Genomic DNA, 45,825 nt, shown 5'->3' with positions numbered 1-45,825 from the left:
TCCGGAAGGGATAAACGCTGAAGGCATCTAAGCGTGAAGCCCCCCTCAAGATGAGATGTCCCATTCGTTAAGAAGTAAACCCCCTTGAAGACGACGAGGTAGATAGGGCAGGGGTGGAAGTGTGGTAACACATGGAGCTGACTGTTACTAATAGGGTGAGGGCTTGACCAATAATCGCAAGGTTAGAAATGATTCCATAGAGGATGTAACATGTATGTAGTTTTGAAGGTACAGAACCTAAACGGTAGCCATTTGGTTATCGTTTTTTTATTGCTTTTTTCCATTCCCCCTACCCTTTTCCCTTATATTCTGCTAAAATAAAAGTAATTTTTCACATAACAGGAAGACATAAAATGAAACCAAACAAAACCAAATTAAATCTGGCAGATCAGGAAACAAAGAAAATGCTGCCAGTAATTTTTTCCCTTGCGTGGCCTACCATGCTGGAACAGCTTATGCAGACCGCTGTGCAGTATATGGATACAGGCATGGTTGGAGTCCTTGGAACAAGCGCCACTGCAGCTGTTGGGGCTACCAGTACCGTAAACTGGCTGATCGGAAGTACCATTTCCGCGATCAGTGTAGGTTTTCTGGCCTATATTTCCCAGTCAATGGGAGCTGGAAAGAAAGAACAGGCAAGAAAAGCCTCCGGCCAGGCTGTGCTGGCTGTTCTTGTAGTAGGAATCCTTTTTACCATACTTACTATGGGACTGAGCAGTAAGGTTCCGGTGTGGATGCAGGTGAATCCATCCATTCAGAAGCTGGCATCCAGCTATTTCCTTATCCTGTATGCACCAATGCTTTTTCGAACCGCAAATATCATTTTCGGAACAGTGCTGCGTGCAGTTGGCGATACCAAAACACCTATGCAGGTGGGAATTGCCTTTAACGTTATCAACATTGTGTTGAACTTTTTCCTCATTTATTCCACCAGGACCGTGGCGGTAGGTGGAAAAGAGCTGCTGATCCCGGGTGCTGGATGGGGAGTTCAGGGAGCTGCAGCCGCAAGTGCCATTGCCTATACCATTGGCGGCATTGCCATTACATATAAATTGTGGAAACATACAGAGATTTCCCCGAAAGGCCAGAGCCTCAGGCCGGATCTGGCAGTACTGCGTCCCTGCCTGAAGGTAGCGGTTCCAAATATGTTTCAGCGTTTTGCCACATCCCTTGGATATGTAGCATTTGCATCTATGATCAATTCACTGGGCGAGACAGCTACAGCAGCTCATACCATTGCAAATACAGTGGAGTCAGCCTTTTATATTCCGGGCTATGGAATGCAGACTGCGGCAGCCACACTTGCAGGAAACGCACTTGGCGCCAATGATAATAAGAAACTGAATGGTTTGGCTAGGGCAATCCTGCCGCTGGAAGTAGGACTGATGATCATTTCCGGAAGTCTTTTGTTTATTTTTGCGCCGGTACTGATCAGATTGTTTTCCTCAGATCCGCAGGTAATCCAGCTTGGAAGCACAGTGCTTCGTATGGTGGCTGTGTCAGAGCCATTTTACGGAGTGCCGATCGTGATCGAAGGAATGATGCAGGGCGTGGGAAAAACAATAACTCCTTTCATATTCAATGTAGCCGGAATGTGGGGTGTCCGGATTCTGGGAACTTTTATCTGTATTCATTTGCTGGGACTGGGACTTGTTTCTGCATGGGGATGTATGATCGGACATAACATGCTTTTGTTTATTTTGTTTACCGTGCACTATATAAGTGGAAAATGGAATCCAATGAATAAACAAAAAAGGCTTCTGTGAACGTTGCTCATAAAAACATCTCGTGGAATATTACTTGTGAACCGTAAAAAAGCACAACTTGACAGAGTATAACCCAGGCTCTATACTGGAAATTGACGAAAAAAGCGACAGGGCTTGGAATGGGTGTTAATTATTATGGAGAACAATGTGAAAGATAATCCGGAAAACAAAATGAAGCGGCAATGGATCGCGGTAGTAGCGATCTGTCTTGCTGTAATGGCTTTCCTGACTGTGTTTCTTATGAAAAGATACCGGGTGAGAACAGAGAGCATTTTTGCAGAACTGATGGAAGAATCTCTGTTATCTTCCCATTCAGAAGCGCTGGCAGAGATGGAAAATTTTCTGAATACACCAGATAATCCAGATGACGTGGAAGCAGCATGGGAAGCGCTTTCAAAAGATGAGAGCAATATTTTTCACTATGTATGCAATTCGGAAGGCGAGATCCTGGCTGGCGATATGAGGATTTTTGATATCAAATATACGGTGGCTACTGAACTGCGTTCAGCGAAGGTGAAAGATAAGAGTATTTCTGAGGCGTTAAAGACACTGAAGAATCTGACCTCTGGAAGTCCTCATATTTTCTCTGAACTGGAGAAATCCGATGTTTATCTGGTTGCGTCCAAGTTGGAGGACAGAGGCTGTATCCTGATCTCTGGTTACCGGTCTGGCAAGATGAAGAACTATAAAGGCGTGATCATTAAGGGAAACCGGATGCTGATCTTTACCCTGCTGGGGTGCGTGGCCATCATGATCTTCCTGACCGTACGTTTGTACATGAAGCAGCAGAAGCGGGTGATGAAGGGACAGGCCAGATACGACATTTTGTCAGAGTTTTCCGACACCGTACTTTTCGAGTATGACTGCCTGGATAAAACACTGGTATTTACACCGAATATTACCACTTTGTTTGGTCTGAAGGAGATCGGGCAGATCCGTCCATTTGATAAAGACACGGATTTTACCATGGTGCATCCTGACGATGTTCCTAAAGTAAAAACTCTTCTTTCCACCATTGGAGATGAGAAAGATGAAGTGGATGATTTCGTGATCCGCTTCAAGGACAAAAATGGCAATTACCGTTGGGTGCGCTGGATGGGACGACTGGTAAGAGGGCGTCTTGGCACGCCTCAGGTATTCCTTGGCAAGATCTCAGATGTTCAGGATGAGATGACCAAGGAGCAGGATCTTCTGGAAAAAGCCTCTATAGATGGGCTTACAGGTGCACTTAACCGGAAATCCGCAGAACAGAAGATCGCAGCTCTCATGCAGGATCGAGACTGCAAGGGTTATCTGTTCATGCTTGACATTGATGATTTCAAGACGGTAAACGATACTATGGGACATGCTATCGGAGACCTTGCACTGATCACTCTTGTGAAGTATTTGAAAGAGCATTTCCGCAAGGACGATATTGTGGGACGCCTTGGGGGAGATGAGTTTATCGTGTTTATGACCAATACGGAAGCGGCCACTGCAGCGCAGGCAAAGGGGGAAGAAATCCTGAATATCCTTGCAGAGGCAGAGACCACCCCTCATTTTACCGTGAGCATTGGTGCAGCCGCTTATCCAGCAGCAGGTAAAGATTACGAAAGTCTGTATCTGGCTGCGGATCATGCCATGTATGTGTCAAAGAAATCAGGTAAAAACAGGATTCATGTAGATGATGGTACTACTGTGACAGAAAAAGAAGACTAAAGGAAGGTGACAAAAATGCGGTTGCAGATTGTACAGGATGCATTAAAAAAGAAGAACATTAAATATGAATACACAGAAATTGACGGCTGCGGAAGCCTTGATTTCCTTTTCCGTGGACTGAAATTCCATGTGTGGGAGTACGAAGACCGCGTCTGGGGGGCTGAGACGAACATTTATGAAGCCGGACGCAGCCAGGATATTGAAGGCAATTACGAAGAAGTGATCGCGAAAGAAATTTTGTCATGGCCAGATATAATGCCAGGAAGTTGAGGAATGGGATGAGATACGAGATCAGCAATGAATTTCTTACAGTGCAGGCGGATACAGCAGGTGCTGTTTTATGGTCAGTGAAGGACCAGGACGGATTTGAGTATATCTGGCAGGGGGATGAAAGATACTGGAATGAACATGGAGCCAATCTTTTCCCCTATATTGCAAGAATGTGGGAGAAATCCTATACATTTCAGGGAAAAACTTATCATATGGATATCCACGGTTTTGCCAAGGATTCTGAATTTAAGTGTGTAAAAGCAGAGAATAAAGAAATGGTTTTTGTACTTGAAGACAGTGAGCAGACGCTGGAACAGTATCCTTTTCATTTTTCTCTGGAGATCCGGTATCTGCTTGAGGGAAAAGCACTGAAGGTCATCTATTCGGTGAAGAATAAGGATGAAAAGACCATGTACTTTGGAATCGGCGGGCATCCGGGATTTAATCTTCCTATGGAAGAGGGACTTTCCTTTGATGATTATGAGCTGGAATTTTCCGAAAGGTGTGAACCAAAGCGGATCCTTTTTTCCCAGGAATGCTTTGTGGAGGGAAAGAAAGCTTATGAGCTTACAGATGGAAAACGTATTCCTCTTCAGCATAATATTTTCGATGAAGATGCCATTGTACTGGAAGAAACCTCTGGACAGGTGCTGCTTCACAGCTTAAAAGGCAAAAAAGGAGTGAAGGTGGCTTATCAGGATATGCCGTATATTGGTTTCTGGCACATGCCCTGTACTGATGCACCTTATGTGTGTATCGAGCCCTGGTGTTCCCTTCCCTCCAGACAGGGGATCACAGAAGACCTGGAAAAACAGGAGGATCTTCTTTCCCTGGAGTCCGGCAAAGAGCGCCAGGTTTCCTGGACAATGGAAATTCTTTAGGAAGGCAGGACATCGGATCATGAAAAAGAAGCAGGGTGCAAACTGCGAATATTGTGTAAATTATTCTTATGATGATGATTATGAATGTTACACCTGTGAGATGAACCTGGATGAAGATGAAATGTACCGCTTTATTACAGGAACCTACCATGACTGCCCATATTTCCGCATGGGAGACGAGTACAGGGTAGTCCGGAAACAGATGTAAAAATTTTTAGAAAAACTTAAAATAACTGTTGACAAATAAAATCGAACGTGGTATTTTATTACAGAACGCTGCCGAAGACAGTAGGTGCCGTAAGGCATAAGGATTAAAACGCCTACCGAGGACTAAGTATTCTTTAGTAAGAATTACGTTAAGCCTTGCTGTCTTACAGCAAGGCTTTTTTTGGCGGTATATCAAATTCTATAAGGAGGTGTACCATTTCATGGCAAAAGTAGAACTTAAACAACCAATCGTAGAAGAAATCGCTAACAACATTAAAGACGCTCAGGCTGTTGTTCTTGTAGACTACAGTGGTCTTACCGTTGAGCAGGATACTATTTTACGTAAAGAGTTAAGAGAGTCCGGCGTACAGTACAAGGTTTACAAAAACACTTTAATGCGTCGTGCATTCGAAGGTACTCCATGTGCAGATCTTGACAAGCACTTACATGGAACAAACGCTATTGCAATTTCTGCAACAGACGCTACTGCTCCTGCAAGAATCCTTGCAAAATTTGCAAAACAGTATCCGGCACTTGAGTTAGTAGCTGGTATTGTTGAGGGTAACTACAACGATCAGGCAGGAATCCAGGCACTGTCCCAGGTTCCATCCAGAGAAGAACTTCTTGGCAAACTGCTTGGAAGTATCCAGTCTCCTATCACCAACTTTGCTCGTGTGCTTAATCAGATCGCAGAGCAGCAGGGCGGAGAGGCTGAGGCACCAGCAGCAGAATAATTTAAGAATCTGTCGCTGAATCGAATCATTGATTCCACAAAAATATTAAAAATGGAGGAAAATTATAATGGCAAAGTTAACAACAGCTGAGTTTATCGAAGCAATCAAAGAGTTATCTGTATTAGAGTTAAATGAGTTAGTAAAAGCTTGCGAGGAAGAGTTCGGTGTATCCGCAGCAGCAGGCGTTGTTGTAGCCGCAGCTGGAGCAGCTGAGGCAGCAGAGGAGAAAGATGAGTTTGACGTAGAGCTTACAGAAGTAGGTCCTAACAAAGTTAAAGTTATCAAAGTTGTTCGTGAGATCACAGGCTTAGGTCTTAAAGAAGCTAAAGAAGTTGTTGATGGTGCTCCTAAAGCAGTTAAAGAGGGCGCTTCCAAAGCTGAGGCTGAGGACATCAAAGCTAAACTTGAGGCTGAAGGCGCTAAAGTTACTCTTAAATAATTTAAGCGTATTTAAGCGAACCAAGCTCCCCGCAGAAGTCTGTCTGACAGGCCTCTGTGGGGATTTTTTTGTGTAATAGGGATCTGAATATGAAGAAGATTTTTATTGGAACATTGTTGGGAATCGCGCTGTGTCTGGGAGGCGGCCAGACCTTATTGGCAGAAGGGAATGTTGCGGAAGAGGTAAACGCAAACGAAGATTTTGCCACAGACGAAACAGAGAAATGGGAAGCAGCGGATGACCCAGAGGGGAGTTTCCAGGGAGACGCTTCGTTTGGAGCTGCGGAAAATGACGGAAACCCTGCAGGGAACGCAGAAGCGGTTCTCCAGGAAGAGGAAGACGGTTTTTACAGCGAGACCGAAGAACCAGACCTTTTTTTGTCAGAAGATCCTGAAAATGCCCAGGAGAATACGCAAGAGGAAGAACCAGATCCATCTTCCGATATGAGGAGCATTTTGGATGCGCTTTCCCCGGATGCTACCAGTGTTACGCTGAATGCGCAGGATGGAAGCGACATTACGGACAGCCTGAACCTGGCTCTTAAGTTTATGGGAGAGCGGGCAAGTGATACTGCTCCGTGTTCGGTAATTGTTCCACCTGGAAGCTATACTGTATCAGATACCATTCATATGTACAGCAATCTGACACTTTACGCCCGTGGTGCGGTTATCACCAAGGCATGTGCAGATAAACATGTGGTATTACGGCTGGGAGACCAGGAGACGTCCGCAGGTGGTTATGACGGCTATCGGAATATTACCATTGAAGGTGGAAACTGGGACCTGAATTATCCGATTGTAGAGGATAAGGAAGGTGAGGGCGGTTTTGTTGGATTCAGAATCGGTCATGCCAGCCATGTAATGATAAAAGATGTGACCTTTTTGAACAATCTGAAGTCCCATTTTCTGGAATTTGCAGGTGTAAAAGATGTAACCGTCACGGGCTGTACCTTTAAGGGGTACTGGCAGGAATACGAGGGCGGCGGACAGGAGTGCATTCAGCTGGATGCCTGCCTGGACTATATTTTTCCCGGGTATCGCCCCTTCGACGGCGCTGTCTGCGAAGATGTGAGGATCGAGAACAATACCTTTCAGGATGTTTTTGCAGGGGTGGGAAGCCATAGTATGATCTATGACCGCCCTTATCAGAACATTGTGATCCGGGGAAATACTTTCCAGAATATTCGAAAGAGAGCAGTCTGGTGCCTGAATTATGTAAATGGGACAGTAGAGAATAACCGAATGGAAAATGTAGGCGGCGGAGTGCTGGTGAGCAATCTGTATCTGCCCAACACACATCTGGCGCCGGGAACTGCTTACGGAACATCTGCGAATCATCAGGCAGCGGGGATTCTGGTAAAAGGAAATCAGATTTCCATTTCCTCTGTGTCCAAAGTGAATGGAGCCAGCTGGCAAGGCTATGGAATACAGGTTCAGGGTGCCAGGGTGAGCAAATCTGCAAATGGTATTCCGGCTGACTTATATAGGGAAACTACTGTCACGATTTCCGAAAATAAGATTACAGGAACTGGCAATGGAATCCGCCTTTATCTTGCAGATAACTGTAAGGTCAGCGGTAATGAGCTGGCTTTGTCCAGGACCACAGGATTTTCCAATATGGGAATCTATCTGAGTGCATCATCGGGCAACAGCATTTCTAATAATAGAGTGTCCGGGTGCAAGAACGTAGGCATCTATGCCTATAATGGCGGCAGTCTGAAGGTTTCCTCCAGTCAGAACCAGATTACGGGAAACACAGTTTTCGGGACTGGTGGGGATGGAATTTACATTGCAGCCGGCAGCACAGGTACCACTCTTTCCAGGAACCGGGTTCTGTCTGGGAAAAAGAACGGAATGATAGTTCTGGGGAGCAAGAGCTGCCAGATCACGTCCAATCAGGTATCGGGCTGTACATTGGATGGAATATACATGGAAAATCTTGGCAATGCTGTTGTTAAGTCCAATAAGATCAGCAGCGTAAAAGGCCGGGGGATACAGGTGATATCCAGCACCACCAAAAGCCTCTATGGGAACGTTATTACAGGAAGCAGAAAGTGCGGCCTGTATGTATATAAATCCAAGATTAAAGGAAACAAGAAAAACCAGCTGGAAAATAATGGAAGTACCTATGCCATTTATGCAAAAAGCAGTTCCGGCATTGTGGCCGTGAAGTTGCCCACTTTTTCCAGGATTACGAAAAAGACTATGAAGATCACGGGAAAGGCAGCAGGAGGAAAAACGCTTACTGCATACGTTGTAAGAAAGGCCGGGAATAAGAAGATTGGCAGAGGTACCATTAACTCAAAGAAGAAATATAGTATCGCCATAAAGAAACAGAAAAAAGGAACGGTTCTCCGGTTTGTATTAGCCGACAAATACGGAAACACCTCCTATACAAATAAAAAAGTGAAATAATTTTGAAAAATAACGGGAAATTTGCTTGACAGGCTTTTTTTGTTGTGCTATAGTGAAGAATGCTATATTATGGCAAGATATGCCTACTATGCGTTGCCCGCAAAGCAGGCTGATGTTGTAATAAATAAAATAAAACAGGGGTGAAACGTCAATGGAAAAAAACAGAATTCGTTCTGTAAAAACTGGAAAAAGCATGCGAATGAGCTACCAGAGACAAAAAGAAGTCCTGGAAATGCCGAATTTGATCGAGGTCCAGAAGGATTCTTACCAGTGGTTTCTCGACGAAGGATTGAATGAAGTATTCGACGATATTTCTCCAATCGCAGACTACGGCGGAAAGCTCAGTCTTGAATTCATCGGCTTTACATTTGATGAAAAAGAGGCCAAATACACCATCGAGCAGTGTAAAGAACGTGACGTAACTTATGCCGCACCTTTGAAGGTTAGAGTGAGACTGATTAACAAGGAAACAGAAGAGATCAAGGAACACGAGATTTTCATGGGAGACCTGCCGATCATGACTGCGACAGGAACTTTCGTCATTAACGGTGCTGAGCGTGTTATTGTCAGCCAGTTAGTACGTTCCCCTGGAATCTATTATGCCATTGCACACGATAAAATCGGTAAAAGACTGTTTTCCTGTACAGTAATTCCTAACAGAGGAGCATGGCTGGAATATGAAACCGACTCCAACGATGTATTTTATGTACGTGTGGACAGAACCCGTAAGGTTCCAATCACTGTGCTGATCCGTGCGCTTGGTGTTGGTTCCAATGCAGAGATCATCGATCTGTTTGGTGAAGAACCGAAGATCCTTGCAAGTTTTACAAAAGATACTTCTACAAAATATGAAGAAGGTCTTCTGGAACTGTATAAGAAAATCCGTCCAGGCGAGCCGCTTGCAGTTGAGAGCGCAGAGAGCCTGATCAATGCGATGTTCTTTGATCCGAGAAGATATGATCTTGCCAAGGTCGGACGTTATAAATTTAATAAGAAACTTCATTTCAATAAACGAATTGTTGGTCATAAGCTGGCTGATGATGTGGTTGAGGGCTCCACAGGAGAAATACTTGCAGAAGCAGGCACCATCGTTACCAGAGAACTGGCAAATGCCATTCAGAACGCTGCAGTTCCATTTGTATGGATCCAGGGTGAAGAAGACCGCAGAATTAAAGTTCTTTCCAACTTAATGGTAGACATGCATCACTATCTGCCGGAGATCGAGAACCTGGAAGAGCTTGGTGTTACAGAGTTAGTATACTACCCTGTACTCGAAAAAATTCTGGAAGAAAATGACACACTTGAGGACAGAATTGCTGCTATCAGCAGAGATATCCATGATCTGATTCCGAAGCATATTACAAGAGAAGATATTTTTGCTTCTATTAACTACAATATGCATCTGGAATACGGCATTGGAAATGACGACGATATCGACCACTTAGGAAACCGTCGTATCCGTGCGGTTGGTGAGCTGCTTCAGAACCAGTACCGTATCGGTCTTTCCAGACTTGAGCGTGTGGTTCGTGAGAGAATGACAACACAGGATGTGGAGACAATCTCCCCACAGACACTGATCAATATCAAACCAGTAACAGCTGCTGTGAAAGAGTTCTTTGGTTCTTCCCAGCTGTCACAGTTCATGGATCAGAACAACCCTCTGGGTGAGCTGACCCATAAGAGACGTCTTTCCGCACTGGGACCTGGCGGTCTGTCACGAGACAGAGCCGGATTCGAGGTACGAGACGTTCACTATTCCCATTACGGAAGAATGTGCCCGATCGAGACACCTGAGGGACCTAACATCGGTCTGATCAACTCCCTTGCATCTTATGCGAAGCTGAATCAGTACGGATTTGTTGAGGCACCTTACCGTAAGATCGATAAGACTGATCCTATGAATCCGCGTGTAACCGACGAAGTTGTTTACATGACAGCAGATGAAGAGGATAACTACCATGTAGCACAGGCGAATGAGGCTCTGGACGCAGAAGGACATTTCGTTCGTAAGAACGTTTCCGGTCGTTACCGCGAAGAGACTCAGGAGTACGAGCGTCAGATGTTTGATTACATGGACGTATCTCCTAAGATGGTATTCTCTGTAGCTACAGCCTTGATCCCATTCCTTCAGAACGACGATGCGAACCGTGCGCTGATGGGATCTAACATGCAGCGTCAGGCCGTTCCGCTTCTTACTACAGAGGCACCAGTTGTTGGTACAGGAATGGAAGCCAAGACCGCTGTTGACTCCGGTGTTTGTGTGGTTGCAAGAAAGTCTGGTACTGTACTTCGCTCCACATCTACCGATATCAGCATTAAGAATGATGACGGAACCAAAGATGATTATCATCTTACCAAATTCATGCGCAGTAACCAGAGCAACTGCTACAACCAGCGTCCGATCGTAAATCAGGGCGAGCATGTAGAAGCAGGCGATGTGATTGCTGACGGTCCGTCCACTTCTCAGGGAGAGCTTGCTCTTGGTAAGAACCCTCTGATCGGATTTATGACCTGGGAAGGTTATAACTACGAGGATGCTGTACTGTTAAGTGAGAAACTTGTACAGAACGATGTTTATACATCTGTTCACATTGAAGAATATGAGGCAGAATCCCGTGACACCAAGTTAGGACCGGAAGAGATCACACGTGACGTCCCAGGCGTTGGTGATGATTCCCTGAAAGATCTTGACGAGCGCGGAATCATCCGTATCGGTGCAGAGGTTCGTGCCGGTGATATCCTTGTTGGTAAGGTAACTCCTAAGGGAGAGACAGAGCTTACCGCAGAGGAGAGACTCCTTCGTGCGATCTTTGGTGAGAAGGCACGTGAAGTACGTGATACTTCCCTTAAGGTACCGCATGGTGAGTATGGTATCGTTGTGGATGCCAAGGTATTTACAAGAGAAAATGGTGACGAGCTGTCCCCAGGAGTAAACCAGTCTGTACGTATTTATATCGCACAGAAGAGAAAGATCTCCGTTGGTGATAAGATGGCTGGTCGTCATGGTAACAAGGGTGTCGTTTCCCGTGTACTTCCGGTTGAGGATATGCCATTCCTTCCGAACGGCCGTCCGCTGGATATCGTGCTGAACCCTCTGGGTGTACCTTCCCGTATGAACATCGGACAGGTCCTGGAGATCCACTTAAGTCTTGCTGCTAAGGCACTTGGCTTCAATATTTCCACACCGGTATTCGATGGTGCAAACGAGAATGATATCCAGGATACACTGGAACTTGCAAATGATTATGTAAATACAGAAGACTTTGAAGAGTTCCGTGAGAAATACAAAGATATTCTGGCACCTGATGTAATGCAGTATCTGGATGAGAACAAAGCCCACAGAGCACTGTGGAAGGGAGTTCCGATCTCCAGAGATGGTAAGGTACAGCTTCGTGACGGACGTACCGGAGAGTTCTTCGACGGCCCGACCACGATCGGACACATGCACTACCTGAAGCTGCATCATCTGGTTGATGATAAGATCCATGCCCGTTCCACAGGTCCTTACTCTCTGGTTACACAGCAGCCTCTGGGTGGTAAAGCCCAGTTCGGTGGACAGCGTTTCGGAGAGATGGAGGTTTGGGCTCTGGAGGCATATGGTGCATCCTATACACTCCAGGAAATCCTGACAGTTAAATCCGATGATGTAGTCGGTCGTGTGAAGACTTATGAAGCGATCATCAAGGGAGACAATATCCCTGAGCCTGGTATTCCGGAATCCTTTAAGGTACTTCTTAAAGAGCTCCAGTCCCTGGCACTGGATGTACGTGTTCTCAAAGATGACCAGACAGAAGTTCAGATCATGGAGAATGTAGATTACGGCGAAACCGATCTTCGTGCAGTTATCGAGGGAGATTCCCGCGGACACAGAGGAGAGGAATCCTTCAGCAAACACGGCTATACCAAGCAGGAGTTTGACGGCGAGGAACTTGTAGATGTGGACGAGGACGAAGAAGAGGATTATGAATCCGAAATCGACGATTCCTACGATGATAACGAAGAGTAGAAAGGGGAAAAGAATACATGGCAGAATCAACCAATACCAATGAAACATATCAGCCAATGACTTTCGATGCCATTAAAATCGGACTGGCGTCCCCGGAAAAGATCAGAGAGTGGTCAAGAGGTGAGGTTACAAAACCAGAAACCATCAACTACCGTACCTTGAAACCGGAGAAAGACGGACTTTTCTGTGAAAGAATTTTCGGACCGAGCAAGGACTGGGAGTGCCACTGTGGTAAATACAAGAAAATCCGCTTTAAAGGTGTTGTCTGCGACAGATGTGGTGTTGAGGTTACCAAGTCCTCTGTTCGTAGAGAGCGTATGGGACATATCGAGCTTGCTGCTCCTGTTTCCCATATCTGGTATTTCAAGGGTATTCCGTCCCGTATGGGACTTATCCTGGATCTGACTCCAAGAACACTGGAGAAAGTCCTTTACTTTGCAAACTATATCGTACTGGATCCGGCTGATTCCGGACTCCAGTACAAACAGATCCTCACTGAGAGAGAGTATCAGGATGCCCGTGAGTCCTACGGAAACAACTTCCGTGTAGGTATGGGTGCTGAAGCTATTAAGGAACTCCTTATGGCGATCGATCTTGAGAAGGATTCTGCTGAATTAAAGGCAGAGCTGGTTAAGGCAACAGGCCAGAAGCGTGCAAGGATCATCAAATGTCTTGAGGTTGTTGAGTCTTTCCGTGAGTCAGGAAACCGTCCTGAGTGGATGATCCTGGATGTTGTTCCTGTAATCCCGCCGGATCTTCGTCCTATGGTACAGCTGGATGGTGGACGTTTTGCAACATCTGACCTGAATGATCTGTACAGAAGAATCATTAATCGTAACAATCGTCTGAAAAGACTGCTGGAGCTTGGTGCTCCGGATATCATTGTCCGCAATGAGAAACGTATGCTTCAGGAAGCTGTTGACGCCCTGATCGACAATGGTCGTCGTGGCCGTCCGGTAACAGGACCTGGAAACAGAGCCCTGAAATCACTTTCTGACATGCTGAAAGGTAAATCCGGACGTTTCCGTCAGAACCTTCTTGGTAAGCGTGTTGACTACTCCGGACGTTCCGTTATCGTCGTTGGACCTGAGCTGAAGATTTATCAGTGTGGTCTGCCGAAAGAGATGGCGATCGAGCTGTTCAAACCTTTCGTTATGAAAGAGCTGGTAGCAAACGGTACCTCTCACAATATTAAGAATGCCAAGAAGATGGTAGAGAAGCTTGAGCCAGCTGTATGGGATGTTCTGGAAGACGTTATCAAAGAGCATCCGGTTATGCTGAACCGTGCACCTACACTGCATCGTCTGGGTATCCAGGCGTTCGAGCCGATCCTTGTAGAAGGTAAGGCTATTAAGCTTCATCCACTTGTTTGTACCGCGTTCAACGCTGACTTCGATGGTGACCAGATGGCTGTCCATCTTCCACTTTCCCAGGAAGCACAGGCAGAGTGCCGTTTCCTGCTTCTGTCTCCGAACAACCTGCTGAAACCTTCCGATGGTGGTCCGGTAGCCGTTCCTTCACAGGATATGGTCCTTGGTATCTACTATCTGACCCAGGAGAGACCTGGAAACAAGGGCGAAGGCAAGTTCTTCAAGAGCGTAAACGAAGCAATTCTGGCATATGAGAACCAGGTAATCACCCTGCAGTCCAAGATCCTTGTCCGCTGCAGCAAGGTTATGCCGGATGGAAGCACTTTCACAGGTAATGTACAGTCTACACTGGGACGGTTCCTGTTCAATGAGATCCTGCCGCAGGATCTTGGATTTGTTGACAGAAGCATTCCGGGAAATGAGCTTCTCCTTGAGGTTGACTTCCTGGTTGGTAAGAAACAGCTGAAACAGATCCTTGAAAAAGTTATTAATACTCACGGAGCAACCAAGACTGCTGAGGTTCTGGACTCTATCAAGGCTATGGGTTACAAGTATTCTACAAGAGCTGCCATGACCGTATCTATTTCCGATATGACCGTGCCGCCGCAGAAGCCTGAGATGATCAAGGCTGCACAGGATACTGTAGATAAGATCACCAAGAACTACAAACGTGGTCTTATTACTGAGGAAGAGCGTTACAAAGAGGTTGTTGATACCTGGAAGAAGACTGATGATGAGCTTACTCATGCACTTCTTTCCGGACTTGATAAATACAACAACATCTTCATGATGGCTGACTCTGGTGCCCGTGGATCTGATAAGCAGATCAAACAGCTTGCAGGTATGCGTGGATTGATGGCCGATACAACCGGACATACAATCGAGCTTCCTATCAAGTCAAACTTCCGTGAAGGTCTGGACGTACTGGAATACTTCATGTCTGCTCATGGAGCTCGTAAAGGACTTTCCGATACCGCTCTTCGTACAGCCGATTCCGGTTACCTGACAAGACGTCTTGTTGACGTATCTCAGGACCTGATCGTACGTGAGATGGACTGCTGTGAGAACAGAGCAGAGATTTCCGGTATGTATGTAAAAGGTTTCATGGATGGCAAGGAGGAGATTGAGAGCCTTCAGGATCGTATCACAGGCCGTTTCTCCTGCGAAGACATTAAGAATAAAGACGGTGAAGTTCTTGTAAAAGCTAATCACATGATCACTCCGAAGCGTGCTGCACGTATTATGAAAGAGGGCGTGGATAACATTACCGGAGGTCCTGTAGAGCAGGTTAAGATCCGTACCATCCTGAGCTGTAAGTGCAAGGTTGGTGTGTGTGCGAAGTGCTATGGTGCCAACATGGCTACCGGTGAGCCGGTACAGGTTGGTGAGTCCATCGGTATCATCGCTGCACAGTCTATCGGTGAGCCTGGTACACAGCTGACCATGCGTACTTTCCATACTGGTGGTGTTGCCGGTGGAGATATCACACAGGGTCTTCCTCGTGTCGAGGAGCTTTTCGAGGCAAGAAAGCCGAAGGGACTTGCTGTTATCACTGAAATCAAGGGTATTGCTACAATCAACGACACCAAGAAGAAGAGAGAGATCATCGTAACTGATCCGGAGACAGGCGATTCCAAGACTTACCTGATCCCATACGGTTCCCGTATTAAGATCATGGACGGACAGGTTATGGAAGCCGGTGATGAGCTTACAGAAGGTAGTGTAAACCCGCATGATATCCTTAGAATCAAGGGCGTTCGTGCTGTTCAGGATTACATGATCCGTGAGGTTCAGCGTGTATATCGTCTCCAGGGTGTTGAGATCAACGATAAGCATATCGAGGTTATCGTTCACCAGATGCTGAAGAAGATCCGTATCGAGGATAACGGAGATTCTGAGTTCCTGCCAGGAACACTTGTTGACTTCCTTGAGTATGAGGAAGTAAATGAGAAACTGGAAGCTGAGGGCTTACGTCCTGCAGTTGGAAAACAGGGAATGCTGGGTATCACTAAGGCTTCTCTGGCAACCGATTCCTTCCTGTCAGCTGCTTCCTTCCAGGAGACCACTAAGGTTCTGACTGAAGCTGCGATCAAGGGTAAGGTTGACCATCTGATCGGTCTGAAGGAGAACGTAATCATCGGTAAACTGATCCCGGCTGGTACAGGTATGAAGTGCTACAGCGATGTAGAGCTTGATACAGGAATGCCGGAAGAGCCAGAAGAAATCGAATTCGATGAAATGGACGACGAGGATCAGGACGTACTGGATGTAGCTGAGGATTCAGAAGAACTGGAGGCTGAAGAGGCTCTGGATGAGGCTGAGGACGAAGACTCTGCTGACGACAGTGAAGAGTAATCAATAAAATATACGAAACTACAGATCCCCCAGGGTGACAGAATGTTGCCCTGGGGGATTTTTTGCGCAATAAGCGAAAGTCTGTGTGTACGAGACCTTGGCGATTACTGCGATAGCGGGCAAATCTTACGGAACATGTTTGGAATGTTGAGATAGATATAGCCTTAAACTATAACTGGCTCTATAAAACTGCAATTCCAAAATCTGCATTTGGGGGTTGCATATTGGAAAGTTCTGGTCTATAATAAGCAACATCAAGAGAAACATATAAAACATATCAAGTTACTAGGAAAGGAGAAACCAAGATGACAGTATCAGTTAGAACAATGGAAATGTGTTGCACCATGAAGATGGAGAAAGAGGCCATGTGTTGTTGCTGTTGTTGCGGCTCCATGATGATAGATAGAAAATAAAATAGAATTTCAGACATATGCGTTTATGTGACAAGAACAAAGAAGTTTTTTGAAACAGGTATTCGGATATGAACCTGTTATTTTTTTACCTTTTTTTACTAAAAATGAGACAATTCGGAGGAAAATAAAATGAGTGGATGCGGATGCAGTTTTTCAGCAGTAGAGGATGTTAAGGAAGAAGTGAAATATACAGATGAGCTTGCAGATCAGTTTGCAAAAGAAGTTGGAGTTGATCCAAGACCTAATGAAACTTTAGTAGAGATTGATGAGAGAGGCGCATTTATCAGACAGCCAAATGCATTTATCCAGCCATTCGGTGACGAAGAGGGCGACTTAAAAGCAGAGGCTGGCCGTTACGGAATCTACTGGGCCACAGGATGTAACTGGTCAAACAGACCGATCATTGTAAGAGATCTTCTTGGACTTCAGGATGTGATCTCAGACACCAGAGTAACTCATTCCGGTGAGACAAACAAATACGGACACGCTTTTGGTGATCAGCCAGGATTCAAGGATCCGAAGACAGGAGCTTACTTCCTCAGCGAGTTTTACAAAAGAGCAAACCCGGATTTCAAGGGAAGAGCAACAACTCCAACCCTGGTAGATATCAAAGAAAAGAAAGCTGTAAACAATGACTATCATCGTCTTACCAATTACATCGAGGTTCAGTTCCGGCCGTTCCAGCCAAAGGATGCGCCAGATCTTTACCCGAAGAAATTCCGTAAGGAGATTGATGAATTTAACGACTGGCTGTTCCCACATGTAAATAACGGACATTACCGCATGGCATTCTGCCAGTCCCCGGAGGCATATGATGAAGCTTACGAAGATTTTTATGAATCACTTGAAAAACTGGACAAGAGACTGGAAACAAACCGTTTCCTCTTCGGAGATTACATTACAGACAGCGATGTCCGCGCTTATGTTACCCTGGTCCGCTGGGATGTAAGCTACTATCACAACATCGGACCTGTGAAAAAACCAATCCGTGATTATAAGAACATCTGGGGGTACTTAAGAGAGCTTTACCAGATTCCGGCATTCCACCATGGAAGTGATCCGCAGGTTCTGGCACTGGAGGGACCGAAAAAGAAGCTTGGAGAAGTTCTTTTCCGCGGATACAATGAGCGGATCCTTGCCAAAGTTGATTTCGAAAAGCTTTGGGCAGATGATGGAGAGAGAAGAAAGCTGAGCAAGACTCCAGACGAAGTATTCCTTCGTCATCCGGAAGGTGAGACCTACGAGGACTATGCAGGACCGATTTCCAAGACCATCTGGAACAGCCCGAAATGGGAAGACAGAAATCCGAAGAATGGAACTTTATCTGTGGATGCGTCTATTAATCCATTGAAGGGACTTCTGTAAGAACGAGGGAAAGGCTAATATCAATGATTTTGGAAAATCATTTGAGAAATAGGCGGTATCAGAATGATAGAAAAGCAAAACTGAAAAACAGGGCTTTCTATACAAGATTAGACGAGAGAGGAAAGATATTATGAAAAATTTAAATAAAATTACAGCAGCACTCCTGGCAGGAGCATTAGCCGCAAGTCTTACAGGCGGCGCAGCAACCGTATTTGCAGATTCAGATGTAACAATTGTCAAAGGTGTAACAAGCGGTTCCCTGGCTCCTTACTTTTATGTTGGAGACGACAATGAACTTACAGGTGTAGATATCGATATTGTGAAAGAGGTTTTTAACCGTCTTCCCCAGTATGAGCTTCAGATCGATACCGCAGATGCACTGCAGGGCGTTATCAGCGGTCAGTATGATATTGCGATCAACAACTACGGCTATACAGATGAGAGAGCAGAGTCCTACTACTTCTCTTTCCCATACAAAACAAGCTTTAACGAGTACATCCAGCGAGCTGATGATGAGCCCCTTACCTCTCTTCAGGATCTGGCGGACAGAGGATACAAGATCGAGCTGACAGCAGGAAGCCTGACAGCAAATGCCCTGGAGACCTGGAATGAGGAAAATCCGGATCATCAGATCGAGATCGTGTATGATAACACCAATTTCCAGGTTCGTTATCAGAACATTGTAGACGGAGTTACAGATGTGGCAATCGATGATGGCCCGCTGATCGACAACCTTCTTCCAAACTTTGGACTGGAAGGACAGCTGGTTCCAAATCCCATTGATGACGAAACCCAGGAATTCCTTTTCCCACAGAACAATACCTATTTCCTCTTTGGAAAAAATGAGGAAGGCGCAGCTCTCCGTGATGATGTAGATGCAGTTCTCAAAGAGATGAAAGAGGACGGAACATTGGCTGAGATCACCGAAAAATATCTTGGAAAAGACACCAGCCCGGATGAGAAATATTTCGAAGAGACAATTAACTAATAAGAAAAAGTTCGGGAAGGAAGCAGTGTGATAAGTTTCCTTCCCGAACGGACATATCGCCATATATGAAGAAAAATACAGGAAAATGAGGGAGAAAAGTCATGGTGGAAATTTACCGTATCGAAAAAGGGGCGGAGGCCTGGAAATATAAAGCTTATGATTATGTGAGGACAGACGCCTTCTGCGTGGGACAAGGGATTCCCATTGAGTTTGAGTTTTCACATGACGAGAAGGAAGAGGAACTTCAGGCAGTACTTCTTGTGGAAGACCACAAGCCAGTGGCTGGCTGCCGGATCGCTTTTCCCGACGAGAAGACCGGCAAGATCGAACGTGTCTGCGTAGTGCGGGAGAAACAAAAAGGCGGTTATGGCAGAATCCTTATTGGAGAAGCTGAGAAATGGCTGAAAGAGTACGGCGTAAATCATATTGTGATCAGCAGCCAGGACCGCGCTGCTGGTTTCTATGAGAAGCTGGGATACAAGCTGAATCCGGATGTGAGCCCGAATGTGTATGACAGACATCATGAGGACGAGGGCAAAAAACAGGAAGCAGAAAGCCAGCCGGAAAAGCCAAAGAAGCCTATTCCAGGTCTTGGATTTACCTGTGTACTGGTTGAGAAGTATTTGTAAAAAGTGTGTCGCTGTGAACAGTAACACCGATCGGGCATGAATGAATAACCGTATAGCAGTTGCTGCTAAAAATTCAAGCTTCATGCTAAAATATAACTTGTAGGAGAAAAATCATGGGAAAATTATTTGACGTATCACTTGTATTCACATCCATTCCGGAATTGTTGGAAAAATTACCGATCACCCTGGAGCTGGCATTGCTTTCCATGCTTCTGGGACTGATCCTGGGACTGGTGATGGCGATTATTAAAATGCGAAAGATCAAAGGACTGACACAGTTTACCAACCTTGTGATCTCCCTTTTACGAGGAACTCCTGTAATTGTACAGCTGTATGTGGCATTCTTTGGAATTCCTATGATTTTTAAAGCAATCAATCAGAAACTTGGAACAAACCTTGCAGTAGCAGACATTCCCGGAATTGTATATGCAATGGTTGCACTGGGACTGAATCAGGCCGGATTTATGGCAGAGATCATCCGATCAGCACTTCAGTCTGTGGATAACGGACAGATTGAGGCTGCACATGCCCTTGGAATGACTTACCCACAGGCACTTCGCAGAATCATTCTTCCAGAGGCAATTGAGGTGGCACTTCCCACATTGGGAAATTCACTGATCAGCATTATTAAGGGAACTTCATTGGCTTTCACCTGCGCGGTTGTGGAGATTACAGCACAGGGCCAGATCATTGCCGGAAAAACATACCGCTACTTTGAGGTATATATTTCACTTGCAATTATTTACTGGGTGATCACCCTGATCATTGAGCAGGGCATCCGCATTATTGAGAATAAAATCCGTATTCCGGATCAGGTAGAACTGGTAAATGTGGACGGGGAGGACATTACAAAATGATAAAGATCGATCATTTATCCAAAAAATTTAATGAAAATGTTGTCCTGGATGACATCAGCCTGGATATTAAGAAAGGTGATGTGGTAGGGATCATTGGTCCTTCCGGAACTGGAAAATCCACACTTCTCCGCTGCGTAAACCGCCTGGAAACACCGGAAAAAGGAACCGTCACCATCGGAGAGAAAACCATTGACCTGTCTGAGAAAAAGCCGAAGGATCTTCTGTATCTGAGACAGAATACCGGAATGGTTTTCCAGAGATTCAATCTTTTTGAGAAAAAGACAGCTCTTGAAAATGTAATGGAGGGGCTGATCGTAGTTAAAAAAATGCCGAAGGAACAGGCAAGAGAGATTGCCGTAGAGCAGCTGAAGCTGGTTGGAATGGCGCCATGGGCGAACCATTATCCCAAGCATCTTTCCGGTGGTCAGCAGCAGCGCGTGGCTCTGGCCAGAGCCCTTGCAATGAAGCCCCAGATCCTGCTTCTGGACGAGCCGACTTCCGCTCTGGATCCGGAGCTGGTAGGAGAGGTGCTGGACGTAATCCGTAAAGTTGCAGCCCAGGGATACACCATGCTTCTTGTTTCACACGAGATGAACTTTATCCGCCATGTGTCCAACAGGGTGATCTTTTTGGATAAGGGACATGTGGTGGAGGATGGCACACCGAAGGAAGTATTCGAAAATCCACAGAATCCGCGTACACAGGAGTTCTTTAGGAAAATGAACATCATGGCTCAGCCGGAGTACATCATCTAAGCGGGCGTAGCACGATTAGATGATGCCTACGCAGTAGCGCAAGCGGAGTTCGCGGTTCCCGTCTTACACAGGAAGTTGGAAAATCTAAAAGGAGAATAAAACAGCTGTGGTCTAGCAGCTGTTTTTGCAGTTGATATGAGAAAAAATGAAGAAATCGCAAAAGTATTTGAAAAGCTGGTCTCCATTGATTCCCCATCATTAAAAGAGAGGGAAATGGCAGATTATTTAAAAAAATTGTTTGGAGAGATTGGTGTCGAACTGGAGGAGGACAACAGCCAGAACATAACCGGTTCCAATGCAGGAAACCTTTTTGCAAGACTAGATGGTGAGATTGGCTCCACACCTCTCCTTTTGGGGGCGCACATGGATACGGTAGAGCCATCCAGAGGGAAAAAAGCTGTTTTTCATCCAGATGGTACTGTCACAAGTGACGGAACCACAGTCCTCGGTGCAGACGACCTTGCAGGCGTGACCGCAATCTATGAGGCAGTCCGTTACCTGAAAGAGCAGAACCTTCCGCACCGAACCATAGAAATTCTCATTACAACTGGCGAAGAACTATATTGCAAAGGTGCCAATGCCTTCGATTACAGCAAAGTCCAGTCAAAAGAAGCCTACGCCCTGGATCTTAGTGGAAAAATCGGCGCAGCCGCCTATGCAGCTCCTACGCTGATTTCATTTGAAGCAAGGGTACAGGGAAAAGCAGCCCACGCCGGTTTTTACCCGGAAAAGGGAATCAACAGCATTCAGGCAGCAGCCAGAGCCATTGCCCGTCTTTCCCAGGGCAGGATCGATGAAAATACAACCGCCAATGTCGGTCTCTTTTCTGGAGGTACTGGAACCAACATTGTGCCGGAAGCCTGCACTGCAGCTGGGGAGATCCGCAGCCTGAATCATGAAAAAGCAATGAAGATTCTGAGCGAGTACCATCAGATTTTCCAGGAAGAGGCAGAGAAATCTGGCGCAGAATTAAAATGGGAAGAGAAGCTGAATATTATCGCATACGAAACTTCTCTCAGTGGAAAAACAGCCCAGAATTACCGAACGGCTGTGGAAAAGGCCGGACTTACCCCGGAATTTGAGAAAACCTTCGGAGGAAGCGACAACAATGTATTTGCCCAGCACGGGATCGAAGGTCTGGTGATCGCAACGTCCATGAATCAGGTGCATAGCTGCAGCGAATATTGCAGCATTCCAGAAATCAGACAGGTGTCGGAAATTCTGGTGAATTTGTGCGAAATATAAATTGAGAAAAGAATATTTTTACAAGATACCCCTTGGGCAGAGCCAATGAATAAGGAAAATCTGCTTAAGGGGTATTTTATAAATTAGAAATTATAGATAGCCTGGAATGTATGGGAAAATATGGATAGAGGAAAATACAACCCGGACTATCATTTGTGGTAAGATTCTTGTATAATATTATGAAAGTCAGAACTGCTGCGTGAAATTATGAACAACTGTGATCTTTGAACAGCGCGAAGGGTACTGCTGGGGAGGACGTGAACAGCAGTGCATCACTCTATAGGGGAGGAGGAACATACATATGGATAAAGATGTTCCGGTTTCCGTCTGGCCAGAATGGAAACTTGTAGAGAAAATAGGGGAAGGCTCTTTTGGAAAAGTATATAAAGCGAAGCGGACAGAACGGGGCCGTTCTTTTTATTCCGCCATCAAGATCATATCAATTCCAGGAAATAAAGGGGAACTGGACAGCGTACGGTCTGAGATGAATGACGAACAGTCGACCAGAGAGTATTTTCGCAATCTGGTGGAGGACTGTGTTCAGGAAATATACACCATGGAGCATTTTTGCGGAAATTCCCATGTGGTTTCCTTTGAGGATTTCAAGATCGTGGAATACTTAGATGAAATTGGCTGGGACATTTCCATACGAATGGAATATCTTACCAGCTTTATGGATTACTGCACAGGCAAGGAGCTTACGGAGAAGGAAGTGATCAAGCTTGGCTGTGATCTTGCCATGGCGTTGATCTACTGCCGGAAGCTGAATATTATCCACCGGGATGTGAAGCCGGAGAATATTTTTGTATCCAGATTTGGGGACTTTAAGCTGGGAGATTTTGGAATTGCCAGGGAACAGGCGCACACCATGAGCAATATGTCCAAGAAGGGAACCTATTCCTACATGGCGCCTGAAATCTACAAAGGGGAGAAGTACGACAGCAGTATTGATATTTATTCCCTTGGAATTGTGCTGTATAAGCTGATGAACCAGAACAGGCTGCCTTTCCTTTCCCTGGATAAGCAGCTGATCACATACCGGGATAAGGAGACCGCGCTGGCAAGGCGGATGGCAGGGGAGAAAATGCCTGCACCATCTAAGGCGAGCGCCGCTTTTTCCCATATTATACTGAAAGCATGCGCATTTGATCCGAAGAAGCGTTACAGAAGACCGGAGGATATGCTCCATGATCTGGAGAGCCTGCGGATTGCTCCTGTGAATGCGGCGAAGGAATGGGAGAAATCCCAGTGGGAGCTGGCAAATGCAGGAGAGCTTGAACGGGATCAGCGCAGGTATGCGCCCAAGGAGTCCGAGAAGGATGAGATGGAGCGGACCCATGTGGCAGCAGAGCCACAGATTGAGAAGATTGTCCGGGAAGAGGAAGCCCAGAATAACAACAAAGCAAAGGCATCCGATGTAAAATCCAGACCAGTCCGGGCTGAGACTCCTGACAGGAAACGCCCAGAGCGGGGAGCAGGGGAACGGGAGCGGCGGATTTCTCCGTGGACGGTTTCCCTTACCGTTGTAGCACTGGCGGCATGTATTATCATTGGTGTTTATATGAAGCTGATCCATGATGAGGACCGCAAGACGCAGAATTCAGAGGCGGTTATGGAAGTGCTGGAGGCGAATGATAACAGCACTGCACAGATTGACGAATTTTCCACTGCCATTCAGACCATTAAGGAGCAGGCAAATACCATTGTAAGCGAACTGTCTGACTGCAAGGAGGTTGGCAAGGAAGGCGACCGTCTTCGCTACTATGACAGCAATGGCAAGCTGGTGAAAGCATTGATCTATCCGGAGACTTCAGAGGACGGCGTTTACGAGGAATATTATTACTGGGATGAGCGACTGTTCTTTGCATATGTATGGACTGGTAATAAGAAGGAATTGTATTACTACGACAAGCGCGGCAAGCTGATCCGCTGGATCGATACAGATGGAACTGTCCATGACAAAGAGAATGACAGTACCGAATACACCAAGCGGGGCGAGAAATACTGGAAGAATGCTCTGGCACAGCTGGATGAATAGAAGGTGCGCGGAGCCAATGACGGAAAGCAGCCGGGAAGCTGTTCAGAAGCAGCTGCGGACAGGCGAAGAGGGATGGAATGACATATCACATTAACTATGCATATACCTGCCATGTAGGTAAAGTGCGGCCAAATAATGAAGACAATTTCTGGTGCTGCGGGGAGAGGCTTCCTGCCAGTAATCAGGGCATAGAGGAAATCCGTACAGGAATCCGGCTTCGGGAGAGCCTTCCAGTGCTGGCTGTTTTTGACGGCATGGGCGGGGAAAGCCAGGGTGAAATGGCAGCAGGGCTTGCTTCTGAGGCGTTGGATACTTTTTACAAGGCCAATAAGGGCATGCTGCGCAAGACACCGGAGCTTTTTCTGCGGGAAGCCTGCCGGGAGATGAACCAGGCAGTTTGCACCTACGGGCGGGAACAGCGGATCAGTGCCATGGGAACCACAATGGCTATGATCGCTTTCGAGAAAAGGGAAGCTCATATCTGTAATCTGGGTGACAGCAGGATCTATCAACTGTCTGGAGCAGATTTTTCCCAGATTTCCAGGGACCATGTGTTAAAGAGCTATCGGTTTGGAAAGGCACCTCTGACACAGTTCCTTGGAGTGGAAGAAACAGAAATGAAGCTGGAACCGTCTATAGAGACATTTCCTTACCAGGATGGCGACCGCTATCTGCTCTGCTCGGATGGGGTGACGGATATGCTGTCTGACAGGGAAATAAAAGAAATTATGCAAATGGAAGGCACGGTGAGAGACCTGGTCCAGACTCTTTTGGAAAAGGTTCTGGAGAAAGGCGCCATGGATAATACCACGATCGTTCTCTGCGAGGTAAAGCAGGATGAGCGGCCGTTACGGACCTGGCTTTTGCAGAACCGAAAATAATATGACGGTCGGATGAACGGACTGTTATATAAGGTAACAAGAATAGAAATGGCGGTGAGTTGTGATGAAAAATCGTATGCAGGATCTTGATTTTGAACAGACAGTGGCATTTGACTCGGTGAGGGATTTTGAATTTACCAGAAGGGCTGCACAGAGATTTCGGCAGGTGGTCAGCCTGGATGGGTTTGAGGACGAGGATGCGGATGTTATTTTTCATTATTTATATAAAGAAATGGAGCTGGTTTCCTTTGGAGACCATCTGAAACGATATATTTATGAGAGAGCCGGACTGGAGGAGCCTTTTGGAGAGGTGCCGCAGGAGGTTTACCGGGATATCGCGGTAGACTCCTTTAAGGAAACATATACCCCCAAGTCTATGAATCCTACTTCCACCAAGCTTCCAGCACTTGTGAACAACTGGCTTACCCAGGCTTCTGTGAAGCGTGAGACGGTATTTTTGCTTGGTTTCGGGCTTCGGATGAGTGCGGAGGATGTTTCAGATTTTCTGACCAGGGTACTGAAGGAGCAGGATTTTGATTTTCATAATCCGGAAGAGGTGATCTACTGGTATTGTTATACCAGACAGCTGCCTTACAGCAAGGCGGAAGAGTATAAAGAAGCGTACAAAACCATGGAACCAGCCGGGGACAAGGGAAAAGTAGCGGAAGTGATCAGCGGTGATTTTACCATTGATACGGAGGAAAAGCTTCTGCAGTATCTGGCGTGCCTGAAGGCTGGCTGGGATGATCCCATGAATGAGAAGAGCCAGGCGTTTCAGGAGTTTTTGAGACTTCTGGGGCATGCGAAGAAGATTATTGCGGCTATGTACCAGAAGGATGAGGAGGAGAAGGGCCGGGATAAGATCTGGAAGCCGGAGAATATTACGCCTTCGGATCTTGAGAAGGTTATTTGCAATGGCATCCCTATCAATCAGATGGGAAATCTGAAGAAGATGTCTGCATCTATTCTTGCCAAGCATTTCAGCCAGAAGCGGTTCAGCAGACAGAGGATCACCAATATTCTGAATCATAAGTTCCCGGTGGAGCGGTTTGATCTTCTGACTTTGGAGTTTTTTATTGTGTCCCAGGAGATGGAGGATGATGATCCTTATGACAGATATCATCATTTTATTGAAGAGGCACAGGGGATTTTGAAGAAGTGCGGGATGAGCGAGATTTATATTGTGAATCCTTATGAATGTTTCCTGCTTATGTGCCTTCTTACGGATTGCCCGTTGGCAGTTTTCTCGGAGATATGGGAAATGTCCTACGAGGAGAACGGGGACGAGGAGTAAGCTGGAGCCATGATATTGTGAAATGGTACCGCATGTAAATGCAGGGAGTTCTATTTCACTGATATCATGGCTCTTTTGTTTTAGAATAAAATAAATTGTTAATAGCTTAACGGTTAAGCTTAATCATTGTAATACAGGTAAATACTGCGGCTGAGCTGGGCGATGGTGGATTGGGCGTCGCCCGCGCTGGTGAGGTTCTGGGAGAGGAAGACGATAACCAGATCGTTTCCGCCCTGGGTGTTGTACAGGATTCCGGCGTCGTTTTCTACATCGGAAAGCTCTCCGGTCTTGTTGGCCACGCTGACGCCCTCTGGCAAGGTGGCTGGAATCTTATTGCTTCGCTGCTGCTGTTTCAGAAGAGCGTACATATCTTCTGCATGGGAAAGAGACTGGGACTGGGCTGTGCCAGCGCAGATCTGATAGATCTCTTTCAGGAATTTTCCACAATCATAGGCTGAAGTGTAATTATCCCCAAATTCATTGCTGGCCAGGAGCAGACGTCCCATAGAAGTGCTGGTGTAACCGTGAGCCTGGCAGAAGCTGTTTACTTTCTGCATACCCGCTGTGCTGTCCCCACCGCCCAGACAGGAAACCAGGCTGTTTGCAGCGTCATTATCACTGACGGTGATCATAGGTGTAAGATAACCGTCCAGTGTAGCAGAACCGTACTGCTGGGAAAGCGCATCGTAATCCTCATAGACAGCCCCCATGATAAAAAGCTTGATCAGGCTGGCAGCCTGCATGGGTGTATCGTTAATGGAAGCTTCGGAACCGCCTGCAAGATCACAGATATAAACACTCCAGGAACCGTTTCCGGTGGGAAGCTGGGAATTGATCTGGGAGATCAGGGTATCCATTTTTTCATCTGATCTGTTGTCAAATGCAGAGCTTCCGTGGGAAGGGGAGATTGCTCCGTCATCAGAGATTTCAGGAGTTGTGTCCGCTTTGGCAGTGGAGTCATCTTTCCCATTGGAATTGTCCTGTGTCTTGGAAGAAGCTGTTTTCCTGGAATTATCTGTTTCTGATGGAGAAGCTTCAGAACCTTTGGAATGAAATTCTGTGGATTGGGAAGAACCAGCCTGTTCTGTCTCTGAGGATTGGGAGGGTCCAGCCACTTCTGAATCGGAAGACTGGGAAGGTCCGATTGTATCCGAATCAGAGGAAGCCTGAGACGGACCGGCACTTTCCTTCTGGGATGGTCCCTGGATGTCCTCATTAGAGCTTTCATTTCCAGAAGCCTCATCTCCGGAAATAAAACCGTCTTGCTGGTCAGCATCGAGATCCTCATCTCCAGAAGTAAATCCGGCAGTTTCATCGCTGTCGGAATCCAGAGCCTGGGAATTCCCGGATTCATTTTTGGCCAGGTACTTATTATTCAGACTGTTTTTTCCAAAGAAAGTGAGATAAAGAATGATGAGAAGCAGTACCACTGCAACAATGCTGAGGAAGATCAGCAGATAAGAAGAGGTGCGCTTCTTTTTTTTATTTTTCATGAGTTCTCCTTTCGAATATTAATATGCAGAATCCTTTTCTGCAAAGTAATCGTCAATGGCATCTGCAATTCCAGATGCCATAGTTTCCTGAAAATCGGGATCACTCATTTTCAGATCATCCGACTCATTGGTCATAAATCCCATCTCTACAATGGTTACAGGAATGGTACTCCAGTTGATCCCGGTCATATTGTCAGCGTAAGTTATCCCGCGGTTATCGAAGCCGGTTGCATCACAGTAAGCGTCCAGAATGCACTGGGAAAGCCTGTCTGATTCCTCGTAAAGCTGCGGTACATAAGGGTTGGAAGAAGAGGGGGAGATGGTGAGGGCACCGGCAGCAGAGGAAGATTCCGCACCGTTGGCATGAATCCGCACATATATTTCTGCACCCTGGTCAGCTACATATTCTGCCCGCTCCTTATTGCTGATAGCAGTGTCATTATCGGTTCTGGTGAGAACGGTCTCATAGCCTCTGTCCTCCAGGATCTTCTGCAGCTTCAGGGAAACATCCAGGTTCAGCTGATACTCTGGCAGTCCGGAAAAAGCTCCCTGAGTTCCGGTGGAGGCCTTCGCCTTCATCTCTGTGGAACCTGGCCCAAGGGGCTCCAGGTCGCTCATGTCTACGTTCGGTCCCTGATGACCGGGATCGATGCCGATGATGTGTGCGGATGGTGTCTGGGACACCTGAAGCTGGTCAGAAGCCTCCGCTTTAACTATAGAAGCACCTGTCAGACTGACAGCAGATAAAAAAGCAAGAACCACAGCGGCTGCTCTGGTTGAAAAATTCCATTTATTACATAGTTTCTTGAAATGCATATACATGCTCCTGTTCTTGGTAAGTCTTTTTTCTTATTATAATAATGCCAGGTATGTAATGCAATGTAAAATTCGGTTTTCACAAAAGGGGGGATCGCCATTACTATAAGCAGGAAAAGATTCTATAACAATCGTAAAAGAAGAGCGATACCAGGAAATAGTCTGGTTTTGGAACGGCAATGATAAAAATGTATTATAATAAGAAGTAACGTATTTTTAGTTCACCGTGATAAATTGTAAAAACCTTGAAAAAATAAGGAAAAATTGCAGAAAAACACCTTGACAGAGATATGCAGACAGGCTATAATCAAAAAGCGTGCGAAATAAGGCATTTTTTTCCGCGCTTACTAAGATAATAGCAACCGCAAGGAAACCCCATAGAAGAATCTATGGAGAAATAAATCGGGAGGTGAAATGGAATGCCAACATTCAACCAGTTAGTAAGAAAAGGACGCCAGACAGCTGTTAAGAAATCTACAGCTCCGGCTCTGCAGAGAACTTATAACTCTTTAAGAAAGAAAGCAGTTGAGCAGTCTGCACCACAGAAACGTGGCGTTTGCACAGCTGTTAAAACAGCTACTCCTAAGAAGCCTAACTCAGCTCTTAGAAAGATCGCCAGAGTTCGTCTTTCCAACGGAATCGAAGTAACAAGCTACATCCCAGGAGAAGGTCACAACCTTCAGGAGCATAGCGTTGTTCTGATCCGTGGAGGAAGGGTTAAGGACTTACCTGGTACAAGATACCACATCATCAGAGGTACTCTTGATACCGCAGGTGTTGCTAACAGAAAACAGGCCCGTTCTAAATACGGCGCTAAGAGACCGAAAGTTAAAAAATAATCCATCCGTATTGCTGCGGAGACTATAGAGATTTGTACGGTATTCCATATACCCTGTCGGTTGCGGGTTAAATATAGGACCATTACCAGTGCGAACATGCAATAGTTTACTGCGTGAGTACCGATGAGATAATCAGGATGATTAAGGAGGGAAGTAACGTGCCACGTAAAGGACATACTCAGAAAAGAGACGTTCTGGCAGACCCGATGTACAACAATAAAGTTGTTACAAAGCTTATCAATAACATCATGTTAGACGGTAAGAAAGGTGTTGCACAGAAAATTGTTTACGGAGCATTCGCCAGAATGGAAGAAAAATCTGGCAAGCCAGCAATTGAAGTATTTGAAGAGGCAATGAACAACGTAATGCCTCAGCTTGAAGTTAAAGCAAGACGTATCGGTGGAGCTACTTATCAGGTTCCGATCGAGGTAAGAGCTGACAGACGTCAGGCTCTGGCTCTTCGCTGGATCACCATGTTCTCCCGCAAGAGAGGCGAGAAGACCATGGAAGAGAAACTGGCTAACGAGCTTATGGATGCAGCCAATAACACCGGAGCATCTGTAAAGAGGAAAGAAGACATGCACAAGATGGCTGAAGCAAATAAAGCATTTGCTCACTATCGCTTCTAATCAAGGAGGAAAATCCATTGGCTGGAAAAGAAGGTAGAGAATACCCGCTCGAGAGAACCAGAAACATTGGTATTATGGCTCATATCGATGCAGGTAAGACAACTCTTACAGAACGAATTCTGTACTATACAGGTGTCAACTACAAGATTGGTGATACACATGAAGGTACTGCTACCATGGACTGGATGGAGCAGGAGCAGGAGCGTGGTATCACAATCACATCCGCTGCAACAACATGTCACTGGACACTGGAAGAGAACTGCAAACCGAAGCCAGGCGCTTTGGAGCATCGTATCAACATCATTGATACACCAGGCCACGTAGACTTTACTGTTGAGGTTGAGCGTTCCCTTCGTGTACTGGATGGCGCTGTCGGCGTATTCTGTGCAAAGGGTGGTGTTGAGCCACAGTCTGAGAACGTTTGGCGTCAGGCTGATACCTACAATGTACCACGTATGGCATTCATCAATAAGATGGACATCCTTGGTGCAAACTTCTACGGCGCAGTAGAGCAGATCAAGACTCGTCTTGGTAAAAACGCAATCTGCCTGCAGCTGCCAATCGGAAAAGAAGATGACTTCAAAGGAATCATCGACTTATTCGAAATGAAAGCTTACATCTACAATGACGAGAAGGGGGATGATATCACTATCACCGATATCCCGGAAGACATGAAAGAGGATGCTGAGCTTTATCATACAGAACTGATCGAGAAGATCTGTGAGCTGGACGACGATCTCATGATGGAATATCTTGAGGGCGAAGAGCCAAGCACAGACAGACTGAAAGCAGCCCTGAGAAAAGGTACATGCGAGTGTACAGCTGTTCCGGTATGCTGCGGTTCTGCATATAGAAACAAAGGTGTTCAGAAACTTCTGGACGCTATCCTGGAGTACATGCCTGCTCCAACAGATATCCCGCCAATCGATGGTGTTGACATGGATGGAAACCCGACTGTGAGACATTCTTCTGATGAAGAGCCGTTCTCCGCTCTGGCATTCAAGATCATGACAGACCCATTCGTTGGAAAACTTGCATATTTCCGTGTATATTCAGGAACAATGAATTCCGGATCTTATGTATATAACTCTACAAAGGGCAAAAAAGAGCGTGTTGGCCGTATCCTTCAGATGCATGCTAACAAGCGTATGGAGCTGGATAAGGTTTACTCCGGTGATATCGCTGCAGCTATCGGATTCAAATTCACCACAACTGGTGATACAATCTGTGACGAGCAGCATCCGGTAATCCTTGAGTCCATGGAGTTCCCGGAACCAGTTATCGAGCTGGCTATCGAGCCTAAGACAAAAGCAGGACAGGGCAAACTGGGGGAAGCTCTTGCAAAACTTGCAGAAGAGGACCCGACCTTCCGTGCACATACAGATCAGGAAACAGGACAGACCATTATCGCTGGTATGGGTGAACTTCACCTTGAGATCATAGTTGACCGTCTTCTTCGTGAGTTCCACGTAGAGGCTAACGTTGGTGCTCCTCAGGTAGCTTACAAAGAGACAATCACCAAACCTGTTGATGTAGACAGCAAGTATGCTAAACAGTCTGGTGGTCGTGGACAGTATGGTCACTGTAAAGTTAAATTCGAGCCTATGGATGCCAACGGCGAAGAACTGTACAAGTTTGAGTCTACTGTTGTCGGCGGTGCTATTCCGAAGGAATATATCCCGGCTGTAGGAGAAGGTATCGAAGAGGCTATGAAGGCTGGTATCCTTGGTGGATATCCGGTTGTTGGTGTACATGCAAATGTATACGATGGATCTTATCATGAAGTCGATTCTTCTGAGATGGCATTCCACATTGCAGGTTCTCTTGCATTCAAGGATGCTATGCAGAAGGCTGCTCCAATCCTTCTTGAGCCTATCATGAAGGTTGAGGTAACCACACCAGAGGATTACATGGGTGATGTTATCGGTGATATCAACTCCCGTCGTGGTCGTATCGAAGGTATGGATGATATCGGCGGAGGTAAGATGATCCGTGGATATGTTCCGCTTTCCGAAATGTTCGGATACGCAACAGATCTTCGTTCCAGAACTCAGGGACGTGGTAACTACTCCATGTTCTTCGAGAAATACGAGCCAGTTCCAAAGAGTGTTCAGGAAAAAGTTCTGGCAAAGAAAGACTGATTTAACTACAAGTTGAATTAGGATTTCATATAAAACAATAAAAAGCTTGCAAATATCCTTGATTTGCAATATAATCAAGGATAGCAAGTTTAAAACCGATATGGCGCTCTATTTTAATAGAGAATGAGCCAACTAATCAAGGAGGACATTTTAAAATGGCAAAGGCTAAGTTTGAGAGAACAAAACCGCATTGTAACATTGGTACCATCGGACACGTTGACCATGGTAAAACAACTTTAACTGCAGCTATCACAAAAGTACTTTCTGAGAGAGTTGCTGGTAACGTAGCTACAGATTTCGCTAACATTGATAAAGCTCCAGAGGAAAGAGAGCGTGGTATCACAATCTCTACAGCACACGTTGAGTATGAGACAGAGCATAGACACTATGCACACGTTGACTGCCCAGGCCATGCTGACTACGTTAAGAACATGATCACTGGTGCAGCTCAGATGGATGGTGCTATCCTTGTTGTTGCTGCTACAGATGGTGTTATGGCTCAGACAAAAGAGCACATCCTTCTTTCCCGTCAGGTAGGTGTTCCTTACATCGTTGTATTCATGAACAAATGTGATATGGTTGACGATGACGAGCTTCTTGAGCTGGTTGAGATGGAGATCCGTGAGCTTCTTTCCGAGTATGACTTCCCAGGAGATGATATCCCGGTAATCAGAGGATCTGCTCTTAAAGCTCTTGAGGATCCGAGCAGCGAGTGGGGCGATAAGATCATGGAGCTTATGGATGCAGTAGATAGCTACATTCCAGACCCACAGCGTGACACAGATAAACCATTCGTTATGCCTGTAGAGGACGTATTCTCCATCACAGGACGTGGAACAGTTGCTACTGGTAGAGTAGAGGCTGGTGTTCTTCACGTATCTGATGAGGTTGAGATCGTTGGTATCAAAGAAGAGACTCGTAAAGTTGTTGTAACTGGTATCGAGATGTTCCGTAAACTTCTTGATGAGGCTCAGGCTGGTGATAACATCGGTGCACTTCTTCGTGGTGTTCAGAGAAACGAGATCGAGCGTGGACAGGTTCTTGCTAAACCAGGAACAATCACATGCCATACAAAATTCACAGCTCAGGTTTACGTTCTGACTAAAGACGAGGGTGGCCGTCATACACCATTCTTCAACAATTATCGTCCACAGTTCTACTTCAGAACAACAGACGTTACAGGTGTTATCAACCTTCCAGAAGGAACAGAGATGTGCATGCCTGGAGATAACATCGAGATGACAATCGAACTGATCCACCCAATCGCTATGAGCCAGGGTCTTACTTTCGCTATCCGTGAAGGTGGACGTACTGTAGGATCAGGACGTGTTGCTACAGTTATCGAATAATTATAGCATAACATCTTAATTATATATATTGAGTACCGCAAGGTACATTGTGTCCAAACGTAAGATACCCCGGAACCGTAAGGTTTCCGGGGTTTTTCTGTTGTGTAAAAAGTTTAAAATAAGGCTGTAAAGAATAGCGAATAAATTAAAAGTAGGCAGGTATGGGAAGAAAATGAAAATCTTCGCATATCTGCCTGTGATACTGTTATGATACTATTTCTGTTCGTTATTGGAAAATTTCTGTGCTAAAAGTTCGTCTCGTTTATAGATTCGGGTTTCAAAATCCAGTTCTTCAATTTCTTTATGGGTGACAGGTTTGGAAGTGTAGTATTCCAACGTCTGTTTCTTCCACATATCAAACATATCTTTACCTGTGAAATAAGATTCCAGGCTTTCTCTGTTCTCCTGCAGATCGGCAAGAAAATTACACATATCTGCATTTAAAGAGTGTTCCGGATCATTTCCATAAAAGCGAAGTCCGGCATACCATTTCTGTGTTTCTGTTTCTATATCACCGGGAAATTTATTATTTATATCCAGTTCATACCGGAGTTCATTGGATTCATTCATCTGCAGTAAAACCCAAATAATATCGCTGAGAGTAGAAATCTGTACTTTATTTTCAGATAATCCAAATAACCAGTCCAGTGAGACATGAAATTTCTGAGCAATAGTTAATAACACATCATTGGAGGGAGTAACCACACCATTTTCATAACTGGATAAAGTTGACTGACGTATACCAATAGCTGCGGAAAAGTTTTTTTGATTCATCTTCAGATCAGTTCGCAGCTCTTTTATTTTTTCTGAAATAGATGATTCCTGCATATTAGCCACCTCCTTAAAAGCTAAGAACAGTATATCACAAATGATAAAAATCAACAATATAGAAAAATATCATTCATACAGATAAAAATTATTGACAATGATTATTTAAAATGATATAGTATCAGTGAAAATGATAATTATGGACAAGGAGGAAATGATATGCAGAGACAGAACTATATGATTACAGCGGAAGAAGTTGCAGAGAGCATGGGGATTTCACTTGGATATGCTTACAAGCTGCTTCGCAAACTGAACAAAGAGCTTGCAGATCAGGGATATGTGACCGTTGCGGGCAAGATACCGAGAGCATTCTGGGAAAAGAAATTTTTTGGATATTCCCAGATTGCAATGTAAAGGGGGTGAGAAAGTATGGCAGCATACAAAGATGAAGAAAGAGGAACCTGGTATGTCTCATTTTATTATGAGGACTGGACAGGAGCCAAAAAGCGAAAAGTAAAAAGAGGATTCCGCACTAAGAAAAAAGCATTAAATTTTGAAGCGGAGTATAAAAGAACAGCGAAAGCAGACATGGATATGACAATGGGAGAGTTTGTAGAAGTCTATTTCCGGGATAAGTCCCAGTCATTGAAGGACAGGAGTATCAAGAACAAAAGAGATACGATGAATGCTCAACTGTTACCCTATTTTAAGGACAGACCAATGAATAGTATCACACCAGCAGAGATTATCCAGTGGCAGAATACGATTATTGAAAAAGGATATTCAGATGATTATCTGAAAACAATACAGAATCAGATGACGGCATTGTTCAATCATGCGAAGAATATCTACAATCTGGCAGATAATCCCTGTGACAAGGTAAAACGCATGGGAAAGACTTCAAAAAAGAAAATGAAGTTTTGGACAATTGAAGAATATCGACAGTTTATGACCGGAATAGAACCGGGAAGCAAATATTATGTGCTGTTTGAATTATTATTCTGGACAGGAGCGAGAGAAGGCGAAGCACTCAGCATTACTCCTGCTGACATTGATTTTGAAAGAAATCTTCTTCAGATCAATAAGACTTACTACCGTATGCATGGAGAAGATGTAATTACTTCTCCGAAAACGGAAGAATCGAATCGTACAATTTCCATACCGGAATTTCTGAAAAAAGAGATTCAAGATTACATTGGCAGATTGTATGAGTTGCCAGAAGATGAACGGATTTTTCCAATGGTACATGAAGCGGTACAGCATAAGTTAAAACAGGTGGTTCAAAAGACCGGAGTAAAAAAGATAAGAGTACACGACATTCGTCACAGTCATGTTTCACTTTCACAGGGTTATTTCTGGGACAGTCTATCTGACTGCCTCAGATAACCCTTTTTCTTTTGCCTCACGTTCCGCCTTTTCACGCTCATATTTGCGACGCATATAAGTACGGTTCCATGCACGCTTACGGCGTTTGCGGTCTTCTTCTTTTATCTGTTCAGGTGTAAGCTCCGGCATCGGAACATCCAGCTTACCCACATACTTGAGATAAATATCAATCTGCTGAATTCTGTCACCGGTTGATTTGTCTGCTTCGTGTACCACGATTTTATCAACAAACTCATGAATCATAGGAGTAGTAAGTTCTGTGAAATCTGTGTATCGGTGTACAAGTTCAATAAACTTATCTACATTATCAGCATTCTCCTGATAGTCATTAAAAGTCTTTTCTAAAGCATCTACTGATAATTCCAATTCATTTTGTTCCGTTTCGTAGTCAGCCAAAAGCATTTCAAACCGCTTGTCACTTAGCTTCCCATTTACATTGTCCTCATAGATTTTCTTAATGAGGGTATTTAATTCTTTGATACGTTTCTGCTCTCTGGAAAGACGTTTTTTCAGTGCTTTGGCTTCGCTTTCCTGTTGAAGCTCCGTAGCACTGCGAACCTTTTCGATAAACTCGGATTCATGCTCCATCACATAAGTGCTGGTAGCTTTAATAACTTCCAAAAGCAAATCCCTGATAACATCCGTGCGGACATGATGCTGTGTGCATCTGTTTTCAAACTTGCTCTTTGCCTTACTGTAGGTGGAGCAGGTGTAATTGTCCTGTGCATTGGTGTACTTTCCGGTAGGATTACCATCCTTATCCCTCTTTTCATAACCGCCGGTGCGGTGGTTGAACATCTTAGCACCGCAGTCAGCACAATATACCAGTCCGGTCAGAGGATTGATGTCACCTTTCTTGGTGGGACGGTGCTTGGTTTCACGGATTTTCTGAACAGTAAGCCATGTTTCTTCGTCCACAATCGCTTCCTGAGTATTCTCAAAGATAACCCAGTCCTCCGGTGAATTATGCACAGAATGTTTATCCTTGTAGGATTCCTTTTTGGTACGGAAATTTACTGTATGCCCCATATATTCAGGTTTTCTTACAAGGTCTGAAATCGTAGAAGCAGTCCAAGTGAATGGTCTGTTCATGTCACAGCTTCCCCGACAGGTTCCAAGTCCCTGCTTTGCAAGATAATAGGAAGGTCTTTCAACCTTTTCATCCTTCAGAATCCTTGCCACCTGCATCGGTCCGTTTCCCTCAATGATAAGCTGATAAATACGTCTTACCACTGTGGCAGCCTCTTCATCAATAATCCAATGGTCTGGGTCATCAGGGTCTTTCTTGTACCCGTAAATTGCGTTGCTTGTCAGATGTTTTCCATCCATTCCCTTATTATGAAGTACGGATTTGATTTTCCGGCTGGTATCACGTACATACCACTCATTCATAATGTTAAGAAATGGGGCAAATTCGTTACTGCCATCGTTTAGAGCACTGTCCACATTGTTGGAAATGGCAATAAATCGCACATTTTTCTTTCGAAACAGCACTTCCGTATAAAAGCCTACTTCAAGGTAATTACGTCCGATACGGCTCATATCCTTTACGATAACGCATCCTACAGTGCCATCTTCAATATCCGCAAGCATACGCTTCCAGTCAGGTCTGTCAAAATTGGTTCCCGACCAGCCATCATCCGTATAGTGACGTAGGTTGACAAATCCCTGCTCGGTTGCAAATTTCTCCAACATTTTCTTCTGATTTATAATACTGTTGCTGTCACCACTCAGTTCATCATCACGGGATAATCTCTCGTAGAGTGCAGTGATTTTGTTAAGTTCCGGTTGTTTTGTTTTCATAAGATTCTCCTTTCAAAACAAACAACCAGCTTATCTGTGGTTTTATTCTACCACGAATAAGCTGGTTTGTGTAAAAATAATTATTGTCTCACTAATAGGAGAAATCCGAAAGAAAATCGGAACTGTTTTGTAAAACTTATAAATTTTAATTCCCCCGAATTCGGGGGAATTAGAAAAATGCAATTGAATTACTTCAATACCTTTGGATTTTGTTCTTCCAAAATGGACATTTGATGTATGGCAATCTTATTTAATTTTATCAGACGTTCTTTCTGACTTAATCCGTCTTCAATCAAAACTGCATTGATATTTTCCATGTTGGAAAGACAAATCAATTCATTAATGCTAGCATAATCTCTGATATTCCCCTTTTTGTCAGGATGTTCTTCACGCCACTGCTTGGCAGTCATACCAAACAATGCCATATTTAATACATCTGCTTCGGATGCATAGATTACAGAGGTCTGCTGTGGTGTAAGCTCAGCTGGAATCAGATTTGTTTTTATGGCATCTGTATGTATTCGGTAATTGATTTTTGCCAGCTCTCTTTTCGCACTCCAGCCAAGTAAAGCTTGTTCTTTCTTTTTTAACCGTTCAAATTCCTTAATCAGATACAGCTTAAACTGAGGAGATACCCAACTTGCAAACTCAAATGCAATATCCTTGTATGCGTATGTTCCACCATATCGTCCAGCTTTAGCTATGATACCTTTTGAATTGGTTCTGGTTACCCATTGCTTAACCGACATAATGAAACGATTCAGACCAGCTTCCTGCATAATTTCTTCATATGCATGGATATCAAAATCTTCGTTATACATTTCTTCCCATATACCAAGAAATTCTATTGTATTTTTATTACGAAGCCACTTCTCAATCAATGCCGGTCCGTTATCAATTTTTCGCACCATATCTGTTAAAGAAATATAATCATCTTCTTCAATCTGTAATACCTGTATTTCAGTACCATCGACATTGAGTTTTTCCATAAATCAGCCGTCCTTTCTTTATTCTTTATCCTTCGCCCGGCTCTTATACACATTATACTGGTTCTTGCATTTGCCGCTGCAGAATACGCTGTTTGGTCTGTTGGCAATAAAAGCATTGCCACAATGCTTACATACCCGGAGTGTGGATTTTTCATCGGTAAGCATAAAGGAAAACATCATCTGCACACCAAGTAAGAGGGAGTGGAAATCCCAGACAATGGTAGGTCGGTCAAGCAGCTCTATGTGATAGGTTGGTGCAATACCGCCAAATGCCGCCATGCCCTGACGGTAAAGCTGTTTTTGCATATCATCCAGCATGTCAAAGTCCTGATAGTAGAGAAAGCTTGACATAAAGGTAAATGCCCAGTCTTTAAATAAAGTCACAAGCCAGTCATACCGTTCTGCATATTCTTTCTGGAAACTCATCATTACTGCCTGCGATTTGTTTTTCATGGTCATAATCAGTGCCATCATCTGCACATCGTCCGTACTCCATGAAGATTCCATCCCTTTTTTTACAAAATCAATCTTATCAAAGGGAAAGAAGTAAGAAAGATATTTTTCCGTAGTCATGCTTTCCTCTTTGATGAAATGGTTCTTCGGCAAATATACCGCATGGTAGGTAATAAAGTCCGGTGTGGTAGGAAGTGCTGTCATAAATCCAAGCAGTCCGTAACAGGTAACAAAATCCATAATGGCACTCTGCAAACGTTCCTGTGTATTATTTTTGTCCATGCACATCAATCCAAGGTTTACCGCCTTTAATACAATCTGCTCCGAATCCTTTAGCGGATTATAAAGAGACACTTTCGCATCCGGTGAAGGTGTGATGTACAACGTACCTTCTTTATCTTCCTTCCATTCATATTTGTCATAACGTGCCCAGTTGGAGCTGGTTCTCTTAAATAGGTTACTCATAAAAGCCTCCAATCTGTCTGCTCTAAAATGTAATCTGTATCATTGGAAAATATATTACTATCATACCAAGCATGTCCTACAAGGTCAAATGGTATTTGTGATTTCTTTCGTTTTCTTATTCTTTTTATCCGTAATCAGTGACCGATAGGTATCATAAAAAATCTGCTCCGTCTTCGTAAGGGAAATGTGATTATCCACTCTGTTTTGTAGTGCCTGCATAAAGGATTTACGAAGCTTTTTTAACATGGTGTCACGGATTTTTCGGATATTTCTGTCGGTCTGCTCTCTACATGCTGCAATTAACTGGCAGGAGTATCCCTTAATGGCAAGCTGATATAAAAGCTCCTTCTGTACATCTTTTAACGCAAAGATTGCTTTAGAAATATCCTCGTCTGTTACCAGCTCATGTATTTCAAAGGGGCAGTCATAAATGGCATCAAGGAAATCCCCTTTCAGTATCTGCTTCCAGAAAACATGCCGGATGGGAGCAGGAATTACAATCTCATCCGGTGACATTCCCCATTCAAGGGGAACATCCGATCTTCCTATTTCATGGTAGCGTTCCTTACGTTCCCGGTTGGCATCAAACCTGTTCCACCATGTAACCACATTTGCAAATTCCTCCTCGGTTCTGGCAGAATCCTCAAGACGTGTCAGTGCTTCCTGTTCCAGTTCACGTTTCAGCTTGTTTCTTGTTGATGCTTCCGGTATCCCTGATACTTTCGGCTCATTTTCCATCTCAAGTTCTATTTCAAGAATAGCGGCATTCTCCCGTTCAAGGGCATCCGTCAGGTCATCTTCCGGCATGTCTTCTTCAAAATAATCATTTGTACATTCCTTCAACAGGGATTCACCACCTTTCAAAAAATATTTTCAAAACTTTTATAAAAAACAGTTCCGTTTTGGGACTGCATTTCTCCTATAGGTGAGGAAGTAATCTTATTTATCGAAAAAAGATTACTTAATACCATAAGAAAGGAGCCGGATTTTATGAAGATTTGTCTTATCCGTTGTCGCAGTCCGTCAAAGATACTTTGATTATAGCAAACATATGTTCACATTTCAAGGAGGAGGTGAAATAATTATGGAGCAGACAGCAAGTAAAGAGCAGGCGATGTCCTCTTTTACCAAAAGAAAAGGACAGACCACCTATAAGGTAAATGTGTTTTTCGCAGAGAATACTACAGCTACCTTTGAGGATAAGCTTTTGCATCTGATGGCAAATGATATTGCCAACCGGAAGCAGGGTATACCGGATGCAGAGTAATTGTTGCACAAATCAATTGTTTTTAAGCTGATATTTCATCAGCAGGAAGGAGTTTTGTATGGGTAAATCAACCAAAACCTATGAAGAAAGAATCCAGGAGAAGGATTTAAGGATCGAGAAGCTGGCACAGGAACTGAAGCGTTATGAGGCACAAAAGAAGCAGCTGGAGAAACGAAAGAAGGAGGAAGAACGGAAAATCCGTACCCACCGTCTGATTGAAATTGGTGCGGCGGTGGAGTCAGTTCTTGGAAGATGTATTGAGCTGGAAGAAATCCCTAAGCTGATTGCATTTCTAAATAAGCAGGAAGCCAACGGGAAATTTTTCTCCAAAGCAATGCAAAAAGGTCCGGATACAGATATGAAAAAAGAGGAAGTTGGGGAGTCAGGAGTTTCCTGATTCCCTTCTCTTTTTAGGGAGAAGGGCGCACTTATAGACAGGCAGAGCCTGTCTATTGCGCGCGCTCTGCGAGGCTTATGGGAAGCATCTGGGTTTTAAAAGATAAACTTTCGGAACGGTCTGCTTCCCATAGGAAGAACCCCTCCGGCGTTCTTCCACATAAGAATATGCACTTTTAACGAAGGAGGATATGCACTATGTCAATTTATCATTGCAGTATCAAAATCATTAGCAGGAGTGATGGAAAATCGGCAGTTGCTTCTTCTGCCTACCGCTCCGGCGAAAAGCTCATGGATGACCGCACAGGTCTTGTTCATGACTTTACGAAAAAGCGTGGAGTTGTATTTACAGAAGTTGCACTTCCGGCACATGCTCCGCCGGAATATGCTGACCGGAATGTATTATGGAATGCGGTGGAAAAGGCAGAAAAGAAATCCAACGCACAGCTTGCGAGAGAGATAGAAGTGGCACTTCCAAAGGAGCTTTCAAGGGAATGTCAGATTGAAATTGTAAGAAGGTATGTGCAGGATAATTTTGTTTCCGTTGGCATGTGTGCCGACTGGGCATTGCATGATAAGGGTGATGGCAACCCCCATGCTCACATTATGCTGACCATGCGTGGCATCAAACCCGATGGCACATGGGCACAGAAGGAAAAGAAGATTTATGCCCTTGATGAAGACGGAAACCGCATTCCACTCATTGACCCTGCTACCGGAGAGCAGAAGCTTGGTAAACGGAATGAAAAGCTTTGGAAACGCATTACTGTAGAACCAAATGACTGGAACGAACACAGTAAAGCAGAAATCTGGAGAAAATCATGGGCAGATATCTGTAACGAATATCTGTCTTTGGAACAGCAGATTGACCACAGAAGTTACAAACGGCAGGAGCTGGATTTAGAGCCTACCATCCACGAAGGGTATCGTGCCCGCAAGATGGAGAAGGCAGGCTTTGTTTCTAATCGGTGCGAATACAACCGGATTGTAAAAGCTATCAATTCACTTAAGACAAAATGGTTACAGACAGTCCGTGAATTACAACAGACCATTATAGAGAAAGGACGTTTTTTATATGAACGAATTGCAGGATACCTTGGAGGAAATCATGAAGATTTTTTCCTCACAGGAAGAGATGCTGGACATCATGGAGGAACAGCAGAAGGAGTTGGATTTTCTTCGGAATACGATTCAGAAGCAGGACGAATTGCTGAAGAAATTGAACGAAGAGAATGCCAAGCTGTCGGCAGAGAATCAGGAATTAGCCGGACAGAATCTGCGATTGCAAACACAGAATCAGCAATTGCAGAAATTATGCAAAGAGTAAAAGAGAAAGCGAGGGAACGAGATGAACGAATCAGAAAACTTAAAGAACGAAGACGACTTGTTGAGTCTGTCGGAGACACTTATGGAGGAGAACGAAACTTACCGTCATCGGATAAATCAGTTGGAGAATCAGATACAGACGCATTTATCCGACAGGCAAAAGCTGAAATCGCAGATACAATCCATGCAATCAACTCTGGACGCAATAGCGCAAGAGAATCAGAACTTGAACGCTCATATCGCCAGATTAGCAGAGAGCGATTTGGTACTGGTGGAGAACGAGAAGTTGAAAAAGGAAAATCAGCAGGTGCTGGCAGAGAAAGAGAAGGCTCAGAGAATCTTCGCAGAAGCCGAGAAAAAGGCAGAGAACGCTAATGTTGTCTTAATGAAAGCGAAGGCATTGGAAGCTGATTTTAACAATCATATTTCCGTTGAAGCTAAGCATATCCGCAAGCAAGTAAAAGCAGATATGCAAATACAGTTACAGGAAAAGTTGCGAACGCAAACCGCTACACTTGGCGTATGGACATGGGTAATTGCTTTTATCAGCATTGTTCAAACTGGTTATATCTTTTTTGTCAACAAAGATGTAGTTGCCACCATACCTGATTGGTTTCTGAATCGTGGCAGGAATGTGATGAACATTTCAAATTTGCTTTGTAGGGTGTATCAGTGGTGCTATGAATATCTGGCTCAGTATGTCCATTCCTATGTGGCAGTTGGTATTATTGCTTTAGTGTCTGTTGGGATTGCGGCAGGTGTATTTGTACTTGCGAAAATAGCATTTGACAGGATTACAGAAAAGTGTGATGACCGATGGCAATATTACAAAAACACTGGTGTTGCAGAACTTAGAAAGGCTGTGTCCGTAGCACTTTGTGTTATCAGTGTTACATTGTCAATGTTATCTGTTTCACTGATTCCGGTAGATATTAATGTGCTAAGCTGGTGGCTTATTCTTTCGGCAGGTCTGAATTTTTTGTATCATGGCAGTTGTAAGGGCAGTTACCATTAATGCATAAAAGTACTCCCATGGGCAGATGAAATCTGCTCACGGGAGAGTAATACAAAGGCGGTTCAAACTGGAAGTTGTCAGTCTTTCATCTTTTTTATCACTCACTAATTAACTGTAATCCATTAGGATTTAGCTGATATATTTTATCACACACCTCTTCAATGTACTTTCTATCGTGAGAAATGCTAATGACAGCCCCTGGAAATTCTCGGAGCATTTTTCTTATTACCGGGCCGGATAATGGTGAAAAATTTCTTGTAGGCTCATCCAGAATAAGAACATTCGCACCACTTAAACTCATCCTCAAAAGAAGCACTTTCGCCTTTTGTCCACCAGACAACTCCCGAATAGGATGCTCCATTTCATCTGGCGTGTATTTAAGTGAACCTAGGTATGTTCTAATTCTTGTACGCTCTTCTTTATCTCCTGTTTTATCAAGGTAATCAACCGGTGTAACAGATAGCTCCAACAAATCTTCATAATTTTGGGGCATATATTCTGCTTTAATATCATTCCGATTCATAAGTTCTTCCGCTATCTTTTTTAGAAGAGTCGTTTTTCCTGCCCCGTTGGCTCCTATAATACAGATTTTCTCTGATCCTTTTATTTTCAAATAAATTCCTTCTGCCAAAATTCTTTCGCCTTCTGGAGTCATTAGCTTTGAAAGTTCATATTCTATGACCGTTTTCCCTGTTGGAATGTATGCGTTTTTATCTCCTAATTTAAAAAAGATTGCTTCTTCCTGCTCCGGCATTTGCGTCATATTTTCGTCTTCTCTTTCAAATCTTCGCCCCATAGCCTTAACTGTGTGCATTTTGTCCTTCAAATTCTTTGCCACCGACGGCGCTTGTCTGGAACAATTTGCTAATGCGCTTTGCACACTCTGAGACACTCTTTGATATTTCTCATCTCGAATCTTTTTTTCCCTACGGTCACATAGTGCCCTCTGTTCTTGAAGTTCAAATTTATGAAGCCGTTCCTCCACATAGTTTCTATAGGGAAGCTTGGCCACGGTATATCTCGCTTCTGTTTTTCGCTTAATCTGCTCGATATGTATTACCATGTTGGCGGTACGCTCTATCAATGTTTCATCGTGTGAAATAAAAAGCACAATATGTTTCCATTCATTTATGGTTTTTTCCAGTAATGTAAGCGTCGCAATGTCAATATCATTTGAAGGTTCGTCTAACAATAGCACAGAAACATCGCGAATAAAAAGCCGCATGAGTTGTACCTTGACTTTTTCTCCTCCTGAAAGGCTTCCCATCATCTGACTACTGTAGAAAAAATCATTTTTTATTCCAAATTTTCCTGCAGTAACAGACAGTTCTTTTGGCGTTTTCTCCCAGAATATTTCTTCCTCAGAAAAATACTCGTATACGGTTTTTTTCTTATCTTCATCGGGCATCTCTTGCGGAAGGTAACCAAAACGTTCGTTTCCCATTACTCTTTCCCCATCCGCTTCTATATAGTTTTCTATAAGCGATGGATCATATATCCACTTCATTAATGTTGATTTTCCGTTCCCTTCTTCTCCAATGATAACTGCTTTATCTCCATCATTTAGCACAAGGTTGAAATCATCAAGAATTACTCTCAGGTCTTTTTTATGTGTTAAATTTAATTTCTTTATCTGTAACATAAAGTTCCTCCTTTTCGAAACACGAGTCAATTATTTTTGTACACACAAAAACGAGCCTTTTTTGCATACGCAAAAATAGACTCGCCAAATAGACCTTTATTCCTTTCCCTAAGGAAAAGCAAAGGAAATGCCTCTTGCGATAATCCAACTTAAGCGTACACAAAAATAAACCTATTTTCTACAGGCTCAATAACTATATGTGTCTTACTTAAATTAAATTATCTATTAATCATTTCCTCACCTTACACGAAATGTGCCATCCTTTTTTCTAATGATAATACTATCATACTGTATTTATTGTGTCAACACATTCCACCTTATAGAAGCGCAAATTCAAATTGAACAAAATCGCTGCGCGATGGCCTGCCAAGGCTGTGGCGCAGTTTTCTACTTTTTCTAAAAAAGGCAGTGACAGGATTGTCCCAAGATAGTATTGTTAAAGC

General features: G+C 44.4%; 37 protein-coding genes, 1 rRNA gene and 1 other annotated feature. Of the genes, 30 read left to right on the top strand and 8 right to left on the bottom strand.

Going from position 1 to position 45,825, the window contains the following annotated elements:
• The 20 genes from ACTQ50_RS13850 to ACTQ50_RS13755 form a co-directional block, all read left to right on the top strand.
• A 23S ribosomal RNA gene (locus ACTQ50_RS13850) occupies positions 1 to 171 on the top strand; the annotation flags it as partial.
• Positions 172 to 353: 182 nt separating this feature from the next.
• Positions 354 to 1,766, top strand: a complete 1,413-nt coding sequence (locus ACTQ50_RS13845; RefSeq protein WP_441484677.1) for an MATE family efflux transporter — start codon at positions 354 to 356, stop codon at positions 1,764 to 1,766.
• Positions 1,767 to 1,901: 135 nt separating this feature from the next.
• Positions 1,902 to 3,464 (top strand): sensor domain-containing diguanylate cyclase, encoded by a 1,563-nt coding sequence (locus ACTQ50_RS13840; protein WP_441484676.1) that lies wholly within the window; start codon positions 1,902 to 1,904, stop codon positions 3,462 to 3,464.
• A gap of 15 nt (positions 3,465 to 3,479) precedes the next feature.
• A complete protein-coding gene (locus ACTQ50_RS13835; RefSeq protein WP_441484675.1) occupies positions 3,480 to 3,734 on the top strand; it encodes a kinase in 255 nt (84 codons plus the stop codon).
• A gap of 8 nt (positions 3,735 to 3,742) precedes the next feature.
• Positions 3,743 to 4,615: an aldose 1-epimerase family protein gene (locus ACTQ50_RS13830; RefSeq protein ID WP_441484674.1), complete on the top strand. Its 873-nt coding sequence runs from the start codon at positions 3,743 to 3,745 to the stop codon at positions 4,613 to 4,615.
• Positions 4,616 to 4,634: 19 nt separating this feature from the next.
• Positions 4,635 to 4,823 (top strand): DUF6472 family protein, encoded by a 189-nt coding sequence (locus ACTQ50_RS13825; protein ID WP_294669490.1) that lies wholly within the window; start codon positions 4,635 to 4,637, stop codon positions 4,821 to 4,823.
• 53 nt (positions 4,824 to 4,876) lie between these two features.
• Positions 4,877 to 5,013 (top strand) — a sequence feature (ribosomal protein L10 leader region).
• Positions 5,014 to 5,043: 30 nt separating this feature from the next.
• Positions 5,044 to 5,556: a 50S ribosomal protein L10 gene (rplJ, locus tag ACTQ50_RS13820; RefSeq protein WP_295310298.1), complete on the top strand. Its 513-nt coding sequence runs from the start codon at positions 5,044 to 5,046 to the stop codon at positions 5,554 to 5,556.
• 67 nt (positions 5,557 to 5,623) lie between these two features.
• Positions 5,624 to 5,995 carry a 50S ribosomal protein L7/L12 gene (rplL, locus tag ACTQ50_RS13815; protein WP_441484673.1) on the top strand — a complete coding sequence of 124 codons (372 nt, stop codon included), beginning with the start codon at positions 5,624 to 5,626 and terminating at the stop codon, positions 5,993 to 5,995.
• 89 nt (positions 5,996 to 6,084) lie between these two features.
• The gene (locus ACTQ50_RS13810; RefSeq protein ID WP_441484672.1) at positions 6,085 to 8,409 is read left to right on the top strand and encodes a right-handed parallel beta-helix repeat-containing protein; all 2,325 of its coding nucleotides are present in this window, start codon (positions 6,085 to 6,087) and stop codon (positions 8,407 to 8,409) included.
• A 151-nt stretch (positions 8,410 to 8,560) separates the two neighbouring features.
• Entirely contained in the window at positions 8,561 to 12,415 is a 3,855-nt protein-coding gene (gene rpoB / locus ACTQ50_RS13805) for a DNA-directed RNA polymerase subunit beta (protein WP_441484671.1), read from the top strand.
• 17 nt (positions 12,416 to 12,432) lie between these two features.
• A complete protein-coding gene (rpoC, locus tag ACTQ50_RS13800) occupies positions 12,433 to 16,140 on the top strand; it encodes a DNA-directed RNA polymerase subunit beta' (RefSeq protein ID WP_441484670.1) in 3,708 nt (1,235 codons plus the stop codon).
• A 542-nt stretch (positions 16,141 to 16,682) separates the two neighbouring features.
• Complete coding sequence (locus ACTQ50_RS13795) at positions 16,683 to 17,918, top strand: glutathione S-transferase C-terminal domain-containing protein (RefSeq protein ID WP_441484669.1); 1,236 nt, start codon at positions 16,683 to 16,685, stop codon at positions 17,916 to 17,918.
• A gap of 130 nt (positions 17,919 to 18,048) precedes the next feature.
• Positions 18,049 to 18,906, top strand: coding sequence for a transporter substrate-binding domain-containing protein (locus ACTQ50_RS13790; RefSeq protein WP_441484668.1), 858 nt, complete (start codon positions 18,049 to 18,051; stop codon positions 18,904 to 18,906).
• A gap of 101 nt (positions 18,907 to 19,007) precedes the next feature.
• Entirely contained in the window at positions 19,008 to 19,535 is a 528-nt protein-coding gene (locus tag ACTQ50_RS13785) for a GNAT family N-acetyltransferase (protein ID WP_441484667.1), read from the top strand.
• Positions 19,536 to 19,648: 113 nt separating this feature from the next.
• Positions 19,649 to 20,392, top strand: a complete 744-nt coding sequence (locus tag ACTQ50_RS13780; RefSeq protein WP_441484666.1) for an amino acid ABC transporter permease — start codon at positions 19,649 to 19,651, stop codon at positions 20,390 to 20,392.
• Positions 20,389 to 21,147, top strand: coding sequence for an amino acid ABC transporter ATP-binding protein (locus ACTQ50_RS13775; RefSeq protein ID WP_441484665.1), 759 nt, complete (start codon positions 20,389 to 20,391; stop codon positions 21,145 to 21,147). Before ACTQ50_RS13780 ends, ACTQ50_RS13775 begins: the two co-directional genes overlap by 4 nt.
• Positions 21,148 to 21,282: 135 nt before the next feature.
• Positions 21,283 to 22,392: a M20/M25/M40 family metallo-hydrolase gene (locus ACTQ50_RS13770; protein WP_441484664.1), complete on the top strand. Its 1,110-nt coding sequence runs from the start codon at positions 21,283 to 21,285 to the stop codon at positions 22,390 to 22,392.
• Between the two features lie 301 nt (positions 22,393 to 22,693).
• Positions 22,694 to 24,430, top strand: a complete 1,737-nt coding sequence (locus ACTQ50_RS13765) for a serine/threonine-protein kinase (protein WP_441484663.1) — start codon at positions 22,694 to 22,696, stop codon at positions 24,428 to 24,430.
• A gap of 77 nt (positions 24,431 to 24,507) precedes the next feature.
• Entirely contained in the window at positions 24,508 to 25,311 is an 804-nt protein-coding gene (locus ACTQ50_RS13760; protein ID WP_441484662.1) for a PP2C family protein-serine/threonine phosphatase, read from the top strand.
• Positions 25,312 to 25,375: 64 nt separating this feature from the next.
• Complete coding sequence (locus tag ACTQ50_RS13755; RefSeq protein WP_441484661.1) at positions 25,376 to 26,605, top strand: hypothetical protein; 1,230 nt, start codon at positions 25,376 to 25,378, stop codon at positions 26,603 to 26,605.
• A gap of 119 nt (positions 26,606 to 26,724) precedes the next feature.
• Here the strand turns inward: ACTQ50_RS13755 and ACTQ50_RS13750 are convergent, their stop codons facing one another.
• Together ACTQ50_RS13750 and ACTQ50_RS13745 are read right to left on the bottom strand one after the other, a co-directional pair.
• Positions 26,725 to 28,098: a serine hydrolase gene (locus ACTQ50_RS13750; RefSeq protein ID WP_441484660.1), complete on the bottom strand. Its 1,374-nt coding sequence runs from the start codon at positions 28,096 to 28,098 to the stop codon at positions 26,725 to 26,727.
• Positions 28,099 to 28,116: 18 nt separating this feature from the next.
• Entirely contained in the window at positions 28,117 to 28,914 is a 798-nt protein-coding gene (locus tag ACTQ50_RS13745; RefSeq protein ID WP_441484659.1) for an N-acetylmuramoyl-L-alanine amidase family protein, read from the bottom strand.
• Between the two features lie 419 nt (positions 28,915 to 29,333).
• Between ACTQ50_RS13745 and rpsL the strand changes: the two genes are divergently transcribed.
• The 4 genes from rpsL to tuf all read left to right on the top strand — a co-directional run bounded on the left by rpsL (position 29,334) and on the right by tuf (position 33,872).
• Positions 29,334 to 29,753: a 30S ribosomal protein S12 gene (gene rpsL, locus ACTQ50_RS13740; RefSeq protein WP_117854826.1), complete on the top strand. Its 420-nt coding sequence runs from the start codon at positions 29,334 to 29,336 to the stop codon at positions 29,751 to 29,753.
• Between the two features lie 158 nt (positions 29,754 to 29,911).
• A complete protein-coding gene (rpsG, locus tag ACTQ50_RS13735; RefSeq protein ID WP_207664929.1) occupies positions 29,912 to 30,382 on the top strand; it encodes a 30S ribosomal protein S7 in 471 nt (156 codons plus the stop codon).
• A gap of 17 nt (positions 30,383 to 30,399) precedes the next feature.
• Positions 30,400 to 32,523, top strand: coding sequence for an elongation factor G (gene fusA, locus ACTQ50_RS13730; RefSeq protein WP_441484658.1), 2,124 nt, complete (start codon positions 30,400 to 30,402; stop codon positions 32,521 to 32,523).
• A 155-nt stretch (positions 32,524 to 32,678) separates the two neighbouring features.
• Entirely contained in the window at positions 32,679 to 33,872 is a 1,194-nt protein-coding gene (gene tuf, locus ACTQ50_RS13725) for an elongation factor Tu (protein WP_118583298.1), read from the top strand.
• 213 nt (positions 33,873 to 34,085) lie between these two features.
• Here the strand turns inward: tuf and ACTQ50_RS13720 are convergent, their stop codons facing one another.
• Positions 34,086 to 34,757, bottom strand: coding sequence for a helix-turn-helix domain-containing protein (locus tag ACTQ50_RS13720; RefSeq protein ID WP_441484657.1), 672 nt, complete (start codon positions 34,755 to 34,757; stop codon positions 34,086 to 34,088).
• Between the two features lie 102 nt (positions 34,758 to 34,859).
• Between ACTQ50_RS13720 and ACTQ50_RS13715 the strand changes: the two genes are divergently transcribed.
• Both ACTQ50_RS13715 and ACTQ50_RS13710 read left to right on the top strand, forming a co-directional pair.
• The gene (locus ACTQ50_RS13715) at positions 34,860 to 35,054 is read left to right on the top strand and encodes a DNA-binding protein (RefSeq protein WP_441484656.1); all 195 of its coding nucleotides are present in this window, start codon (positions 34,860 to 34,862) and stop codon (positions 35,052 to 35,054) included.
• A 15-nt stretch (positions 35,055 to 35,069) separates the two neighbouring features.
• Positions 35,070 to 36,026, top strand: coding sequence for an Arm DNA-binding domain-containing protein (locus ACTQ50_RS13710; protein WP_441484655.1), 957 nt, complete (start codon positions 35,070 to 35,072; stop codon positions 36,024 to 36,026).
• Here ACTQ50_RS13710 and ACTQ50_RS13705 read toward each other — a convergent pair.
• From ACTQ50_RS13705 to ACTQ50_RS13690, 4 genes are all read right to left on the bottom strand, one after another.
• Positions 36,006 to 37,829: a recombinase family protein gene (locus tag ACTQ50_RS13705; protein WP_238297847.1), complete on the bottom strand. Its 1,824-nt coding sequence runs from the start codon at positions 37,827 to 37,829 to the stop codon at positions 36,006 to 36,008. The genes ACTQ50_RS13710 and ACTQ50_RS13705 overlap by 21 nt on opposite strands.
• 188 nt (positions 37,830 to 38,017) lie before the next feature.
• Positions 38,018 to 38,818, bottom strand: a complete 801-nt coding sequence (locus tag ACTQ50_RS13700; RefSeq protein WP_238297848.1) for a KilA-N domain-containing protein — start codon at positions 38,816 to 38,818, stop codon at positions 38,018 to 38,020.
• 18 nt (positions 38,819 to 38,836) lie between these two features.
• Complete coding sequence (locus ACTQ50_RS13695; protein ID WP_238297849.1) at positions 38,837 to 39,736, bottom strand: hypothetical protein; 900 nt, start codon at positions 39,734 to 39,736, stop codon at positions 38,837 to 38,839.
• An 84-nt stretch (positions 39,737 to 39,820) separates the two neighbouring features.
• Positions 39,821 to 40,579: a hypothetical protein gene (locus ACTQ50_RS13690; protein WP_346793721.1), complete on the bottom strand. Its 759-nt coding sequence runs from the start codon at positions 40,577 to 40,579 to the stop codon at positions 39,821 to 39,823.
• 241 nt (positions 40,580 to 40,820) lie between these two features.
• Between ACTQ50_RS13690 and ACTQ50_RS13685 the strand changes: the two genes are divergently transcribed.
• The 4 genes from ACTQ50_RS13685 to ACTQ50_RS13670 all read left to right on the top strand — a co-directional run bounded on the left by ACTQ50_RS13685 (position 40,821) and on the right by ACTQ50_RS13670 (position 43,740).
• Positions 40,821 to 41,003 carry a transposon-encoded TnpW family protein gene (locus tag ACTQ50_RS13685; protein WP_238297851.1) on the top strand — a complete coding sequence of 61 codons (183 nt, stop codon included), beginning with the start codon at positions 40,821 to 40,823 and terminating at the stop codon, positions 41,001 to 41,003.
• A gap of 58 nt (positions 41,004 to 41,061) precedes the next feature.
• Complete coding sequence (locus tag ACTQ50_RS13680) at positions 41,062 to 41,400, top strand: DUF3847 domain-containing protein (RefSeq protein ID WP_238297852.1); 339 nt, start codon at positions 41,062 to 41,064, stop codon at positions 41,398 to 41,400.
• Between the two features lie 197 nt (positions 41,401 to 41,597).
• Positions 41,598 to 43,100 carry a MobQ family relaxase gene (mobQ, locus tag ACTQ50_RS13675; RefSeq protein ID WP_238297853.1) on the top strand — a complete coding sequence of 501 codons (1,503 nt, stop codon included), beginning with the start codon at positions 41,598 to 41,600 and terminating at the stop codon, positions 43,098 to 43,100.
• Positions 43,012 to 43,740, top strand: a complete 729-nt coding sequence (locus ACTQ50_RS13670) for a hypothetical protein (RefSeq protein WP_238297854.1) — start codon at positions 43,012 to 43,014, stop codon at positions 43,738 to 43,740. Before mobQ ends, ACTQ50_RS13670 begins: the two co-directional genes overlap by 89 nt.
• A gap of 97 nt (positions 43,741 to 43,837) precedes the next feature.
• Here ACTQ50_RS13670 and ACTQ50_RS13665 read toward each other — a convergent pair whose 3' ends face one another.
• A complete protein-coding gene (locus ACTQ50_RS13665; RefSeq protein WP_346793722.1) occupies positions 43,838 to 45,382 on the bottom strand; it encodes an ATP-binding cassette domain-containing protein in 1,545 nt (514 codons plus the stop codon).
• Between the last annotated feature and the right edge of the window lie 443 nt (positions 45,383 to 45,825).

Origin of the sequence: Blautia sp. Sow4_E7 (assembly GCF_052116245.1) — a bacterium.
In the GTDB taxonomy this organism is placed as follows: domain Bacteria; phylum Bacillota; class Clostridia; order Lachnospirales; family Lachnospiraceae; genus Blautia_A.
This window is presented reverse-complemented; position numbering and strand designations above follow the sequence as displayed.

Excerpts from the sequence above, each read along its gene's own strand:
- ACTQ50_RS13845 (WP_441484677.1), top strand. The coding sequence starts at position 354 with ATGAAACCAAACAAAACCAAATTAAATCTGGCAGATCAGGAAACAAAG.
- ACTQ50_RS13840 (WP_441484676.1), top strand. The coding sequence starts at position 1,902 with ATGGAGAACAATGTGAAAGATAATCCGGAAAACAAAATGAAGCGGCAA.
- ACTQ50_RS13835 (WP_441484675.1), top strand. The coding sequence starts at position 3,480 with ATGCGGTTGCAGATTGTACAGGATGCATTAAAAAAGAAGAACATTAAA.
- ACTQ50_RS13830 (WP_441484674.1), top strand. The coding sequence starts at position 3,743 with ATGAGATACGAGATCAGCAATGAATTTCTTACAGTGCAGGCGGATACA.
- ACTQ50_RS13825 (WP_294669490.1), top strand. The coding sequence starts at position 4,635 with ATGAAAAAGAAGCAGGGTGCAAACTGCGAATATTGTGTAAATTATTCT.
- rplJ (WP_295310298.1), top strand. The coding sequence starts at position 5,044 with ATGGCAAAAGTAGAACTTAAACAACCAATCGTAGAAGAAATCGCTAAC.
- rplL (WP_441484673.1), top strand. The coding sequence starts at position 5,624 with ATGGCAAAGTTAACAACAGCTGAGTTTATCGAAGCAATCAAAGAGTTA.
- ACTQ50_RS13810 (WP_441484672.1), top strand. The coding sequence starts at position 6,085 with ATGAAGAAGATTTTTATTGGAACATTGTTGGGAATCGCGCTGTGTCTG.
- rpoB (WP_441484671.1), top strand. The coding sequence starts at position 8,561 with ATGGAAAAAAACAGAATTCGTTCTGTAAAAACTGGAAAAAGCATGCGA.
- rpoC (WP_441484670.1), top strand. The coding sequence starts at position 12,433 with ATGGCAGAATCAACCAATACCAATGAAACATATCAGCCAATGACTTTC.
- ACTQ50_RS13795 (WP_441484669.1), top strand. The coding sequence starts at position 16,683 with ATGAGTGGATGCGGATGCAGTTTTTCAGCAGTAGAGGATGTTAAGGAA.
- ACTQ50_RS13790 (WP_441484668.1), top strand. The coding sequence starts at position 18,049 with ATGAAAAATTTAAATAAAATTACAGCAGCACTCCTGGCAGGAGCATTA.
- ACTQ50_RS13785 (WP_441484667.1), top strand. The coding sequence starts at position 19,008 with ATGGTGGAAATTTACCGTATCGAAAAAGGGGCGGAGGCCTGGAAATAT.
- ACTQ50_RS13780 (WP_441484666.1), top strand. The coding sequence starts at position 19,649 with ATGGGAAAATTATTTGACGTATCACTTGTATTCACATCCATTCCGGAA.
- ACTQ50_RS13775 (WP_441484665.1), top strand. The coding sequence starts at position 20,389 with ATGATAAAGATCGATCATTTATCCAAAAAATTTAATGAAAATGTTGTC.
- ACTQ50_RS13770 (WP_441484664.1), top strand. The coding sequence starts at position 21,283 with ATGAGAAAAAATGAAGAAATCGCAAAAGTATTTGAAAAGCTGGTCTCC.
- ACTQ50_RS13765 (WP_441484663.1), top strand. The coding sequence starts at position 22,694 with ATGGATAAAGATGTTCCGGTTTCCGTCTGGCCAGAATGGAAACTTGTA.
- ACTQ50_RS13760 (WP_441484662.1), top strand. The coding sequence starts at position 24,508 with ATGACATATCACATTAACTATGCATATACCTGCCATGTAGGTAAAGTG.
- ACTQ50_RS13755 (WP_441484661.1), top strand. The coding sequence starts at position 25,376 with ATGAAAAATCGTATGCAGGATCTTGATTTTGAACAGACAGTGGCATTT.
- ACTQ50_RS13750 (WP_441484660.1), bottom strand. The coding sequence starts at position 28,098 with ATGAAAAATAAAAAAAAGAAGCGCACCTCTTCTTATCTGCTGATCTTC.
- ACTQ50_RS13745 (WP_441484659.1), bottom strand. The coding sequence starts at position 28,914 with ATGCATTTCAAGAAACTATGTAATAAATGGAATTTTTCAACCAGAGCA.
- rpsL (WP_117854826.1), top strand. The coding sequence starts at position 29,334 with ATGCCAACATTCAACCAGTTAGTAAGAAAAGGACGCCAGACAGCTGTT.
- tuf (WP_118583298.1), top strand. The coding sequence starts at position 32,679 with ATGGCAAAGGCTAAGTTTGAGAGAACAAAACCGCATTGTAACATTGGT.
- ACTQ50_RS13715 (WP_441484656.1), top strand. The coding sequence starts at position 34,860 with ATGCAGAGACAGAACTATATGATTACAGCGGAAGAAGTTGCAGAGAGC.
- ACTQ50_RS13710 (WP_441484655.1), top strand. The coding sequence starts at position 35,070 with ATGGCAGCATACAAAGATGAAGAAAGAGGAACCTGGTATGTCTCATTT.
- ACTQ50_RS13705 (WP_238297847.1), bottom strand. The coding sequence starts at position 37,829 with ATGAAAACAAAACAACCGGAACTTAACAAAATCACTGCACTCTACGAG.
- ACTQ50_RS13700 (WP_238297848.1), bottom strand. The coding sequence starts at position 38,818 with ATGGAAAAACTCAATGTCGATGGTACTGAAATACAGGTATTACAGATT.
- ACTQ50_RS13695 (WP_238297849.1), bottom strand. The coding sequence starts at position 39,736 with ATGAGTAACCTATTTAAGAGAACCAGCTCCAACTGGGCACGTTATGAC.
- ACTQ50_RS13685 (WP_238297851.1), top strand. The coding sequence starts at position 40,821 with ATGGAGCAGACAGCAAGTAAAGAGCAGGCGATGTCCTCTTTTACCAAA.
- ACTQ50_RS13680 (WP_238297852.1), top strand. The coding sequence starts at position 41,062 with ATGGGTAAATCAACCAAAACCTATGAAGAAAGAATCCAGGAGAAGGAT.
- mobQ (WP_238297853.1), top strand. The coding sequence starts at position 41,598 with ATGTCAATTTATCATTGCAGTATCAAAATCATTAGCAGGAGTGATGGA.
- ACTQ50_RS13665 (WP_346793722.1), bottom strand. The coding sequence starts at position 45,382 with ATGTTACAGATAAAGAAATTAAATTTAACACATAAAAAAGACCTGAGA.